The sequence below is a fragment of the Streptomyces sp. NPDC030991 genome, from assembly GCF_055571235.1.
Genome location: NZ_JBVIFR010000014.1, coordinates 112,314 through 167,992 on the forward strand (window position 1 = coordinate 112,314; position 55,679 = coordinate 167,992).

A 55,679-nucleotide genomic window follows, 5' to 3' on the forward strand; every position below is an offset into this window, starting at 1 on the left:
GACGTACGCGCTGCCGAAGGACGGCCGGAAGTACCGGTTCTGCATTCAGGCCGTGGACAAGTGGACCAACTACGGCAAGACCGCCTGCGGCCCCTACGTCACCCCGCCGGACAAGACGGCCCCGGCCGTCCCTGCCGTGCGCGCGTCGGACGTCTCGGTCTCCACCATTCTCGGCAGGCCGCGCGTCAACGTCTGGCTGGGCCAGGTGCAGCCGGCCGAGGGCCCCGTCTTCACGCTGTGGCGCGCCACCGCCGCGGCGGGCCCGTTCACCGCGGTCGCCACCATGGACCTGCGCGAGAGCCCGGGCGAGCAGTACCTGTACGACGAGACGCCCGGCGAGAGCAGGACGTACTACTACGCGGCGTCCGCGACCGACGCCGTCGGCAACACCTCGGCGCGCACCACCCCCGTCAAGGTGAGCACGCCGGACACGACGGCGCCGGGTGCGGTGGCGGGGCTCGTGGCCACGGCGGACACCGACAAGACCGTCCTGACGTGGAACGCGTCGTCCGACGGCGCCGTGCGCTGGGAGGTGTACGGCGCGGACGGCGGCGCGGCCCCGGCCCTGCTCGGCACCACCACGGCCGCCGAGTACCGGGACACCACGGCGAAGCCGGGCGTGCGGCGCACCTACACGGTGTACGCGTCCGACGCGGCGGGCAACCGGTCGAAGCCGGCGACCGTGACCGCGACGCGGCAGGTGGCGCCCCCGACGCTTGTGAGCCTGAAGCCCGACGCGCAGGGCCGCCCGGAGCTGCGCATCAGAGTGGCCGCGGACAACGACCACAGCGGCGGCTTCAAGGTCTACTCGGGCACCAGCGCGTCCACGGTGCGCACCACGCAGCGCGCCTGCGCGCCCGACGAGGTCTCCCGGACGTCCCTGGACGTCGAGTACGTGTGCGCGCTCACCGACTTCGGTGGCTCGACGGACCGCTACATGACGGTCGCCGCCGTCGCCGGGAACGGCGTGACGTCCAGCTACGCCAAGGCGGTGCGGTACGACGACACGGTCGCGCCGCCGGTCCCCTCCGGCTTCGCGGCGACGCCCGAGCAGTGGGGCACGACCCTGCGCTGGGACGCCGCCGACGTCGCCGACCTGCACTCCTACTGGCTGCGCGCCGGGCGCCCCGAGACGGTCGGCGGCGTGCGCAGCTGCGCGGGCGGGAACACCGAGGTCCTCGCGGGCGACGCCACCTCCTACCAGGACACGGAGGGCCTGCCGGACGGCGAGGAGCGCTGCTGGGAACTGCGTGCCGTGGACGGGGCGAACAACTACAGCGAGGCGGTCACCGTCTACGCGGCCGAGCAGGACACCCGGCCCGCGGAGGCGACCGCGCCGGGCTCCCCGGTGACCGGCCTCGACGCCTCGGTCAACGCCGGTGACACCGTCCTGAACTGGGACACGCTCGACGGCGCCACCGGCTACCGGGTCTACCGCTGGGACCGGGTCTCTGGCGCGTACGAGCGGATCGCCGACGGCGCGCTGGAGAACCCGAACACGGAGGAGTTCCGGCACTTCCGTGACGAGCGGGCACCGTCGGGCACCACCGTCTACTACCGCGTGAGCGCGGTGTACGCGGACGGCACCGAGTCGGCCCCGGCCCTCGCGGCCGTGGCGCTGGCGCCCACGGTCTGACGTGGCGGCCCACGGGGGCGGGCGGGAATCCAGGCGACCACCCGTTCGCCCCCGTGGGAGACTGGTGGCGTTTTCTGTACTCCTACGAGCGGAACGGCACCCACTCCATGGCCCCGGTCACGTCCCTCACGTCCTCCGTCAACCAGCGTCTCGCCGACGCCCTCAGCGCCGCCCTCCCCGAGGCCGGTGCGGGCGCGGACCCGCTGCTGCGACGTAGCGACCGGGCCGACTACCAGGCCAACGGGATCCTGGCCCTCGCCAAGAAGGCGAAGGCGAACCCGCGGGAGCTGGCCGCCCAGGTCCTGGAGAAGGTCACGAACGGCGATCTCCTGAAGGAGGTCGAGGTCTCGGGCCCCGGCTTCCTGAACATCACGGTCACCGACCGGGCGATCACCGGGACGCTCGCCGCCCGTGCCGCGGACGGCGACCGGCTCGGCGTGCCGCTGAAGGAGAAGCCGGGCGTCACGGTCATCGACTACGCGCAGCCGAACGTCGCGAAGGAGATGCACGTCGGCCACCTGCGTTCGGCGGTCATCGGCGACGCGCTGCGCTCCATGCTCGACTTCACCGGCGAGCGGACGATCGGCCGGCACCACATCGGCGACTGGGGCACCCAGTTCGGCATGCTCATCCAGTACCTGATCGAGAACCCCGGCGAGCTGGCCCCGGCCGCCGACGTGGCCGCCGCCGACGGCGAGCAGGCGATGTCGAACCTGAACCGGGTGTACAAGGCGTCGCGCGCGGTCTTCGACACGGACGAGCAGTTCAAGGAGCGGGCCCGCAAGCGGGTCGTGGCGCTCCAGTCCGGTGACAAGGAGACCCTCGACCTGTGGCAGCGGTTCGTCGACGAGTCGAAGGTCTACTTCTACTCGGTCTTCGAGAAGCTCGACATGGAGATCCGCGACGACGAGATCGTCGGTGAGTCGGCGTACAACGACATGATGCCGGAGACGGCGCGGCTCCTGGAGGAGTCGGGGGTCGCCGTGCGGTCCGACGGCGCGCTCGTCGTGTTCTTCGAGGAGATCCGCGGCAAGGACGGCGAGCCGGTGCCGCTGATCGTGCAGAAGGCGGACGGCGGCTTCGGCTACGCGGCCTCCGACCTGTCGGCGATCCGCGACCGCGTCCAGCACCTGGACGCGACGACGCTGCTGTACGTGGTGGACGTACGGCAGTCGCTGCACTTCAAGATGGTCTTCGAGGCGGCCCGCCGGATGGGCTGGCTCGGTGACGACGTCACCGCCCACAACATGGGCTACGGCACGGTCCTCGGCGCGGACGGCAAGCCGTTCAAGACGCGTGCGGGCGAGACGGTGAAGCTGGAGGACCTGCTCGACGAGGCCGTCGAGCGGGCCACGGCGGTGGTGCGGGAGAAGGCCGAGAAGGTGGGCCTGTCCGAGGAGGAGATCGCGGAGAACGGACGGTACGTCGGGATCGGCGCCGTGAAGTACGCGGACCTGTCGACGTCGGCGAACCGGGACTACAAGTTCGACCTGGACCAGATGGTGTCGCTGAACGGCGACACGTCCGTCTACCTCCAGTACGCGTACGCGCGGATCAAGTCGATCCTGCGCAAGGCGGACGGTGTGGGCCCCGCCGCGCACCCCGAGGTCGAACTGGCCCCGGCGGAGCGGGCGCTGGGCCTGCACCTGGACGCGTTCGGCGACCTGGTCTACGAGGCGTCGGCCGAGTACGCGCCGCACAAGCTGGCCGCGTACCTGTACCAGCTGGCGTCGCTGTACACGACGTTCTACGACCAGTGCCCGGTGCTGAAGGCGGACACGGCGGAGCAGATCGAGAACCGGCTGTTCCTGTGCGACCTGACGGCCCGGACGCTCCACCAGGGCATGGCCCTGCTGGGCATCCGGACCCCCGAGCGCCTCTAACCGTTCAGGGCCCGGCCCAGGCGCCGCAGCCCTTCCGTGATCTCCTCCGGCGTCTGGGTCACGAAGCAGAGCCGCAGGGTCGTGGGGTCGGGGTCGGCGGCGTGGAACGGGGCGCCGGGGACGTACGCCACTTCGCATTCGACCGCCTTGCTCAGCAGGGCGGTCGAGTCGTATCCGCCGGTGGACGGCAGGCGCGCCCACAGGAACATGCCGCCTTCGGGGCGGGACCAGGTGGAGCCCTCGGGCAGCGCGCCGGGCAGCCCCGCGAGCATGGCGTCGCGGCGCGTCCCGTACTCCGCCGCGACCTTCGCGACGTGGGCGTCGAGGTCGCTGACGGCCAGGTAGCGGGCGGCGGCGAGCTGGTTGACGGTCGAGGTGTGCAGGTCGGCGGCCTGTTTGGCGACGGCGCAGGCGCGGCGCAGCGCGGCGGGGGCGCGCAGCCAGCCCAGGCGCAGGCCGGGCGCCATGACCTTGGAGAAGGAGCCGAGCAGGACGGTGCGGTCGCGGGCGTCTTCGTGCGCGGCGATCCACGGCAGCCGCTCGCCCTCGAAGCGGAGTTCGCCGTACGGGTCGTCCTCCACGATCCACAGCCCGCGGCGGGCCGCGACCCCGGCGACGGCGGCGCGGCGGTCGGCGGGCAGGGTGCGGCCGGTCGGGTTCTGGAACGTCGGCACCGTGTAGAGGAGCTTGGGCCGGTGCGCGGTGACGAGCGCGTCGAGAGCGTCCGGGTCCATGCCGTCGTCGTCGCAGGGGACGGGGACGACGTGGGCACCGGCGAGGCCGAAGGTCTGGAGCGCCGCCAGGTAACAGGGGTTCTCGACGAGGACGGTGTCGCCGGGTTCGACGAGGGCGGTGGCGAGGAGGGAGAGGGCCTGCTGGGAGCCGGTGGTGATCAGCAGGTCGTCGGCGGCCGTGGGCAGGGAGCGGGCCGTCGTACGGGCGGCGAGCGCCTCGCGCAGGGCCGGTTCGCCCTCGGTGGTGGAGTACTGGAGGGCGCGCCGCGGGTCGTCGGCCAGGACGTGCGCGAAGGCGGCGGCGATGCCGTCGGTGTCGAAGAGTTCCGGCGCCGGGAGGCCGCCCGCGAAGTTGATGACCTCGGGGCGGGCGGTCACCGCCAGGATGGCCCGGATCGGTGAACCGCCGGTGGCGGCGGTGCGGGCGGCGAGCGGGGCGGGGGGCACGGTGGCGGTCATGGACGGCGACTCCTTCGCGGCGGGCGGCTTTCCGTGACCCTAAAGAGGTGCGTGCCCGGTGCACCCGCTGTTTCGCGATACGGACGACGGGCCACCGCTCGGAGGGGGTCGCGCGGCTCAACCCCCGCTCTGCTCCTCACGCTTGATCCATTCGCCGCCGCCCAGCGGGTAGTCGTAGCCGGGGCGGCCGGTGTTCGCGCTGGTGCGGAACGCTGTGCCGTTGTTGTCGATGTGCACGGTGCCGTGGCGGCTGCCGCTCGACCATTCCAGGCTGAGGTCCCAGCGGACGTCGCGGGCCCTGGTGCGCGCGGTGACGTAGAAGACCTCGGGGTCGGACTCGCTGACCTTGTACGGGAAGTCGCGCTGACCGTGGGCGGCGCCGGCGGCCGGGCTGCCCGCGTCCAGGTTCACGTCGAACGACTTGGTCCCGACGCCGCCGCCGCAGCCGACGCCCATCGAGTAGTCGTTCCAGGCGAGCGGGGCGGCGCTGCTGACGACGCGGACGTGCAGCGCCTCCAGGACGACGGTGTCGTGCCCGGTGCCCTGCACGGTGAGGGCCACACGCTGCTCGCCGGAGGAGACCGCGCCGTACGCGGACGCCCAGCGCGGGGCGTCCTGTTCGGAGGCGGGCGGGCCGACCTGGGCGGGCTCGCTGTCGACGAGGAAGTGCTGGCTGCACGGGCTCTCGTAGACGTAGGGCCGGGTGGCGACGGTGAGCGGGGTGCCGGCGGGCGCGCCGGTGGAGCCCGGGGAGGCGGCCGGCGGGGCGTGCTTGCCCGCGGACGCGGAGGGCGTGGCACTCCGGGCGGCCGATTCGGAGGCGGACGGGGACACGGACGCGGACGCGGATGCGGTCGGCGTCCGGGACGGCGCCCGGTCCGCCGCGTCCCGCCCGGCCGGGGCCGTCGCTCCGGCCACCTGCTGAGCGCCGCCCTTGTCGCTCCCCGACGGCAGGCTGACGGCGAGCACGGCGGCCCCGACCACGGCGACGGCGGCGACCCCGGCCGCCACCACGGTGACCCGGCGCCGCCGCCCCACCGACTCGACGGAACCGGGCAGTTCGGCGGGGGCATCGCCGGGGCCGGGCGTGACGGCAGGCGCGGGCGCATCCCCGGACGCGGGCGTGACGGTAGGCTCGGACCCACCCCCGGCCACGGGCGTGACGGCAGGCTCGGACCCATCCCCGGACGCGGGCGTGACGGTAGGCGCGGGCGCATCTCCGGACGCGGGCGCCGCGCCCCCGCCCCGCGCCGCGTCAGCCCCCTCCGGCGAACCACCCGAACCGGCCGGGCCATCCGCATCACCCGAGCCGGCCAAGTCACCCGAGCCAGCCGAGCCGGCCAAGCCACCCGAACCAGCCGAGCCCCCCAGCTCGACCGAGTCGGCTGAGTCACCCGAACCCCCCGATCCCCCCGCCCCGGCGGCAGCCGCTCTGCGGCCGCGGCCCGCGTCCGCCAGGATCCAGTGGCGGTGCAGTTCGACGAACTCCTGCGGGGCCGCCTTGCAGAGCCGCGCGAGCCGCTCCACCGGGGCGTAGTCCGTGGGCACGGCCGTGCCGTTGCAGTAGCGGTGCAGCGTGGACGTGCTCATGTGCAGCCGCTTGGCCAGCGTCCCGTAGCTGAGCCCCGAGCGGTCCTTCAGCTCGCGCAGCCGCGCCGCGAACGCGTCCCCTGCACCTTCCGTCGACTCCCCTGACACCGTTCCTCCGTTCCCCCGCGTCCCGCCCGAGCGTTCCAGGCCGGTCGCGTTTCCCCTGGTCAAAGCCTGTCTCAGCGTTCCAGCATCCCGTACTGCGGGTGGATCGTGGCGGCTGGGACAGATCCGCGCACAAGCTCTGGTCATCCAAGCACCACACCGACCGCAGCACCGAAGGGGATCTCCCTCATGTCCAGCATCCGTACCTCCCGCGCCGCCCGTCTCTCCCGCACCCCGCGTCTTCGCCGGGCCCGTCTCGCCACCGCCGCCGCGGGTGTCGCTCTCGCCGCGTTCTCGCTGACGGCGTGCAACGACGGATCGGGCGTCAAGGACGAGGGCGCGTCGGCGGGGGCCGCCGGTTCCGCTTCCCCCGGGTCCGCCTCCCCCGGGTCGGACGCGAAGCCCACCCCGGACGGCTCGGGGCCGGCCACGTCCACGCCGGACGCGGCGAACTCCGCCGACCCCGAGCCCGCCGCCGCGGCCCCGGCCGCACCGAAGCCCGCCGCGTCGAAGCCGGCGGCGGCCAGGCCCGCGGCCCCCGGCGGGCGCGCCGTCTGCGACGGCTCCAACACGCGGACCACCGCCGCGCCGGTCAACCGTCCCGTGAACCACATGCTCCTCACCGTCACGAACACCGGCACGACCGGCTGCGACCTGTACTACTACCCGGCGGCGCGGTTCACCGGGGCCCAGTCGGTGCCACCGGTCATCGAGGACTCCCAGCCGCAGGCCGTGGTCTCCCTGGCACCCGGCCAGTCCGGTTACGCGGGTGTCGCCCTCGCCTCGGCGGACGGCAGCGGTTCCCACGGCTACACGGCGAAGTCCCTCACCGTCTACTTCGCGGGCGCCAAGGGCCACTCCGGCTACGACGGGAAGGCGGCGACGCCCGCACTCCCCGCCAAGGGCGTCTACCTGGACGACTCCGTCAAGGTCACGTACTGGCAGTCGTCGATGGACGCCGCGCTGACCTGGTGAGGCGGGCAGCCGGCACGGGGCGTGGTGCAGGCTGGGAACCATGCAGTCGTATGCCGACATCGATGAACTGGCCGCCCGCGCCCGCGCCCTGGCCGCCGCGGGCCCCCGCCGGGTGCTGGGCATCGCGGGCCCGCCGGGCGCGGGCAAGTCCACCCTCGCGGAGTCCCTCGTACGCGCCCTGGACAAAATGGCGGTGCTCGTCCCCATGGACGGCTTCCACCTCGCCGACGCGGAACTGGCCCGGTTGGACCGCGCCGGCCGCAAGGGCGCCCCGGACACGTTCGACGCGTACGGGTACGCGGCGCTGCTCGCGCGGCTGCGGGCGCCGCGCCACGGGGAGACGGTGTACGCGCCGTCCTTCGAGCGGGAGCTTGAGCAGCCGGTGGCCGGGGCGCTGCCGGTGGAGCCGGACGTGCCGCTGATCGTGACCGAGGGCAATTACCTGCTCCTGGACGAGGAGCCGTGGTCCACGGCGGTGCGTCCGCTGCTCGACGAGGTGTGGTGGGTGGCCGTGGACGACGCATCGCGCGTCGAGCGGCTGACGGCCCGGCACGTCGCGTTCGGCAAGTCCCCGGCCGCCGCCCGCGACTGGGTACTGCGCTCGGACGAGGCGAACGCCCGCCGGGTGGCCTCCGGCCGTGCGCGCGCCGACAGGGTCGTCCACCTGGGGTGAAGCACGGTCGTGGGCGCGCACGCGGAGCGGGTGGCGCGGGTCATGCCTTCTTCCGGGGTTCGTCAGGGACGTGTAACAGAGCTTGGCGATCTTTGAAGCAACGGTTGCTTGCGTGATCACATGGCACATGCCCGGGGAACCCCCGAGGCGCACGAGTACCCGGTCCCGGTCGCAACCCCCCACGGCCGCGACGGGTGCGAGACGCGTCATCCGCGTCGTCCCGCCCGGTCCGGTCTCCGCACGGACCCGCGGACCGGAGCGGTGTGACGGAATCGCGTGGTGTTCCCGCGTCCGTCACCCAGCAACGGGCCTACGCGCCTTCCGGCGTACGTGCCCGCAGACGAAGCCTCAGACGAAAGCGAGCGAGATATGCGCAAGACCCTGAAGAAGGCCGCGGTCGTCGGCGCCACTGTCCTGGCGTTCTCCGGTATAGCCGCCGGCGCGGCCCAGGCGGCCACCCGGCAGGGCGAGGACATCAAGGGGACCGGCAGCCTCCAGGACTGCACCAACTGGGGCAAGGCCCTCAAGAGCAACGGCACGATCGTCGACTACGCCTGCATGGTGGGCTCCGCGCCCAACACGTACGAGCTGACCCCCTTCTACGCCGCCTGATCGTCCGGCGTTCCTGAGTTCCTGACGCCCCCGGCGGAGCGCGCCCGCCGGGGGCGCCGCCTGTTCCCGGTCACCGCTCCCGCAGCTCCCCCTTCACGACCTTCCCGCTCGCGTTGCGCGGTAGTTCGGCGACGAAGGCGACCTGCCGGGGCACTTTGTAGTTGGCCATCTCGCGGCGGGCCCAGGCGATCAGGTCGTCGGCGGTGAGGAGCGCCCCGGGGCGCCGGACCACGTACGCCTTGCCGACCTCGCCGAGCCGGGCGTCCGGCACGCCGACCACGGCCACGTCGGCGACGTCCGGGTGCAGGCCGAGCAGTTGCTCCAGCTCCGCCGGGTACGCGTTGAAGCCGCCCACGATGAACATGTCCTTGATGCGGTCGGTGATCCTCAGGTAGCCGTCCGCGTCCAGCACGCCGATGTCGCCCGTGCGCAGCCAGCCGTCCGCGGTGATCGCCTCCGCCGTCGCCGCCGGGTCCTCGAAGTACCCGCGCATGACGTGGAAGCCGCGGACCAGCACCTCGCCGGGCTCCCCGGGCCCCGCCGACTCCACCCGGAGCTCGGTGCCGGGGATCGCCCGCCCGGAGGTGGCCGCGATCAGTTCGGCGGGGTCGCCGCGGCGGCACATGGTGACGATGCCGCTCGCCTCCGACAGCCCGTACGCGGTGAGCACCGTGTCGATGCGCAGTTCGCCGCGCAACCGCTCGACCAGGCGCAGCGGCACCACGGCCGCGCCCGTCACGACGAGCCGCAGCGCCGACAGGTCGTGGGTGTCTCGGCCCGGGTGGTCGAGCAGGGACTGGTGGAGGGTGGGCGGGCCGGGCAGGACGGAGATGCGTTCGGCGGCGATGTTGGCGAGCACGGTGTCGACGTCGAAGACGGGCTGCGGGACCATCGTCGCGCCGCGCATCAGGCAGGCGATGATCCCCGCCTTGTAGCCGAAGGTGTGGAAGAAGGGGTTCACGATCAGGTAGCGGTCGCCCTCGCGCAGGCCCGCCAGGTCCGACCAGATCTCGTAGCCGCGCAGGGTCTGCGTGTGGGTGATGACCGCGCCCTTGGGCCGCCCGGTCGTCCCCGAGGTGAAGATGATGTCCGACGCCGACGTGGGGGCGATCGCGTCGGAGCGGGCCCGCACCTCCTCCTCCGCCACCGTGTCCCCGGCCGCGAGGAACTCCTTCCAGGTGCGGTATCCGGGTACGTCGGGCGCGGTGTCGCCAAGCACCACCACCTGCTCCAGGCAAGGGAGTTCAGCGCCCGCACCGTGGGCGCGGCGCAGTGCGGCCACGTACGAGGTGCCGAGGAAGGTGCCGGTGACGAAGAGGAGGCGGGCCCGGGAGCGGGCCAGGACGTCGGCGGCCTCGGCGCCCTTGAAGCGGGTGTTGAGGGGGACGAGGACGGCGCCCGCGCCGACCGCGCCGAGTGCGGAGACGATCCAGTCGAGGGTGTTCGGGGCCCAGATCGCGACGCGGTCACCGGGTTCCACGCCGGCGGCCAGGCAGGCCGCGGCGGCCCGTTCGACCCGCTCGCCCAGCTCCGCGTAGGTGATCCGGGTGCGTCCCTCGACGACGGCCTCCCTCTCCGCGTACCGCCCGGCGGCGTCCCGCACCAGCTCCGGGATCGTCCGCCAGGCCCGGTCCGCTCCCGCTCCGCCGTCCCCGTGCGCCCCGCCGCCCGCACGCGCTCCGCCGTCCGTACGCATCGCACGACCTCCCACGATCACCGCAGCACCGTAGCTGACTATCCGTCAGATTAGCTGTAGCCTGACGCGCTGTCAGCACACCGGGATTCCAGGCAGGGGTGCCCATGGCGCACGCGACGGCAGGCATCAAGGACACGACAGCCATCGTCGGCATAGGCCAGACAGGCTTCGCGAAACAACTCCCCGAATCCGAGAAGACGTTGGCGTGCAGGGCGATCATCGCCGCCCTGGACGACGCGGGCATATCGCCGTCCGAGGTCGACGCCTTCGCCTCGTACACGATGGAGGAGACGGACGAGGTCGAGATCGCGAAGGCCATCGGCGCCGGCGATGTCACCTACTTCAGCAAGGTCGGTTACGGCGGCGGCGGTTCGTGCGCGACGCTCACCCATCTCGCCGCCGCGATCACCACGGGCCAGGCCACTGTCGGCATCGCCTGGCGCTCCCGGAAGCGGGGCAGCGGGCCCCGCCCGTGGAAGAACACCGCCGTCCAACTCCCCACCCCCGCCCAGTGGACCCGCCCGTTCGGACTGCTGCGCCCCGCGGACGAGATCGGCATGCTGGCCCGGCGCTACATGCACGAGTACGGCGCGACCCGGGACCACCTCTTCAACGTCGCGCTCGCCTGCCGCAACCGGGCCAACCAGAACCCCGCCGCGATGATGTACGAGCGCCCCCTCACCCGGGACATGTATATGACGTCCCGCTGGATCAGCGAGCCGCTCTGCCTCTACGACAACTGCCTGGAGACGGACGGCGCGCTGGCCTGCGTCATGGTCTCCGCGGAGCGGGCCCGCGACTGCCGTCAGAAGCCGGTCTATGTGCACTCCGCCGCCCAGGGCCTGCCCGCACAGCACCACGGCATGGTCAACTACTGGAACGACGACCCGCTGACGGGCCCCGCCTGGACGGCCGCCCGCCACCTGTGGAAACACGCCGACCTCACCCCCGAGGACGTCGACGTGGCCCAGATCTACGATGCGTTCACCCCGCTCGTCCCGCTGTCCCTGGAGGGCTACGGCTTCTGCGGGCGCGGCGAGGGCGGCGCGTTCACCGAGGGCGGCGCCCTGGAGATCGGCGGCCGGCTGCCGGTCAACACCGGCGGCGGCGGCCTCTCGGAGGCGTACGTCCACGGCTTCAACCTCATCAACGAGGGCGTGAAACAACTGCGCGGCACCAGCACCGCCCAAGTACCCGGCGCCCGAACGTGTCTGGTGACGGCGGGCGAGGGGGTCCCCACGTCCGCCGTGCTGCTGAGAGCCCCGTAGCGGTGCCGGGAACCGCGCGAGCGACCAGCCGAACGGCCCGCCCCGGAAGGAGATCCCCCATGGCAGACGTGACCGGACCAGCCCTGCTGGCCCCCACCCCCGACGACGACGGCGCCCCCTTCTGGGAGTACGCCGCGCGAGGCGAGCTGCGCGTCCAGGCGTGCGCAGGACCCGAATGCGGCGAACTCCGCTTCCCGCCCCGCCCCTGCTGCCCGAACTGCCGGTCCTTCGACAGCGAATGGCGTGCGATGAGCGGCCGCGGGCGGATCTGGTCCTACGTCGTCCCGCACCCGCCGCTGCTCCCCGCCTACGCCGCGCAGGCCCCCTACAACGCGATCGTCGTCGAGCTGGCGGAGGCCCCGCGCATCCGCCTCGTCGGCAATCTGGTCACCGCCGCCGACGCCCGTCTCGACTCGGTCGACCCGGACCGCATCCGGATCGGCGCGCGGGTCCAGGCCGTCTTCGCCCGGGTCGACGGCGTCACGCTGCCCCGCTGGGTCCTGGAGCGGCCGTGACCCTGCGCACGGAGACCGACAAGGAGACCGGGGTGGCCGTGGTCACCCTGGACCGCCCGCACCGCCTCAACGCCATCGACACCGCGACCGCACTCGAACTCGCCGCGGCCTGGCGGAAGTTCCGCCTCGACGACAACGTACGGGCCATCGTCCTGACCGGCGCGGGGGACCGCGCGTTCTGCACGGGGATCGACCGCTCCACCGACACGCCCCAGCCGAACTCCCCCTTCTCCGCGGACGATCCGCTGCTCACGATCGGCCCGAAGGCCAACGACCTGTGGAAGCCGGTGATCGCCGCGGTCCGGGGCATGGCCTGCGGCGGGGCGTTCTACCTGCTGGGCGAGGCGGAGTTCGTGGTCGCGGACGAGACGGCCACGTTCTTCGACCCGCACACCACCTACGGCATGGTCAACGCGTACGAGGTGATGTACCTCGCGCAGCGCATGCCCCCCGGCGAGGTGGCGCGGCTCGCCCTCATGGGGGCGGCCGAGCGGATGTCGGCGCGGCGGGCGCGGGAGACCGGCCTGGTCAGCGAAGTCACCGCGCCCGGCGGGGCGTTGGCGGCGGCGCTCGCCTGCGCCTGCACGATCGCCGGACACCCGACGGAGGCGGTGCAGGGCACGGTGCGGGCGGTGTGGGCGGCCACGGAGTCCGCCCGCGCCCACGCCTTCGCCCAGGCCCCGCACCTGATCGCCCTCGGCAGCCTGCCACCCGCCCGGCAGGCCGAACTGTTCAACTCCCGTACGGGAAAAGGGTTCCAGGTCCGGTGAGCGGACGTACCAGCCCTAGTTCGACGGCCACGCCTCGGGGTCGACCTTGCAGCGGGCGACATCGCTGACGAGCCCTTCCCCGGCGTCGACCGGCACCTTCACGGTCGCCTTGCCCTTGCCGCGCACCTTGACCCGCGCCATGGCCTCGTCCAGCACGCTGTCCTGCGCGTCGTAGAAGGTCATGGAGACCGTGTAGGTGTCCGCCCGGCTGCCCGGGCTGGTGACCTCGACCGTGGCGTACGGGCGCCCCGCGCTCGCGCAGCGCACCAGCCGTGCCTTGCCGTACTGCCGGGACGCTCCGCCGCCGGTCGCGGAGGACGTCGGCGTGGACCGGTAGCCGGGGCGCGTACGGCTGCTGCCGCCCGAGGACGAACCGGCCGTCGTCGACGAACCGCTGCCGTACAGGTCGTCGTCGTACGTGGACCCGGAGGAGCCGGAAGTACCCCCGGACGACGACGAGTTCGAGGAGCCGCCGTGGTTCTGCGAGGAGCTGCTGCACCCGCCCCCGCCGCTGCTGTGCCCGCGCGAATGCCCATGTCCCCGGCCGGTCGAGAAGCCCGTGAGGGCCAGCACCACCATCGCCGCGACCGCTGTCAGTCTCATTCCCCGTTTCATCACGCCGGGACCCTACCCCGTACGCCGCATGGCACCCCGCGCGCACCCGGCGTAGCGTCGGAGGTCAGACCGAGGAGGCTGTTGATGCTACGCAACATCGTCGGATCGGTCCTGGCTCTCGTCGGAGCGGCCGCCACCGTCTGGAGCCCGTTCCGGGCCTGGTACGACGGGCGCCACGGCCGTCACTACCGCCTTGGCGACCTGTTCTCGGGCGGCGGGGTCACGGACGCCCGGGCCGAACTGTTCGGCTCCGTGTTCCTGCCCTTCGTCGTCCTGGCGCTGCTCGCGCTCGTGGGCATCGTGCTGCGGTCCCGGCTGCTGGTGGCCCTGACCGGTCTCCTCGTGCTGGCGCTGACCGTGCTGTGGATGGTGCGTGTGGCGCAGGCCGAGGACCAGCTGGTGCTGACGGCGAACGGCAACGGCCTCGGCGTCGGTGTGGCCGGTGCCCTCGGCGGCGGGCTGCTGCTCCTCGTGGGCGCGCTGGTCATGAGCGGCCGGCGCCGGCACAGGAACCGCGCGCCCGCCCCGGCCGAGGAGTACGCCCCGGAGCACGACCCGCGGGCATGGGCCGGCGCCGAGGAGGACCGCACCCCCACCCAGACCTTCGAGACCCTGGGCGACGGGCGGCCGCCGGCGCAGGCCCCGCAGCAGACGTGGAGCGGCCAGGAACAGACCCGCCCGCCGGTGCGGTGGGGCCCGGACGACGGCCCGACCCAGTCCTTCGAACGGCCTCCCGCCTGGGAGGACGGCCGGCCGGGCACCGGTCGGGCGGACGAGCCCCGGGCCACCGACGACGGCTCCGGCCTGCCCGGCAGCTCCCGGCGCGACGGGCCCGCCTGATCCACCTTGGGCGGCCCGCCCGCCCGGGCTAACGGCTGGTCCCGGTCCCCTTCTCCGCGTCCAGGGCGTACACGCACCGGTCCTTGCTGCACGCGTACACCACCCCGTCCCGTACGACCGGGGTGCCGGTGATCTCGCCGCCGGTGGCGAGCTTCCAGCGCAGCCGCCCGTCGTCCGCCTTCAGCGTGTACAGCAGGTGGTCGGACGAGCCGAAGTGCACCCGGCCGTCGGCGACCACCGGCGAACCGACGATCTCCCCGCCGGCCTGGAAGCGCCACTTCGGCGTCCCCGTCACGGCGTCCAGGGTGTACAGGCCGTGGCCGCTGCCGACGTGCACGTGGCCGTGGGCGACCAGCACCGGGTCGGTCGCCGCGGGCCGCGACTCCGTCGCGATGCGCCAGCGGTCGCGGCCGTCCGTGGCGTCGAGCGCGTACACCGTGCCGAGGTGGTCGGCGAGGTACACGCCGCCGCCGGCCACCGCGGGCCCAGGCGCGAAGGCGGGCGGGGACAGGAAGACCGCGGGCGCCTCGAAGTGCCAGCGGACGCGCCCCGAGCCGGCCTCGATGGCCAGGACCCGCGTGCCCGCCGCGACGTACACACAGCCGTCGGGGGCCGGTGTCAGCCGGACGGGGACGCCGCCGCAGGACGCCGCGTCGCCGACCGGGTACGACCAGCGTTCCTCGCCCGTGCGGGCCTCCAGGGCGCGCAGCCGCGCGTCCTGCCACACGTACACCGTGCCGTCGTGGACGACGGGCCCCGCCTCGGGCGCCTCGAAGTCGGTCTGGCAGCCGGTGATCTCCCACAGCTTGTCGCCGCTCGCGGCCTCGCGGGCCTGGACGCCGCCGCCGCGGGTGCCGGTGACGACGGTGCCGCGGTCGGCCTGGAGCGCGTAGACCCAGGCATCGGTCTGGAGGCGCCACAGGTCGCCGCCCTCGCGGGCGTCGAGCGCCCACAGCGTCGGGCCGTCGGAGGCGTGGATGCGGCCGTCGGCGACCGCCATGGACCAGGCGACGTCGCGGGTCTTGAACCGGCGCCGCCCGGTGGCCACGTCGAGCGCGTGGACCTCGAAGGACGTGACGTAGACGAGGTCACCGGCGACGTTCGGCGTGCCCCACACGTCGTTGGACATACGGAACCGCCAGGGTCGCCAGGCCGCGCCCTCGGCCTGGGCGGGCGCGGGCACCACGGGGTCCTGCGTGCCGTTCACGACGGGTCTTGCGCGGGACCAGGAGGCGACAAGCCCCGACTCCGCAGGAGGCGCCTTCACGGCGGCGGCGCGCGCGTCGGCGACCCGCGGCCCGGGGCCGATCGGCACCCGCGCCCCGGCCAGCCGGACCGGGCCGTCGGCGCCGAACCCGGTGCCCGACAAGGCGGGCGCGGGGTGCCGGTGCGCAGCCGGGGCGGGGCCCGGCGGCCGGGCCGGCATCGCGGGGACCCGGGCGCCGTGCCCCGGGGTGCGGCCGGCCGGGGGCTTGACGACGGTACGGCCGCCGCGGCGCGCCTCGATCAGCGCGACGGACCGCTCGGGCAGCCACGCGGACGCCGTGCCGCTGTCGTCGCTGCCGGAGCCGAACAGATGCGGGGCGAGCTGCGCCTGGAGGTCGGCGGGCGAGGGCCGCAGCGTCGCGTCCATCTGCATGCACGACTCGATGAGCGGCCGCAGCTCCGCGGGCAGGCCCTCCACGTCGGGGCCTTCGCGCAGCAGCATGAAGACCGTCTCGACGGGGTTCGCGCCGTGGAAGGGGGCGTGCCCGGTGGCGGCGAACACCAGGGTCGAGCCGAGCGAGAACACATCGCTGGCGCCGGTGACGCTGCGCGAGTCCTTCGCCTGCTCGGGCGACATGTACGCGGGGGTGCCCACGGCCACGTTCGTCATGGTCAGGCGGGTGTTGGAGACGCCGGACGCGATGCCGAAGTCGATGACGCGCGGCCCGTCCTCGACGACCAGGACGTTCGACGGTTTCAGGTCGCGGTGGACCAGGCCCGCGCCGTGGATGGACTGCAACGCCTCGGCGACGCCCGCCGCGAGCCAGCGCACCGCCTGGGCCGGCAGCGGCCCGCACTCATTCACTATTTCCTCGAGGGAGGGCGCCGGCACGTACGCGGTGGCCAGCCACGGCACGGCCGCGCGCGGGTCGGCGTCGACGACGGCGGCCGTGTAGAACCCGGACACCGCGCGGGCCGCCTCGACCTCGCGGGTGAAGCGCACCCGGAACAGCTGGTCCTCGGCCAGCTCCGTGCGCACCGTCTTGATGGCCACGCGCCGGCCGGACGCCGAGCGTGCCAGATAGACCAGACCCATGCCGCCCGCACCGAGCCGTCCCAGGACCTCGAACGGGCCGATCCTCCTCGGATCGTGCTGCGTCAGCTGATCCATCACTTCGCCTGCCACCTCCCCGTGCGATGCCGGAACCCCCGGGTTCCAGGTCGCTCGCACATACGGCCCCCGTCAGCGTCTCACCACCGCAGCACTACGGCGGCACGCACCCTGATTCTTCCTGTCCGGAGCGCCGCTGGCGAACCTGGGGGCATATCGGGGTGTCCCGGGCCCTCCCGGGCCGGGCCGGGGTGGCGTCAGGCGGTGCACAGGGCGAAATCCGCGCCCTGGTCGTCGCTGAGGACCGCGATCCGCCCGTACGGGGTCGTGTGCGGCGCCTCCCGGACGTGCCCGCCGAGCCGGACCGCCTCGGCGCAGCTGCCGGGCAGGTCGGCCGAGCCGAAGTGCGGGAGGAAGCGGGCGGCCCGGCCCGGGACCCGGCGGCGACTCGCCTCCGGGACCCCGGGGCCGGCGGGGTCTCCGGGGCCGGCGGCCCGCCATACCCGCAGGTCAGGCAGGTCAGGCAGGTCAGACTGGTCTACGCGGCTGGGCGCGGCCGGTGGTCCGAACACCGCCGCATAGAAGGTGTCGCTGCCGGCCGCGTCGGGGGTCCGCAGTTCGGCACGGCAGAGCGCGCCCGGCGCCCCGGTCCGCTCGAAGCCCTGGTGGCTGCCCGCCTGCCACAGCCCGAACACCGCTCCGTCGGGGCCCGCGGCGAGCGCCACGGTGGCCACGGCGCCGTCCGAGACCGGCCCGGACACGAGGTGCCCGCCGGCCGCGGTGACCCGCTCCGCGGCGGCATACGTGTCCCGTACAGCGAAGTGCACGGTCCAGGCCGGGCGCCCGGGGGCGAGGGCGGCGACGGCCCGGTCCTCGCTGTACGCCGCCGTGTAGTAGCCGCGCTCGGCGCCCGCGCCCTCGTCGAAGGCCCACCCGAAGAGGTCGCCGTAGAAGCGCTTGCCCACCTCGACGTCGGGCAGCCGGGCGTCGGCCCAGCACGGGGCGCCTTCGGGGAAGTCCGGGTGCATGGCGTCACGCTAGCCACGGCCGCTCCGGGCCGGTGGTTCGGATGTGAACGTCTGGCCGGATCGCGACGCCCCGGTCGCCGCTTTTGTCCGGCGGGCAGGGGCCTCAACCCCATTTGCAGTCGGCCAGATCGCGCTCCGATCACCCCTCGGTAAGCTGACGGCATGACAGGACAAGTACGTACCGTCGACGGCCGTGTGGCCGGACGGCGTGGTCAGGCGACACGTCAGAAGCTGCTCGACTGCCTCGGCGAGATGCTCAGCTCCTCGCCCTATCGGGACGTCAAAGTCATTGATGTGGCGCGAAAGGCGGGCACTTCACCCGCGACGTTCTACCAGTATTTCCCGGACGTCGAGGGCGCCGTCCTGGAGATCGCCGAGCAAATGGCCACCGAGGGTGCGGGGTTGACCGAACTGGTCGCCGACCGCTCCTGGGTCGGCAAGGCCGGCTGGGCCACCGCCCAGGAGCTCGTGGACGGGTTCCTGGAGTTCTGGCGCCGCAATGACGCGATCCTGCGCGTCGTCGACCTCGGTGCGGCCGAGGGCGACAAGCGTTTCTACAAGCTCCGCATGAAGATTCTGAACTCGGTGAACAACTCCCTTGCGGACGCGGTCAAGGAGCTCCAGGACAAGGGCAAGGTCGACAAGGACGTGAGCCCGGCGGCGGTGGCCGGTTCGCTGGTCGCGATGCTCGCGGCGGTCGCCTCGCACCAGAAGGGGTTCCAGACCTGGGGTGTGAAGCAGGCCGAACTCAAGCCCAACCTTGCTCTGTTGGTCTACCTGGGCGTGACGGGAAAGAAGCCGACGAAGTAGCCCCAGCCCTCTTTATGGTCCTGTCGCGCGGCGGCGGTTCACGTGTGCACCGTGAACCGCCGCCGTTGCAGTTCTCCCCCGTTATCGGAGCCTGTCAGCGCCTGTCAGCGCCGCTCAGCGCCTCACCAGCCGGAACAGCCTGATCTCGCGGTCCACCCGCTCCTGGTACGCCGCGTACGGCGGCCAGAACTCCAGCGCGGCCGCCCACGCCTCCTCCCGCTCGGCGGAGCCGAGCAGCCGGGCCGTCACCGGCACGTCCTCACCCCGCCAGCTGATCTCGGCGTCGGGGTGCGTCAGCAGATTCGCCGTCCAGGCCGGATGGCCGGGACGCCCGAAGTTCGACCCGATCAGCAGCCACGTCCCCCTGCCCTCCTCGGGCATGCAGGCGAGCGGGGTGCGCCGCAGGACCCCGCTCCGCGCGCCGCGCACGCTCAGCACCACGCCCGGCAGCAGCTGCGCGCTGAGCAGCACCTTCCCCCGGGTGAGCCGGTGGACAGCGCGGTCGAGGGCGGGCACGACGTGCGGGGCGACGCGGGCGAAGGCCCTGGTCGACGACACTTTCTGGACGAGCCGGACGCCGGGCGGGGCCATCAGGCGGTCACCTCCGCGGCCCGCGCGAACAGCTCGGCGGCCTGGGCCGCGCGCGCCCGCAGCAGATGGACGGGCCCGAAGAGCAGCTCGTCGCCGGTGGCCCGCTTGAGGTAGAGGTGCGCGTCGTGCTCCCAGGTGAAGCCGATGCCGCCGTGCAGCTGGACCGCTTCGGCGGCGGCCGTGCGCAGGGCTTCGAGGCCCTGGGCGAGCGCGAGGCCGCCGACCCGTTCGCCGCCCGGCACGCTCGCGGCCCAGGCCGCGTAGTAGGCGGCCGACCGCGCCGCCTGCACCTGTACGTACACGTCGGCGAGCCGGTGCTTGACCGCCTGGAAGGAGCCGATGGGCCGCCCGAACTGTTCGCGTTCCTTGACGTGGTCGACCGTCCGCTCCAGGGCCCGGCCGGCGGCGCCGACGGCCTCGGCGGCGAGCAGGGTGGCGACGGTGTCACCGGTGGCGGCGAGCGCCCCCCGCACGTCGCCGTCCTCGTCGCCCAGCAACTCGGCGCTCACGTCCCGGAGTTCGACGCGGGCCTGCGGCCTGGTCCCGTCGAGGGACGTCTGCCGGGTGCGTACGAGGCCGGGGGCGTCGTCGCGGACGAGGAAGAGCAGCGTCCGGGAGCGGGCGAAGCCGCCGGTGTGCGCGGCGACGAGGAGCAGGCCGGCGCTGTGCCCGTCGAGGACCTGCGCGGCCTGCCCGTACAACCGCCAGCCGTCGCCCCGGCGCGTGGCCTGCACCCCGCCCGCGCGGCCGCCGCCCGCCCAGTCGCCCGCGTTGTCGGCGACCAGGCCGAGGGCGGTGGCGAGGCCGGTGCCCGGTACGGCGAGGGTCGCGGTCAGGCTTCCGCCGGCGATCCGCGGCAGCAGCGCCGCCTGCTGCCCCTCGGCGCCGAGGGCCGTGATCAGCGGGGCGGCGAGGCCGCTGGTGGCGAGGAGCGGGGTGGGGGCCAGCGCCCGCCCCAGCTCCTCCTCGGCGAGCGCGAGTTCGGTCACGGTGGCGCCGACGCCGCCGCGCTCCTCGGGCAGCGCGAGCCCCGGCAGCCCCAGCTCCGTACCGAGGGCGGCCCACAGGGCGCGGTCATGGCCGGACGGGGTGCCGGCCGCGGCCTTGACGTCGTCCGGGGTGCAGCGTTTGGTGGTGAGTTCGCGCAGGGTGCGGCGGATCTCCTGCTGTTCCTCGGTGAACCTGGCGTCCATGCGAGCCCCTTCCTGACGGGCCGTCATATTAGGGCCGGAGGTCACGGATGCCCAGAGGCGGACACACCCGTTACCCGGCCGCATAACTGATGTACCGTCAGATTCATGACTGGCCCCCACCGTAAGGCCGCCATCACGGGCATCGCCCTCTCCGACTGCGGCCGCGTCGACGAAGCCACCCCCTACACGCTGCACGCCCAGGCCGCGCGCCGCGCACTCGCCGACGCCGGGCTCACCCCGGACGCCGTCGACGGCTTCGCGAGCGCGGGCCTCGGCACGCTCGCCCCGGCCGAGGTCGCCGAGTACCTGGGGCTGCGGCCCCGCTGGGTCGACTCCACCTCGGTCGGCGGCGCCACCTGGGAGGTCATGGCGGCCCACGCGGCGGACGCCATCGCCGCCGGGCACGCCCGCGCCGTCCTGCTGGTCTACGGCTCGACGGCCCGCGCCGACATCAAGGCCGGGCGGCGCACGTCGAACCTGTCGTTCGGGGCGCGGGGCCCGCTGCAGTTCGAGGTCCCCTACGGCCACACCCTCATCGCCAAGTACGCGATGGCGGCCCGCCGCCACATGCACGAGTACGGCACCACGCTCGACCAGCTCGCCCAGGTCGCCGTCCAGGCCCGGCAGAACGCGGCCCGCAACCCGGACGCCCTGTACCGCGACCCCGTCACCGTCGACGACGTCCTGTCGGGACCGATGATCGCCGACCCGTTCACCAGACTGCACTGCTGCATACGCTCCGACGGCGGCGCGGCCGTCCTCATGGTCGCCGACGACCTCGTACCCGACTGCGCCAAGTCCCCTGTCTGGCTGCTCGGTTCGGGCGAGTACGTCTCCCACACGTCGATGTCGCAGTGGGACGACTTCACCGTCTCGCCCGCCGCCGTCAGCGGCCGCCTGGCCTTCGAACGGGCCGGTGTCACCCCGGACGAGATCGACATCGCCGAGATCTACGACGCCTTCACGTACATGACACTGGTGACGCTGGAGGACCTCGGCTTCTGCGCCAAGGGCGAGGGCGGCTCCTTCGTCGAGAAGGGCCGGCTGCGCCACGACGGCGAGCTGCCGACCAACACGGACGGCGGCGGGCTCTCCGCCCAGCACCCCGGCATGCGCGGCCTGTTCCTGCTGGTCGAGGCGGTACGGCAGCTGCGCGGCGAGGCGGGCGGGCACCAGGTGCGGCGCCCCGACGGCTCCCCGCCCGCGCTGGCGGTGGCCTCCGGCACGGGCGGCTGGTTCTGCTCGGCGGGAACCGTGGTGCTGGGGCGGGACTGACCCCGGCCGCCGGAAGCCCTGGCAGGTGCCGGGCACGGTGGCGGGCCCGATCCGCGACCGACCGCCTCCCGCACGGGCCCGGCGCGGCGCCCCGGCCGGGCCGGGCCCGGCGCGGCCGACGGGCGACAATCACCTCATGGAACCCGAGCCCTCCGACCAGCCCGAGCCGCCCGACCGCTCCGAGCCGCCCGCCCCGCCGGACCTCCAGGCACTCCTGCGGTCCCTGCGCGTCTGGGACACCGAACTGCCCGCCTTCGACCCGGCCGCCGCACCGGACGCGCCGCTGCCGCTGTTCGTCCAGTGGTTCGCGGCGGCCGTGGCGGCCGGGCAGCCCGAGCCGCACACCCCGTCGCTGGCGACCACGGACGCCGGGGGCCGCGCCGACATCCGTACGGTGATGCTGCACGGCGCCGACGAGTCCGGCTGGCACTTCGCCTCGCACGCGGGCAGCGCGAAGGGCCGCCAACTGGCCGCGTGCCCGTACGCCGCGCTCGGCTTCTACTGGCCGGTGCAGGGCCGCCAGGTCCGGGTGCGCGGCCCCGTCCGTACGGCGCCCGCCGGGATCGCGCACGCCGATCTGCACGCCCGCTCGACCGGTGCCCTCGCCTCGGCCCTCGTCGGCCACCAGAGCGAACCCCTCTCCTCCATCGAGGAGTTGGAGCGCGCCTCCGACGCCGCGTGGGAACGGGCGCGGCGCGAGCCCGACGCCGCGGCCCCCAGCTGGACGGTGTACGAACTGGACGCGGAGGAGGTGGAGTTCTTCCAGGGCGACACCCGCCGCCGACACGTACGCCTCAAGTACAGCCGCAGGCAGGGAAGTTGGGCCAGGGAGCTGCTGTGGCCGTGACGCCGGCGCCGCCCGCTGAACCTCCATCGCCTCCCTGCACCCCCTCCCCGTCCGCCTAGTCGTGCCGTCTCATGACACCGGTTCCTCGCTGTCAGGCGGGGCGGGCACTTGGCGGGCACCGGACGTGAGGCGATCGGCGAGCGCGAGGACGAGGTCGCGCAGTTCAGCGGGGCGCTCGATGACGAACGGCCGGTCGATCGAGGCGAGCGTCCGGGGCAACCAGTCGAGCCGCTGCGCCCGTAGCTCGACGCGCAGCCAGTGCTCGGCCGCCGGGTCCTGGCCGGCCACGGGCTCGTACGCCGCCACGCTCGCGACGTGGGCGGGAAGGAGGGCGCGGATCTGCTCCACCGTCCCGTGGATCCGCAAGGTCACCTCATGCCGGTACTCGGCCGTGGCGAATCCTGACAACACGCGCTGTGCCGGGTCAGGACCCGCGGGCGCTTCGAACGAACCGGGCAGGGCCCTCGCGGCTGCGATGCGATCGAGCCGGAAGGTCCGGTCCTCGTCGGCCCCGGCGTCCTTGCCCGTCACGTACCACCGGCCCGCGTGGGCGACGATCCCGTATGCGTGCAGTGTGCGTTCGCTGCGCCGTCCTTCGCGGTCGGTGTAGCGGATCGAGACCGGTCGGCGGTGGCGCACCGCATCGGCGACGGTGAGCAGGAGCCCGGCGTCCGGGTGGCCCAACTCGCCGGGCTGGTCCGTGAAGGCGAGCGCTTCCAGGAGTGCGTCGAGCCGGCGGGCGATGTGCTTGGGCAGCACCCGGCGGATCTTCGCCGACGCCGTCTCGTTCGCCGTGCGCTCCGCCGTCGTCAGCTCCGCGCGGCGGCCGGTGACCAGGCCGAGCAGCACGGCAAGCGCCTCGTCGTCGCTGAGCATGAGCGGAGGCAGGCGGTACCCGGGAGCCAGCCGGTAACCGCCGTAGCGGCCGCGCACCGACTCCACGGGCACGTCCAGGTCGATCAGCTGGTGCACATAGCGCCGCACGGTGCGCCCTTCGACGCCGAGACGGTCGGCGAGCTCGGCGACCGTCCGGGTGCCGCCCGACTGCAACAGCTCCAGGAGCGTCAGCACGCGGCCGGTGGGTCGTGGCATGTTCGCAGCCTAACGCGAATACAGGACCGATTCTGTCCTCTATTTCTCCTAGCCTGCGACGTGCACGCCACCGGCACAGCCAAGGAGATTCCCATGGACTTCGTCTCGATCCGCATCATCACCAGCGACGTCGCGCGCCTCGTCGAGTTCTACGAGCGAGCCACGGGGATGCAGGCGATATGGGCCACGGAGGACTTCGCCGAACTCAGGAGCGCGGGCGCGACCCTCGCGATCGCCGGCACCCGCACCGTCCCGCTCTTCGCCCCGGGCTCCGCCCGCCCGGCGGACAACCACAGCGTGATCACCGAGTTCCTCGTCGACGACGTGGACCGCGTGCACCAGAACCTGACCGGCTTCGTCACCGACTTCGTCACCGAGCCCACCACGATGCCCTGGGGCAACCGGTCGCTGCTGTTCCGCGACCCCGACGGCAACCTCGTCAACTTCTTCACCCCCGTCACCCCGGCGGCCATCGAGAAGTTCGCACGCTGACACCGCGCACGCCACGTACGCCACTCCTAGCCCACCGTCAGCTCCAGGACCGTGAAGTCGCGCACGGGCCGGTAGCCCAGCCGCTGGTACAGGGCGTTCGACGTGGCGTTGGCGAGGTCGGTGAAGAGCAGCACCTCGGTGCTGCCGGCGGCGCGTGCGGCCCTGCTGACCTCGGCGGTGACCGCTGCCGCGTAGCCGTTGCCGCGCAGCGGGCCGGGGGTGTAGACGGGGCCGACCCGGACCGTTCCGGCGGACCTGCGGGTGACCCCGGCCATCGACACGGGCCTGCCGTCCGGTGTCTCCCACAGCGTGACGCCGCCGTAGGACACGCGGCTGTCGCCCCACCGTTGTGCCCAGTCCCGGTCGGTGACGGGTTCGCCGATGTCCGCCTGGAAACCCTGGACCCAGTCCGCGAGGAGTTCGCGGTCGGCCTCGCACGCCACGCGGGCCCGTCCGGGCGGCGGCGGGTCGGGCGGGACGAGGCCCCCGAGCCGGTACAGGCGCTGCGCCTCGGTCTCCGCGATCCGGAGCCCGGGCCGGCGCCGCCGCCAGGCGCGGGCCACGGCCCGGGCGCCCTCGACGGTTCCGGCGATCTCCCGCGGCGGTTCCTCACCGAGCCCGCCGAGCGCGGCGACGAGCCCCTCGGCCGCGTCCGCACCGAGCGGACTCACGTACGGGCGTTGCGGCGGCGTCCACATGAGGTACCCGGCCGGGCGGCCCGCCTCGTCCGACCACACGCCGAAACGGGGCGTCACCCCCGCCCACCGCGCCTCACCCGCCCGCATCCCCTCCAGGATGCCCAGGACGACGGTGTGCGGGGCCGGGTCGTCGCGCAGGAAGGGCCCGGCCCGGTCGGCGAACTCGCCGTGGTCCGACGTGAAGTACCACTCCCCCGGGCCACCGTCCGCGCCGGTCCCGCCACCCGCGCCGGCCTGCCCGGTCGCGCCGTCCGCGCTGCCCCTCCCGGTCTCGCCACCCGCGCCGGCCTCACCGGTCTCGCCACCCGCGCTGCCCCTCCCGGCCTCGCCACCCGCGCCGGCCTGCCCGGTCGCGCCATCCGCGCCGGCCTCACCGGTCTCGCCACCCGCGCCGGTCTCACTGCTCTCGTCGGCCTCACCGGCCTCGTCGGTCTCGCTGCCCTCGGTCGTCGTGCTTCCGGTGGTCGTCATGCTCCCGATCGTGACGGGGCGCACGCCTCCTCTGCCACACATTTCTCCGGCCACCCGGCCACCTGGCTACCCGGCCACCCGGCCACCCAGCGCCTCGGCCACCCGGCCACCCGGCGCCCCGGCCCACCCTCCGCACGGCCCCGCACGGCCCCGCCCATCCCCCGCCGCCGGCGCCTACGCCCCTGCCGCCCCGACCGGACGGAACACCGGCACGGCGAACCCGGCGCTGTCCTGGCGGAAGGCGACCCGGAGGTCCATCCCCATCCGCAGATCACCCTCCGCGCACTCCACGACCTCGGTCATCATCCGGGGCCCCTCGGCGAGGTCGACGACGGCGGCGACGTACGGGGTGCGCGCGCCGAACGGCGGGAGGTCGTTGCGGTGCACCACGGACCACGTGTAGAGCACGGCCCGCCCGCTCGCGGCCCGCCACCGCACGGTTTCGGGGGCGTCGCTCCAGCAGTACGGGCAGAACTCGCGCGGGTAGTGATGGGCGCGCCCGCAAGCGGTGCACTGCCGCAGCAGCAGCCGCCCCTCGGCGGCCGCGTCCCAGTAGGCGCGGGTGAAGGCGTCGGGCTCGGGCACGTCGAAGGCCACGTCTGCGTCGCCGGTCGTGGCCATCAGAACAGTCCGATCGCGTGGTCGAGGGACCAGGTCTGCCAGGACATGGCGAAGAGCGCGACGAGGGAGATCAGCCCCATCATCGCGTTCTGCCCCTGCTCGGCCCAGTCGTGGATCATGAGGATGAAGTACAGGAGGTTGAGCAGCAGCCCGCCCACGAGCGCGACCGGTGTCAGGAGACCGGCGACCAGGCCAAGTCCCAGGGCGAGTTCGGCGTACACGACGACGTACGCCATGACCTTCGGCCGGGGCCCGACGACGGTGTCGAAGCCGCTTCGCACGGCGTTCCAGCGGTGTTTTCCCGCCACGTCCGCGGCCCACGCGATGCCGGTGCCGCGCTCGAACCAGCCCTTCTTGTCCTTGTGCCGCCAGCTCTCCAGCCACCACAGGCCGAGTCCGATGCGCAGCACGGCGAGCCATTCGGCGCCGCTGAGCCCTATCGCGTCCATGCGCGTCAGCCGCCTCCCATCGGTGTGTGCCCACCGTCGGTGTATGCCCGACACAGTTTCTGACGGTACGTCAGTTCAGCGCATGCGGCGCCGGATGCGCAAGGGCCCGTACGGCGTACGCGGCGCCGAACGCACGAGGGTCCGTACGACCGCGGCGCGCGCCACGACCGCCCGCGTGATCAATTCGCAATCGATTCCGGTCTTGACCGAGACCCATCAAGTAACCACGCGATTACGCTCCCGCACATGACCGCCCCCACTCCTCCACCGGCCGCCCGCAGCCATGAACGCCCGCCCGTGTACGTCATCGGCGGCGGACCCGGCGGCCTCGCGGCGGCCGCGCGGCTGAAGGCACACGGCGTACGGGCCGTCGTCCTGGAGAGGTCCGACCGGGTCGGCGCCTCCTGGCGCGGCCACTACGACCGCCTCCGCCTGCACACCACGCGCCGCCTCTCGGGCCTGCCGGGGCTGCCGATACCGCGCCGCTTCGGCCGCTGGGTCGCACGTGACGACGTCGTGCGCTACCTGGAGAAGTACGCCGAGTACCACGACCTGGAAGTGGCCACCGGGGTCGAGGTGACCCGCGTCGACCGGGCGCCCGACGGCGCGGGATGGCTGCTGCGGGCCACCGGCGGACGGGAGTTGACGGCCGCCGCGGTCGTCGTCGCCACCGGCTACAACCACACCCCGCGGCTGCCCGACTGGCCGGGCGCCGCCTCGTACACCGGCACGCTGCTGCACGCGGGCGATTACCGCTCCCCCGGCCCCTACACCGGCCAGGACGTCCTCGTCGTCGGCGCCGGCAACACCGGGGCCGAGATCGCCGTCGACCTGATCGAGGGCGGCGCCGCGCGCGTACGGCTCGCGGTGCGCACCGCCCCGCACCTCGTGCGCCGCTCCACGATGGGGTGGCCTGCCCAGCTCACCGGCATCCTCTGCCGCCGCCTGCCGGTGGCGCTCGTCGACCGGCTGGCCGTGCCGCTCGGCAGGCTGAGCGTGCCGGACCTGACGGCCCGGGGGCTGCCGCGCCCCGACACGGGCCTCTACACGCGGGCGCGCCAGGGTTCCATCCCGGTGCAGGACGTCGGGCTCATCGACGCGGTGCGCTCGGGCAGGGTCGAGCCGGTGGCGGCGGTCGCGTCCTTCGAGGGCGCCGAGGTCGTCCTCGCCGACGGCGCTCGCCTGACCCCGGACACGGTGATCGCGGCGACCGGGTACCGGCAGGGCCTGGAGGAGCTGGTCGGCCACCTCGACGTGCTCGACCCGGCGACGGGCAGCCCCCGCCCGCACGGCGCCCGCACCCTGCCGTCCGCGCCCGGCCTCTACTTCTCGGGGTACACGAACCCGATCAGCGGCATGCTGCGCGAGATGGCGCTGGACGCGGACCGGATCGGCAAGGCCCTGGCGAAGTCCTCCTGACGGGCACGGGACGGGCACGGGACGGGCACGGACGGCGGAACCCGGCACCCGGCACCCGGCACCCGGCACCCGGCACCCGGCACCCGGCACCCGCACCCGTACCCGGCGCCCACACCCGTAGTTACGCGCTCGCGCCCACACCACTACCGTGCCGTCCTCGGCTTCAGTTCAGCACGACCTTCGCGTGGTTGTTGCCCGGCTTCGGGTCGAACGGGAAGGCGGCGCCGTACTCCGGCTGGAGCGTGACCGCACCGGTCGCGCCCGGGACCACCCTGTCGACGCGCAGTGTGAAGGCGAAGGCGCGCGCCGCGTCCGGGGTGACCCAGGACGGCAGCAGGCACCCGTAGCGCGGGGCGCCCGTCGTCCCCTCGTAGTACCCGCCGTCCAGGGTGGTGGGGTAGCACTCCTCGGGGTAGGCGGTGACGGTCGCGCCCTTCGGCACGACGAAGCCGACTACGGCGACCGCGTCGCCCGTGCCCAGGTTCGCCACCCACGCCGGGCCCAGGTTGCGGAAGCGCAGGCGCGCGGTGACGCTCTTGCCCGCCGCCGCCCGGAGTTCGGCGCCGCGGACGCGGAAGTCCGCGGTGTTGTCTGCGGTGATGCCCGCGTACGCGTAGTCGTTCTCGGTGTCGATGTCGGTGGCCCCGCCGCCCGGTGCGATGTGCAGGTCAAGCCGCTCGTACAAGGCGTGCTCGCGCACCGCGAGCTGTACCCCGCCGGGCAGCGCGAAGGACTCGCCGGGCGCCACGGTCCGGTCGAAGACACAGGTGGCGAACGTCAGCGGCGTGGCGCCTGCGTCCGAGGTCCGGTACCGGCACTCGGCCGGCCGGGCGGCGAAGTCGAGGCCGTAGGGCGCGGTCATCTCCAGCGTGAACCCCTCGGCGGGCTCGGTGCCGCGGTTCACGACGGCCACCGGCTGCGTGAGGGTGGAACCGGGCACGGCGTGCTCGACCGGGCTCACCCCGGTCAGCGCGAGGTCAGGACCCGCGGCCACGGAGACGGCGGTCTCCTCGTCGAACGCCGTCAGAGCGCCCTCGGGGCCGGTCGCCGTGGCGGAGTAACGGATCTTGCCCTGTGCCCCGGCCGCCGTGCCCGGCAGCGCCCGTACCGAGAACCGCACGTCGTCACGGTCGGCGGTGTCGCTGACGACGGGCACCGTACACACGGCGGTCGTGCCGGTGGGCGCGCAGTTCGCGGGCCAGTCGACCTGCGCGAAGGCGGCGATCTCCGTGACGTCGACGCTCACGCGGCCGTCGGTCACCTCGATGCCGGCGTTGTCGTGGGAGAGACCGAGGTCCAACTCCCGTGGTTCGCCCGGGCTCTGGGCACTCGCGGCGGGAAGCGGGAGTTCGTAGGGGGTGCTCAGCCACAGCTGGTCGATCTGCGGCTCGTCGGCGAACGCGGGAGTGCCCGCCGGGCCGAGCGCGACCAGTCCGGTCACCGCGGCCGCGACCGCGGCGCGAGCGGAGAATCTCATGTCGTCCCCAAGGGTGGGTGGGCCGCGGCCGGGCAATGGCCGCACGCCTGCCAGACAGCTCGGGCGGCCCGAGGGTTGTACGCCCCGCCCCCGTTCCGGCCGCCCCGGAAATGGGCAGAAGAGGACCACGGTCCCGGTAGTTGCGTACAGCGGTCCCGGAATTCGCGTGCGGCGGTCCCGGTCTTTGCGTGCAGCCCTGTTCCTGACGGAGCGTCAGTTAAGTAATCTGACTACGCGTCAGTTAGGTCTCGGTACTCCGAGGCACACCGCACGGGCAAGAGTTGTCGCTGTCACACAGGAGCGGGCGGACCGATGCTTGGATCGACTTACGGCACCCTGACCACCGACTCCCGCCGGGCCCGCGTGATCGCCTGCGGCGAGCAGCAGCCCGGTCCTGCCGTGCACGGCAGGACCGGCACCGGCGAGCGGGACGTCAGCGGACGCCCGCTGCACGCCGACGTAGCGGATCTCGACCGGTTCTTCCGGCCCGAGTCCGTGGCCGTCGTCGGGGCGTCGGACGCCGAGGGGCGGCCCAACACCGGGATCACCCGCCAGCTGATGGAGTGGGCGGAGCGGGTCGGTGCGCGCCTGTATCCGGTGCATCCGACACGCGAGAAGGTCTTCGGCCTGCCGTGCGTCCCGTCCGTCCGCGATCTCCCCGAAGAGGTCGACCTCGCCGTCCTCCTGGTCGCCGACCCGCTCCCGGTCATCGAGCAACTGGCCGACACCAAGGTGAGGTTCGCGGTCGCGTTCGCCTCCGGGTTCGCCGAGACCGGGGACGCGGGCGCCGCCGCGCAGCGACGGCTCGCCGACGCCGTGGAGCGCGCCGGGCTGCGGCTGCTCGGCCCGAACACCAACCTCAACGCCTTCGAGCGCTTCCGCGACGACCTCGACGGGCCCGCCATCGCGCTCATCACGCAATCCGGCCACCAGGGCCGCCCGGTCTTCGCCCTCCAGGAGCTGGGCATCCGGCTCTCGCACTGGGCGCCGACCGGCAACGAGGCAGACCTGGAGACCGCCGACTTCATCTCGTACTTCGCCCAGCGCCCCGAGGTCGGCGCCATCGCCGCCTACGTCGAAGGGCTCAAGGACGGCCGCTCCTTCCTGCTCGCCGCCGACCGGGCCGCGCGCGAGGGCGTGCCCGTCGTCGCGGTGAAGGTGGGGCGGACCGAGACCGGCGCACGGACCGCCGCCTCGCACACCGGGAAGCTGACCGGCGCCGACGCCGTCGTGGACGCGGCGATGCGGCAGTTCGGCGTGGTGCGCGTGGACGGGCTCGACGAACTCCAGGACACCGCGGCCCTGTTGGCGCGGGCCAGGCCGCCCAAGGCCGAGGGCGTCGCCGTGTACTCCATATCCGGCGGCACCGGCGCGCACTTCTCGGACCTGGCGACGGCGGCGGGCCTGACCCTGCCCGTCCTGTCCGAGGCCAGGCAGGCCGAACTGCACCAGTGGATCCCCGGCTATCTGAACGTCGCCAACCCGGTCGACAACGGCGGCCATCCCGTCGGCGACTGGCGCGGCGAGAAGATCATCGAGTCGATCCTCGCCGACCCGTCCGTCGGCGTGCTCATCTGCCCCATCACCGGCCCCTTCCCGCCGATGAGCGACAAGCTCGCGCGGGACCTGGTGGACGCCGCCGAGCGGACGGACAAGCTGGTGTGCGTGGTGTGGGGCTCGCCGGTCGGCACCGAGGCCGCGTACCGCGAGACGCTCCTCGGCTCCTCCCGCGTGGCCACCTTCCGCACCTTCGCCAACTGCGTCACCGCCGTCCGCGCCTACCTCGGCCACCACCGCTTCACCGCCTCCTACCGCTCGCCCTTCGACGAGGCGCCGCGCACCCCGTCGCCCTCCTACCGCAAGGCGCAGGCACTGATGCGCCCCGGCAAGCAGCTGAGCGAGCACGCGGCGAAGCAACTGCTGCGGGCCTACGGCATCCGCGTACCGCGCGAGCAGCTGGTGACCAGCGCCGCGGCGGCGGTGCGCGCCGCGTCGCTCGTCGGCTACCCCGTCGTCATGAAGGCGTCGGCGCCCCAGCTCGCCCACAAGACCGAACTCGGCCTGGTCAAGGTGGGACTGACGTCGGCGAGCCAGGTAAGGGACGCCTACCGGGAGCTCACCGACATCGCCCGCTACGAGGAGATCGACCTGGACGGCGTCCTCGTCTGCCAGATGGTCGAGCGGGGGGTGGAGATGGTCGTGGGCGTCACGCACGACGACCTGTTCGGGCCGACCGTGACCGTGGGCCTCGGCGGCGTACTCGTCGAGGTGCTGCGGGACACCGCCGTGTGCGTGCCCCCCTTCGGCGAGGAGCAGGCCCGCGCCGCCGTCGAAGGACTGCGCGGCCGCCCCCTGCTCGACGGGGTCAGGGGGGCGCCCCCCGCGGACATCGACGCGCTGGTCGAAGTGGTCCTGCGGGTCCAGCGCATGGCGCTCGAACTCGGCGACGACCTCGCCGAGCTGGACATCAACCCGCTGATGGTGCTCGGCCGCGGCCAGGGCGCCGTCGCCCTCGACGCGCTGGCCGTCTGCCGCTGACCCGCCCCCGGAACGGAGCCGCTTCCCCCATGACACCGCCACCACCCCCATCCCCCACCCCGGGGAACGCCCCCGGGCCCCCCGAGAACCCTCTGGAGTCATTGGTACTGCACGCCACTGACAACGGCGTCTCGTGGATCACCCTCAACCGCCCCGACGCCATGAACGCGGTCACCTGGGACCAGCGCGAACGCGTGATCGCGCTGCTCGCCGACGCCTCCGCGGACCCGGACGTACGCGCCGTCGTCCTCACGGCGACCGGCAAGGGTTTCTGCGCGGGCGCGGACCTGCGCGGCGCGCCCGCCACCGGGGAGCGGGTCGCGGGCGATGTCTCCCGTACGATCCGGCTCGGCGCCCAGCGCCTGATCGCCGCGGTACTGGACTGCGAGAAGCCGGTGATCGCGGCGGTCAACGGCACGGCGGCCGGCCTCGGCGCGCACCTCGCCCTCGCCTGCGACCTGGTGCTGGCGGCGGAGTCGGCCCGCTTCATCGAGGTGTTCGTCCGCCGCGGCCTGGTCCCCGACGGTGGCGGCGCCTACCTGCTGCCGCGCCTGGTGGGCCCGCAGCGTGCGAAGGAGCTGATGTTCTTCGGCGACGCGCTGCCCGCGGCCGACGCGGTGCGCCTAGGGCTGGTCAACAGGGTCGTACCGGACGCGGAGCTGGCCAGGACGGCGCGGGAGTGGGCCGAGCGTCTCGCCACCGGTCCGACCCGCGCCCTGGCCCTCACCAAACAGCTGGTGAACGCGGCGCTGGACACGGACCGTGCCACCGCGTTCGCGGCGGAGGCGGCGGCGCAGGAGCTGAACATGGCCACGCACGACGCGCACGAGGGCGTCGCCGGTTTCCGGGAACGCCGCTATCCGCAGTACCTGGGCCGCTGACGGAGGCGAGCGGGGCCGTACGGCCCTTCCCATCTGACGAGGCGTCAGCTTCACTGGGGACATGATGGGACACGCAGGGATGGCGGCCACCGTCGTCCGGTACCTCAGGTCGGTCGGCGCCCCCACCACGGCGGGGCCGGTGGAGCCGCTCCCGCGCCCCGAGCTGCGGGCGGTCGGCGACGACGAGCGCGCCCCGGTCGACCCGGCCGAGTTCCGCCGCGTGCTCGGCACCTTCGCGACCGGCGTCACGGTCGTCACGGCCCCGCCCGCCGCGCCCGGCGAGAGCCCCGCCGGCTTCGCCTGCCAGTCCTTCGCCTCGCTCTCCCTCGACCCGCCGCTCGTCGCGTTCATGGTGGCCCGTACGTCGACGACGTGGCCCCGCATCGCGCGCGCGGGGGTCTTCTGCGTGAACGTACTCGGCGCGGACCAGGCCGAGTTGTGCCGCGGCTTCGCCGTCAGCGGCGCCGACAAGTTCGCGGGGGTCGGCTACGCCGCGGCGCCGGTGTCCGGCGCGCCCCGGCTCGACGGCGCCGCCGCGTGGGTCGACTGCGCCGTCCACGCCGTCCACACCGGCGGCGACCACCTGATCGTGGTGGGCCGGGTCACGGCCCTGGACACCCACGAAGACGAGCGCCCCCCGCTCCTCTTCCACCGGGGCCGCTTCGCGCGGCTCGGCGACTGAGGTCCGGGCTCAGCCCGCGACGGCGGGGACGGAGACCGCGCCGCCCTCGGAGCCTGTCTTCGAACCCCGCCGGGTCACCAGTGACATCAGCGCGGCAACGGCGCACAGCGCCCCGGACGCGTACCACATCAGGTCGTACGAGCCGGTGACGTCCCGCACCACACCGCCCAGGAAGGCGACGACCGCGGCCCCCACCTGGTGCGAGGCGAGAACCCACCCGAAGACGATGGCGCTGTCCTCGCCGTAGTGCTCACGGCACAGGGCGATGGTCGGCGGCACGGTGGCGACCCAGTCCAAGCCGTAGAACACGATGAACAGGATCATCGGCGGATGCACTGTCGGGAAGAGCAGGACCGGCAGGAAGAGCAGCGAGATCCCGCGGAGCGCGTAGTACACGGCGAGCAGCCGCCGCGCTTCGAACCGGTCGGTGAACCACCCGGACGCGATCGTCCCGACCACGTCGAAGACGCCGATGACCGCGAGCAGCGACGCGGCGGCCTGGACCGGCATGTGGTGGTCGTGGGCGGCGGGCACGAAGTGCGTCTTGACGAGCCCGTTCGTCGAGGCGCCGCAGATGGCGAACGTGCCGGCGAGCAGCCAGAAGGGCCCGGTCCGAGCGGCCTTGAACAACACCCCGACCGCGCGCCTCGCCGCGCCGGGCACCGGAGCGGGCTTGGCCACGAACTCGGCGGCGCCGTAGGCCTTCACCCCCACGTCAGCGGGGTGGTCGCGCAACAGCAACCACACGAAGGGCACCACGGCCAGCGCCGACAGGGCCACGGTCACCGCGGCGGGCTCCCAGCCGTGCCGGTCCACGATCCACGACAGGAGGGGCAGGAACACCAGCTGGCCCGAGGCCCCGGCCGCGGTCAGGATGCCGGTGACGAGGCCGCGCCTGGCCACGAACCACCGGTTGGTGACGGTGGCCGCGAAGGCGAGCGCCATGGACCCGCTGCCGAGGCCGACCAACACGCCCCAGTACAGGACCAGTTGCCAGGCAGCGGTCATCCACACGGTCAGCAGCGATCCGACGGCGATGACCGTCAGGGCGACGGCGACCACCTTCCGTATCCCGAACCGGTCCATGAGGGCGGCGGCGAACGGCGCGGTGACCCCGTACAGGGCGAGGTTGACGGAGACGGCGAACCCGATGGTGCCGTGCGACCAGCCGAAGTCGTGGTTGAGCGGTTCGATGAGGAGGCCGGGCAGCGACGCGAAGGCGGCGGCGCCGATGATCGTCACGAAGGTGACCGCGGCCACGGACCAGGCCCGGTGGGGTGCTGTCCGGCCACGCCGACCACGGGTGTCGGGGAGGTCATGCGTCGGTGTCGTAGTCACATCCCAGAGCTTCGGCCACCCGCACGCTGCCGGACGAGTGGCCCGAGTGACAGCATTCGCTAGGATCGGGCCATGGACGTTCCCCGGCATCGTGTGGCCGTACTGGCACTGGACGGCCTGATCCCCTTCGAACTGGGCATCCCCCAGCGCATTTTCGGCAAGGCGCGCACGGCTGCCCTGGAGCCGCTCTACGAGGTCGTGACGGTCGCGGTCCGCGAGGCGGGCCCGGTGCAGACCGACGCCGACTTCGCGATCCTGGTGGAGAACGGCCCGGAGGCCCTCGCCACCGCGGACACGGTGATCGTCCCCGCGTCCTACGAACTGGGCCCGGTCTACGAGGAGGGCCGCCTCGACCCCGACCTGGCGGCGGCCTTCTCCCACATCCGGCCCGGCACCCGCATGGTCTCCATCTGCACCGGCAGTTACGTTCTCGCCGCCGCGGGTTACCTGGAGGGGCGACCCGCGACGACGCACTGGGCGGAGGCGGCCCACTTCCAGGAACTCTTCCCCTCGGTCCGGGTCGACGCGGACGTCCTCTTCATCGACGACGGCGACGTCCTCACCTCGGCCGGTGTCGCCGCGGGCCTCGACCTCTGCCTCCACCTGGTGCGCCGCGACCACGGCACGGCGGTCGCCAACGATGTCGCCCGCCGCACCGTAGTCCCCCCTCACCGCGACGGCGGCCAGGCACAGTTCATCCAACGCCCGGTACCCGAGCCACAGTTGGCGACGACAACGGCCGCCCGCGCCTGGGCCCTGGCCCGCCTCCACGAGCCGATCCAGCTCCGTGACATGGCCGAGCAGGAATCCATGTCCGTACGCACTTTCACGCGCCGCTTCCGCGAAGAGGCGGGCATCAGCCCCGGCCAGTGGCTCACCCAGCAACGCGTCGAGCGGGCCCGCCACCTCCTGGAGACCTCGGCCCTCTCCATCGACCAGGTCGCCCGAGACGCCGGCTTCGGCACGGCCCAGTCCATGCGCCAGCACCTCCAATCGGCCCTCGGCGTAACCCCGACGACCTACCGCCGAACGTTCCGCTCCACGAGCTGACCGACCACCCCGAGCCCCTGCTCCTGCCCGACAACCGCCCCCGGCACTGCCCTCACCCCCTGGGGCGCCGCCCCAGACCCCGCTCCTCAATCGCCGGAGGGGCTGAAGGAGACCGGCGCTCACCCGCGTACGAGACGGAGCAGGGGCCGAAGGAACGAGCGGAGGACCGCAGAGGTGATCCGGCGATCAGCCCGGCGGGCGGCGGGCGACAGGTGTCGAGCGGCGACCGGCGAACCGCAGAGGTGATCCGGCGATCAGACGGATACGAGACGGGAGGGGCCGACCGGGGTATGTGCGCGCGCAGCACAGCAACACGCGGTAGCGGCAGCCGAAGCAAGCAACGAGGCCATCAAGATGGCGAGCACGCACATACCCCGGTCGGCACCGTACCCACCCACACACCGATCGGAACGAACGGGAAACCCGCCAACGCACCCCAAACGGCCACCCTCCCTTCAACGCACACCGAGCGCTAAAACGTCAGCACCCCCCGAGCAACCCGCCCCCCTTCCGCATCCTCGACCGCCTTCCCGAAGTCCTCCACCGGATAAGTCCGCGTCACCAACTCGTCCAGCAACAACCGCCCCTCCCCATAAAGATCGGCGTACAGCCGAATATCCCGCTGCGGCCGGGACGACCCGTACCGACACCCCAGCACCGACTTGTCGAGAAACAGCGCGGCCGGCACAAAGGACGCCTCCGCATCAGCCGCCGGCATCCCGAGCAGCACCGCCTGCCCATGCCGATCCAGCAGATCGATCGCGGCCCGCACCAGCTCCACCCGCCCCACGCACTCGAAGACGTGATCGGCCCCCTCCGGCAGAACCCCCCGAACCTCCCCCACGTCCCCCAAGAACTCCGTGGCCCCGAACTGCCGAGCCACCCCCTCCTTCCCCGGATTCGAATCAACGGCGACAATCCGCAGGGCCCCGGCGATCCGCGCCCCCTGCAAGACGTTCAGCCCCACCCCACCCGTCCCGATGACAACAACGGAATCCCCCCGGTCGACCCGAGCCCGATTGAGCACGGCCCCCACCCCGGTCAACACCCCGCACCCGATCAACGCGGCCGAAGTCAACGGAATCCCGGCAGGAATCCGCACGGCCTGCACGGCTTTCACCACGGTCCGCTCGGCGAAGGCGGAGTTCGAAGCGAACTGATACACGGGCTCACCGCCGCGCGAGAAGGGCCGCCCCGGCATCCCGATGGCTTTGCGGCACATGGTCGGCCGCCCCCGGTCACACTCCCCGCAGGTGCCACAGTTGGCCAGCGTGGAGAGCGCCACATGATCCCCGGGGACCACATGCGTCACCCCGTCCCCCACGGCCTCGACGACCCCCGCCCCCTCGTGCCCGAGCACCACGGGCCGCGGAAACGGAATGGTCCCGTCGATCACGGAGAGATCGGAGTGGCAGAGCCCGGCGGCGGCGACGGCGACCAGCACTTCACCGGCTCCGGGCGCCCGCACCTCCAGGTCATCGACCACGACAGCCTGCTGCCCGTCGAACAGAACACCCCTCATGACCTACGCCTCCCTGGGCAGGCCGAGCACGCGCTCGGCGATGATGGTGCGCTGGATCTCGTCAGAACCGCCGTAGATGGTGTCGGCCCGGCTGAAGAGGAAGAGCCGCTGAAGCTGATCGAGTTCGTAGGCGGAGGCGGAGGCGGAGGCGGCGGACCAGTCCCGGGGCCCGACGGCACCACGCGCCCCCCGCACCCGCACGGCGAGCTCCCCGAGCCGCTGATGCCAGCCCCCCCACAACAACTTGGCAACGCTGGCCCCCCCACCCAAACCCCCACCCGCACCCGCACCCGCACCCGCACCCCAGCCCCCACCCCCACCCAAACCCAAACCCCCAAACCCACTCCCCCCCAAAGTCCGCAACGCATTCCACCGCATAACCCGCAACTCACTCCACAACCTAACGATCTCCCCACCCACCACGGGATCGGCCACCGCCCCCGACTCCACCGCGCACCGCACAACGTCCCGCAACTCCGCCTCGAACCCGACCTGTTGGGCAAGGGTCGACACTCCGCGCTCGACTCCGAGCAGCCCCATGGCGACCTTCCACCCATCCCCCACCTCCCCCACGCAGTCCACGGCGACGGCCCCGTCGAAGAACACCTCGTTGAACTCGCTGGTCCCGGTCAGCTGCCGGATGGGCCGTACGTCGATACGCCCGGGCTGATCCATCGGCACGAGCAGGAACGACAACCCCCGGTGCCGCGACGACCCCGGCTCCGTCCGGGCGAGTACGAAGCACCAGTCGGCCTCGTGCGCCAGTGACGTCCACACTTTCTGCCCGGTGACCCGCCACCGCCCGTCGCCATCCGCTGCGGCGGCGGTCCGCAGGGAGGCGAGGTCGGAGCCGGCGCCGGGTTCGCTGTAGCCCTGGCACCACAGTTCCTCACCCAGGGCGATGGGAGGGAGGTACCGCCGCCGCTGCTCCTCGCTGCCGTGGGCGAGGAGGGTGGGGGCCAGCAGTTTCTCGCCGATGTGCCCGCAGCGGCCAGGGGCCCGCACCCGCGCGTACTCCTCGGCCCACACGACCTGCTGGGTCAATGTGCCCACGCGATTGCCGTACGCGCTGTCACCCCACCCGAGCCCGATCCACCCGCCGCGCCCCAGCTCCCGCTCCCAGGCGCGCCGCTCCCCGGCGTCCTGGTGCTCGCTGCCGGGCCCACCCCGCCCCACGGCGTCGGCGAACCGCCCGACGAGATGCGTCTGGAGCCACGCCCTGACTTCTCGCCGGAACGCGACATCCTCAGCGCCGAACGCGAACTCCACGCCACCACCCCCCACTTGAGTCGAGCGAAACCTTCAAGCCGAAGCGCAACCTTCAAACCCAAGCGCAACCTTCAAGCCGAACAGGAACCTTCAAGCCGAAGCGCAACCTTCAAGCCGAACAGGACCCGATCAAAGATTGGGCCGCTCCTGGGCCCCGGCGGCCCGAGCCATCTCCTCCACGACCGCGAGCATCGGCATCGGATCGACCCCCACCGTCCCCGGCAGAAAGTCGGCGATCCGCTCGGGCGTCCAGCCCCCCTCGGCGTACCCGGCGCGCAACTCCCGCGGCTGCGCCCACACGGCGATCTTCGGCCCGGCCACGGTGTAGACCTGCCCGGTGATCTTCTCGGCGCGGGCCCGCTCGCTCAGCAGGTAGACGACGAGCGCGGCGACGTCCTCCGGCTCCCCGATCTCCTTGAGCTCCATGGGCACGTTGGCCGACATCCGCGTACGGGCGACGGGCGCCACGGCGTTGGCGCTGACCCCGTACTTGTGCAGCCCGAGGGCGGCGCTGCGCACCAGGGAGATGATCCCGCCCTTGGCGGCGCTGTAGTTGGCCTGGGCGACGGACCCCTGGTGGTTGCCGCTGGTGAACCCGATCAGGGTGCCGCTCCGCTGCTTCCGCATGATGGCGGAGGCGGCGCGGAAGACGGTGAACGTCCCTTTCAGATGGGTGGCGAGCACGGGGTCCCACTCCTCCTCCGACATGTTGAAGAGCATCCGTTCCCGCAGGATCCCGGCGACGCACACCACCCCGTCGATCCGCCCGAACTCCTCCACGGCCGTGTCGACGACGCGCTGCCCGCCCGTCATGGTCGACACGTCGTCGGCGACGGCGACGGCCGCGCCGCCCGCGGCCTCGATCTCCTTCACCACGCCGAGTGCGACCTCGGAGGCGGGCCCGGCGCCCTCCATGGAGACCCCGTAGTCGTTGACGACGACCTTCGCTCCCTCGGCGGCGCACGCGAGCGCGACCGCGCGGCCGATGCCGCGCCCCGCTCCCGTCACGGCGATGACCTTGCCTGCCAAGAAGTTCCCCACGCCCGGCCCCTTCCCGCGGTTTCTGACGGCCCGTTAGATTTCCTCTGGGTTCGGATTCTACGACCCGTCAGATACCGGAACACAAGACCCGGGAGGCCCCGATGCCGCTGCCCGCCGAGTTCCACGACATCGCCAAACGCGTGAACAACTGGGGGCGCTGGGGGGAGGCCGACGAGATCGGCACGCTGAACCTGGTCACGGATGCGGTGGTGCGCGAGGCCGCGGCCGAGGCCCGAAGGGGCCGCCGGGTCCCCCTCGCGCTGCCGCTCAAGCAGGACGGCGTGCAGGCCGGTCTGATCCCCGGCCGCGTCAACCCGCTGCACACGATGGTCCAGATCAACCAGCAGATCTTCGGCCCCGAGACGGTCGCCACCAGCGACGACGCGGTGACGATGGGCCTACAGGCGGCCACCCACTGGGACGCGCTGACCCATGTCTCGCACTCGGGCCGCCTCTACAACGGCCGCCCCGCGGACACCATCACGGCGCACGGTGGCTCCGAGTTCAGCGGCATCGACAAGATCCCGCACCTCGTCTCGCGCGGCGTCCTGCTCGACGTGGCGGCGGCGAAGGGCCTCGACCGGCTGCCGGGGGACCACGCGGTGACGCCCGAAGACCTGGACGAGGCGGCGGAGTTCGGCCGCGTCACGGTCCGCGCGGGCGACATCGTGCTGGTCCGTACGGGCCAGGTCCAGGTGTATCTGGCGGGCTACAAGCACGCGTACGGGTATCCGTCACCGGGCCTGTCGGTCCGTACTCCGGAGTGGTTCCACGCCCACGACGTGGCGGCCGTCGCGAACGACACCCTGACCTTCGAGATCTTCCCCCCGGAGATCGAGAACCTGTGGCTGCCGGTGCACGCCCTGGACCTGGTGGAGATGGGCATGTTGCAGGGCCAGAACTGGGATCTGGAAGGTTTGTCCACAGCCTGTGGAGAAGAAAGCCGCTATACGTTCCTGCTCTCGGCGATGCCCGAGCCGTTCAGCGGCGCGACAGGCACCCCGGTGGCACCGGTGGCCGTGCTCTGAGCGACGGGGGGAAGCCCTCGGGCGGCTGCGAAGGACCCGCCTGCCTCACGACGCGACCCACCCTCCGGGCGGTCGGGCGGCGGGACTTACCCGACACGTCCTGGGCCGCGGGGGGTGCGGGACGGCGCGCCCGGCACCCCCGCGGCGGCGATCCAGCCTCTCGTCGAGGGCCCCCGTCACAAGGGCCCTCGACGTCCCCTCGCCGTGAATCGCTGACCACAATCGTGATCAAACGGGCACTCCGCGTCAACACCCGTACGGCTATTTGCCGTTAATGCTCCTATTGCTCTGGGCGCGCACGGAAGCATGCGGCAGGGGCGGGCCCGGCGCGTCCACTCCTGGGTCCCAGCGGTCTCACACCGCTTCGAAGGCCACCCCGCCGTAGGAGCTCACGCCCCCTGGGGTGCCGGCCGCGGGGCACCGGTCGAGCTCGCACCAGATGGCCTTGCCCGTGCCCTCGGGCCGCCAGCCCCAGCGGTCGGCGAGCCCGTCGACGAGCTCAAGACCGCGGCCGTTCGTCTCCTCGCCGTCCGCGTGCCGGGGCGCCGGGGGCCGGTCGCTGGAGTCGGCCACCTCCACCCGCACCATGCCGGGACACTCGCCCTGCACGCCGGGCAGCACCATCCGGAGCACCGCCGGACGGCCGGTGTGCACCACGGCGTTGGTGACGAGTTCGGAGACGAGCAGGATCAGCGTCTCGGCCAACGGTTCGTCGTCCTGTATCCCCGAACCGGCGAGGCGCGAACGCACCCACCTCCGGGCCCGTCCCACCTCTGCGGGGTCGGCCCCGACCTCCAACTGAACCTGAAGCACCTGCACCGCTCACACCATCCGAATCCGGCGGGACCGTTGGAGTTCTGCCTCGCGCCACTGAGCATCCTGGACACTGCCGGAGATCACGGACTGTGATCTCCTTGCTGCACAGCATGGTTGACGTACAGTCACGTCAACAAGGGCTTCGGGCATATTCCCGCGCGAAGGAGTACGCGTGCGGCATACTGTGCGACGCGCATCGAGGGGGGTCGAACAGGCGGGCGTGACGCCCTGCCCTGCGCTGCGAGCGGCGCACATCCCGGGTCCCGGGGCCGCCTCGGAGGCAACACCGGCACCTTCGCCCGGGTTCAGCACCACTCGCATCTGCCACAAGGTACCGGAGCCGGACGCCGACTCCGCGCCGTGACGAGCCTCCCGAAGGACACAACCCGGTATCGGCGCACGGTCACTCTCCGTACACCCTTTGCTCAGGGCGTCCGCCGGGTGTTCACAGGGCGGCGGCGAGCACCTCCTCGGCGGCCCGCGCGCCGCCGCCCAACTCGCTCCGCACCCAGGCCCGCTTCAGGTGCAGGTGCACGTCGGCCTCCCAGGTGAAGCCCATGCCACCGTGCACCTGGAGGCAGTCGCGGGCCCCCTGGACGGCGGCCTCGTCGGCGAGGAGTTCGGCCGCGGCGATCTCCACCGGGTCCCGGGTGACGGCGGCCGCGTACACCGCGGCGCGGGCCACCTCGGTCCGTACGAGCATCTCGGCGCAGAGGTGCTTGACGGCCTGGAAGGCGCCGACGGGTCGCCCGAACTGATGGCGGTCCCGGGCGTGTTGGACGGCCATGTCGAGCGTGCGGCCGGCCGAGCCGAGCTGTTCGGCGGCGTACAGGAGGGTGGCTTCGGGCGGGGGTGGCGCCCCGCCGCCGGGCACCGTGTGCAGCGGCGTCAGCGGGTCGACCGAGGCGAGCGCGGCGGCGCCCGCGCTCTGCCCGAGCACCACGTCGGCACCGTCGAGCCAGGGCACGAGAGCGCCGGACGGTGCTGTCACGACCACGTCGCCCGAGGCCGCGCCCGGTACGTCCCCGACGGCCAGGAAGGTCGCGACGAGCGGCCCGGGCAGCAGCGCACGCCCGCACTCCTCGAAGACCACGACGGCCTCCGGAAGGCCGAGCCCGGGGCCGCCCGCGGACTCCGGCAGGCGGAGCGAGAACAGCCCCGTATCGCCGAGCCGCCGCCACAGCGCCCGGTCGATCGCGGGCCGCTCCACCGTCCGGCGCAGCGCGTCCCGGTCGAACCAGCGGGCGAGCAGGTCCCGGGTGCCCGTCCGCAACGCCCGTTGTTCAGCCGTCAATTGAAAGTGCATGGTCACCGGCCTCCGGTCGGCTCTCTGGGCAGCCCGAGGATGCGCTCGGCGACGATGTTGCGCTGGATCTGCGAGGTGCCGGCCGCGATCGTGTAGGAGAGCGAGGACAGCCGGTCGAGCGTCCACTCGTGGCCGGTGTCCAGCGCCCCGGCGCCGCCGAGGACCCGCGCCGCGGCGTCGTAGAGCCGCTGCCGCGCGTGCGAGTAGCGCAGCTTGAAGACGGACCCGCCCACCCCGGGCGCCCCGTCACCGGCCTGCGCCTCGCTCACGTTCCACTGGACGAGCCGCCACAGCGCGCCGAACTCGGCGGAGAGCAGCGCGAGTTCGCGGCGCAGCACCGCGTCGTCCCAGCGTCCGCTCTTGCGTGCGTGGGCGGCCAGCTCGCCGAGGGTGCGACGGCAGGCGACGACCTCGCCGACGAAGGCGGTGCCGCGTTCGAAGGACAGGGTCACCATGGTGACGCGCCAGCCGTCGTTCTCCTCGCCGACCCGGTGGGCGACCGGCACCCGTACGTCATCGAGGAACATCTCCGCGAACTCCGTCGATCCGGCGAGGGTGCGCAGCGGGCGCACGGTGACCCCGGGGGTGTCCATCGGCATGGCGAGCCAGGAGATGCCGCGGTGCTTGGGGGCGGCCGGGTCGGTGCGTACGAGCAGTTCGCACCAGTCGGCGGCCTCGGCGTGCGAGGTCCAGATCTTCGAGCCGTTGATCACGTAGGTGTCGCCGTCGCGTACCGCGCGCGTGCGGAGGGCCGCGAGATCGGAGCCGGCGTCCGGCTCGCTGAACCCCTGGCACCACACCTCGTCGCCGCGCAGGATCGGCGAGAGCCAGCGGGCCCGCTGCTGTTCGGTGCCCTCGGCGGCGATGGTCGGCCCGGCGTGCAGCAGGCCGACGAAGTTGGCGCCGACGTACGGGGCGCCCGCTCTCTCCGTCTCCTCCAGGAAGATGAGCCGGGTGGTGGGCGAGGCGTCCCAGTGCACCTCTCCGTACCCGGCGTCGTGGAGCCTGCGCTGCCAGCCTGTGTCGTACGCGCGCCGGCCGGGCCAGTCGCCGGGGGACGGTTTCCCGGGCAGCGTCGGCAGGACGGCCGCGAGCCACTCCCGCAGCCTGGCCCGGAACTCCTCTTCCTCGTCGGTGTAGGTGAGGTCCATGAGGCGGGCCTACTTGTCCAGGTCCAGACCGAGCATGCGGATGGCGTTGCCGCGCATCAGCTTGTACACGGTCTCGTCGTCGAGGCCCTTCATGTGGTCGAGGGCGACCTCCTTGGTGTGCGGGAAGGTCGAGTCGACGTGCGGGTAGTCGGTCTCGAAGGTGGCGTTGTCGCGTCCGACCACGTCCAGCGAGGCGACGCCGTGCTTGTCGCGGAAGAAGCAGCAGAACATCTGCCGGTAGTAGTACGTGGAGGGGGGCTCGGGGACGATGTCCCGGACGCCGCCCCACGCGCGGTGCTCCTCCCAGACGTCGTCGGCGCGCTCCAGGGCGTACGGGATCCAGCCCATCTGGCCCTCGCTGTAGGCGAGTTTGAGCGTCGGGAACTTCACGAGCACGCCGCTGAACAGGAAGTCCATCATCGACGCCATGGCGTTGTTGAAGCTGAGCGCGGCCTGCACGGCGGGCGGTGCGTCGGGGGACGCGGCGGGCATCTGGGAGGAGGAGCCGATGTGCATGTTGACGACGGTCCCGGTCTCCTGGCACACGGCGAAGAACGGGTCCCAGTACCCGGAGTGGATCGACGGGAGGCCGAGGTAGGTGGGGATCTCGGAGAAGGTGACGGCCCGGACGCCGCGTGCCGCGTTGCGCCGGATCTCGGCGACGGCGAGGCCCACGTCCCACAGCGGGATGATGCAGAGCGGGATCAGCCGGCCGCCGCTGTCGCCGCACCACTCCTCGACCATCCAGTCGTTGTAGGCGCGTACGCAGGCGAGGGCGACCTCCTTGTCGTGCGCCTCTGCGAACGTCTGGCCGCAGAAGCGCGGGAAGGTGGGGAAGCAGAGGCTGGCCTCGACGTGGTTGAGGTCCATGTCGTCGAGGCGTGCCTTGGGGTCCCAGCAGCCGCGCCGCATCTCGGCCCGGGTGATGCCTTCGAGGGTCATGTCGTCCCGGTCGAAGCCGACGGCGGCGATGTTGCGCTTGTACGGGAACTTGAGGTCCTCGTAGATCCACCAGTCGGTGGGCGGCCCGTCGGGGTCCATGGTGATCTGATACTTGCCCGCCACGTAGGCGAGTTCACCGATCCCGGCGGTGAGCGGCCGGGGTCCGCGGTCGCGGTACTTGGCCGGCAGCCAGGTGTCGAAGAGATGGGCCGGTTCGATCACATGGTCGTCGACGCTGACGATGCGCGGCAGTTCCGTCATGAGTGCTGAGCCCCTCCGCGTTACCTGATGACCCGTCAGATGCAGGCTAGCCCCGCACCCCTGGACCGACAAGGAGCACGGACTTACGCTTCCCTCGGATTCTGACGCCCCGTCAGTTAGGCGTGGCGGCCGGGCACGGGCACCCATGGGGGTCACGGCAATGACGCAGAGCACCGCACACGCCCTCGGCGCCTCCCGCACGCTCTGGGAGCTGGTCGAGCGCCGCGCCGCGCTCACCCCGGGCCACCCGGTCCTGCTCCAGGGCGACCGGCGGCTCACCTTCGGCGAGCTGCGGGACCGCGCCGAGCGGGTGGCGGCGGCCCTGTACGAACGCGGCGTCCGCCCGGGCACCGTCGTCGCCTGGCAACTGCCCACCCGCATCGAGACGGCCCTGCTCACCTTCGCGCTGGCCCGTATCGGCGCCGTGCAGTCCCCGGTCATCCCGTTCTACCGGGACCGTGAAGTCGGTTTCGCGCTGGGGGAGTCCAAGGCCGACTTCTTCGCGACCCCCGGCGTGTGGCGCGGCTTCGACCACACCGCCATGGCGCACCGGCTGGGCGCCCGCGGCGTCTTCGAGGCGTACGAGAACCTGCCCGAGGCCGACCCGTCCGTCCTCCCGCCCCCGCCGGCCGACGGCGGGTCGGTCCGGTGGATCTACTGGACCTCCGGCACCACCTCCGACCCCAAGGGCGTGCTGCACAGCGACCGTTCACTCATCGCGGGCGGCTCCTGCCTGGCCCACGCGCTGCGCCTGTCCGCCTCCGACGTCGGCTCCATGGCCTTCCCCTACGCGCACATCGCGGGCCCCGACTACACGGTGATGCTGCTCCTGTACGGGTTCCCGGCGGTGATGTTCGAGCAGTTCGCCCTGCCCGACGCGCTGGCGGAGTACCGGCGCCACGGCGTCACCGTGGCGGGCGGCTCGACCGCGTTCTACTCGATGTTCCTGGCCGAGCAACGCAAGGACCCGGGGCGGAGGTTGATCCCGACGCTGCGCCTCCTCGCGGGCGGCGGAGCGCCCAAACCGCCCGAGATCTACCACTCCGTGGTGCGCGAGATGGGCGTCCAGCTCACCCACGGGTACGGCATGACCGAGGTGCCCATGATCACGATGGGGGCGCCGGACGATACCGCGCACCACCTGGCGACGACGGAGGGGCGCCCGCCGGACGGCATGGAGATCCGGATCGTCGACACGGACGGCAAACAGCTCCCCGCCGGGACCGACGGCGAGGTCAGGCTGCGCGGGGAGGCCGTCTGCCAGGGCTACGTGGACCCGCGTCAGAGTGCGGACGCCTTCGACGCGGACGGCTTCCTGATCACCGGCGATCTGGGCCACGTCCTGCCCAGCGGCCACCTGGTCCTCACCGGGCGGGCCAAGGACATCATCATCCGCAAGGGCGAGAACATCTCCGCCAAGGAGATCGAGGACCTGCTGCACCAGCACCCCGCGGTCCAGGACGCGGCCGTCGTCGGCCTGCCCGACGCCGAGCGCGGGGAGCGGGTGTGCGCGGTCCTCGAACTCCGGGCGCCGGGAGCCCCGTTGACCCTGGAGGAGGTCACGGCGTACCTGCGCGGCCAGGGCCTGACCACGTTCAAGCTGCCCGAACAGCTGGAGATCCTGGACGCCCTCCCCCGCAACGAGACGCTCCGCAAGGTCCTCAAGTACAAGCTGCGGGAGCGGTTCGGAGGCGAGGGAGGGGGCGCTGCGCCTACTCGGGGACGGTGAAGTACCGCGCGAATCCCTGGACGACCTCGTCCTCGGAGATCCGCCCGTCCCCGTCCGCGTCCAGCGCGGCGGCCGCCGCCGATGCGGTCCCGGCCTCGACCCCCAGGGCCTTCAGCGCCCGCTCGGCCGCCTCCGGTCCGATCCCGGCGCCGTCCGGGCCCGCGAGGGCGATGGCGCCCCGCAGGAACGGCCGCGCGATCTCGGCGAACCGCTCCGGGCTGTCCCGCAGCCGCTTCACGGCCCCGGTCACGAACTCGCCCCGGGTCACCCGCTGGTCCCCGTCCACGTCCGCGATCCCGGCCATGCCCTGCCAGAACGCCTCGGCCCCTGCGAACAGCGCCTGCCCCTTGTCGCAGCGGGCCGTCGCGCCGAACTCGGCGAGCAGCGCCTTCGCCGCGGCGTAGAAGTCCTCGCGGTCGATGTATCCGTTGCCGTCCTGGTCGAAGCCGGCGAACCGGTCCGCGATCCTCCGCTCGTCCATGCTCATGAGCCGCCTCTCACATCGATGGGTCCTACGCCCCGGAGCGTACGTCCGACGCGCGCGGGCAGGTCCGGAAGTGGAGCGGTTGTGTCAGGACCGGAGGAATTCCGGGACAAGGGAGCCCCTCCTCAGGCCGACAGCGGCTCCGCCTCGTCGTCCACGGCCGCGGTGACGTCCGGGTACACCTCGAAGAGGCGGCGGACGCCGAGCGCGCCGAGCACCCGGTTCACGTGCGAGCCGTCGACGGCGCCCTGGGCCGGCAGGATCAGCCGGAGCCGGCCCTGGCAGGAGCGCATCAGACGGCGTGCGGCGATGAGGACGCCGACGCCGCTGGAGTCGCAGAACAGCACGTCGGAGAGGTCGAGCACGAGACTGTGGCGGCCGTCGGCGACCGCTTCGTGGACCTGTTGCCGCAACGCGGGCGAGGTCACGAGGTCCATCTCGCCCGACACCCGTACGACGGCCCAGTCGCCCCGTCCCGTCTCGCTCATCCTGAGCGTCACGCGCCACCCCTCCTCTCGCTCACCCGATGGTCCACATTCGGAACCTGTCACTACGCTTGCACTGCGCGGCTGCCCCAGCCGCAACGCACTGAAACAACCCTCGCAGACCTATCACATATGACCCGGTCAAGACCCTCCCGGCCACAATCGATCGCTTACGGTCAACGACCTGCGCCGTTCTTTACCATCCGCTACTGCCCCACCGCGCACAATGCGGTAAAGGAGCGTGGGTTGTCGGTGCCGCCCACTACATTCGAGTACAGAGACGAACAGTTCAGCAGCTGAGCAGCACGGGCGGTCGGTGAGGGGGCCCCATGCCCAAGGAGACTCCGTCCCGCTGGGACCGGAGGATGCAGCAGCGCCTCGCGCACGGTGAGGCCGCCGCGCTCGGCGAGCTGTACGACCGCTTCGCGTCCCTGGTGCACAACCTCGCCCACCGCGTCCTGGACGACGAGGACGCCGCCGACCAGATCACCCGCGAGGTCTTCACGCACATCTGGGAGAACCCCGAGGCGTACGAACCCAAGCAGGGTCCGCTGCGCTCGTTCATCGCCACACTCGCCCACCACCGGGCCGTCCAGCGGCTGCGCCAGACCGAGTCCGCCGCCCTCGTGCGCACCGGCCTCGGCACCACCGAGGACCTGGAGCGCAAGGTGCGCCACGCCTCCGCCGCGGCCCGCGCCGACTACATCGTGACGTCGATGCCCGCCCCGCTCAGGGCCGCCCTGGAGCTCGCCTACTTCCAGCGCCGTGACTACCGCCAGACCGCCGCCGACCTCGGCGTCACCGAGGACGAGGCGCGCCGCCGCCTCCGCCTCGGCCTGCAACTGCTCTCCACGGCGCACGACAGCGGCACCCCGCCCGGCCGCCATGGGAGGCCCGCATGAGCGGGACCCCAGGACCGGGCCGCTTCGACCCCTTCGGCGACGGGCCCGAGGACGGGCAGCACCCCGGCGGCGCGGCGGGCGTGCCCCGGATACCGCCACCGCGCACCTCCGTCGAGGACACCGGACGCCCGCTCCCCGCGGCCCCCGCGCCCCGGCCCCTCGCCCTGGACCACCGCGTCCTCACCTCGCTCCTCGGCGCCTGGGCGCTCGCCGCCTGCTCGCCCGAGGAGGCCACCGCCGTCGACGACCACCTGGGCGGCTGCGGCACCTGCGCCGAAGAAGCGCTGCGGCTGCGCGACGCCGTCGGCCTGCTGCACCCCGAGGAGTCCCTCGACCTCGACCCGACGCTCCGCTCCCGCGTCCTGGAGGGCTGCCTCTCCCGCCGCCCGGCCCGCGTCCCGGTCCCCGGCTGGGCCGCCCCCTACGACGCCGAGACCGCCCGCCTCGACGCGCTGCTCAAGGACATCGGCGAGAGCGAGTGGCACGCGCCGGTACGGCTCCGCTGGTACGAGCGGGAGGAGCAGGTCAGCCGCCGGACCACCGTCGCCGGGGTGATCGCCCACCTCACCGGCGTCGACGGCCTCGTCGCCCGCGCCCTCGGCCTCGACGACCCCGCCCCCGGCTCCGCGCTCCACCCGGCGGAGGGCGACCCGGCGGCCGTCTTCGCCGCCCTGGACGGTCTCGGCCCCGCCGAGCGCACGGAGGCGTACTGGCAGGCGTCCCCCCATCCGTTGACCCGGGCCGTGCGCGCGCCCTGGCGGGACCAGTCGCACGCCCTGATCCGGACGGTGTCCTTCGCCGGATCGGACGCCGGCGGCCCCGGCGGCTCGGGCCGGCTCCCGGTCTCGTACGGCGCGTTCGAGCTGCCCCTGCGGGACGCCATGATCGACCGGGCCTTCGAGTGCTGGATCCACGCCGGTGACATCGCCGACGCGGTGGACTACCCGTACGAGCCGCCCTCGCCGCGCCACCTCAACCGCATGATCGACCTCGCGGCGCGGATGCTGCCCGCCTCCCTCGCCGCCCGCCGCGGCACCGGGCCCGCCGCGCCCGCCGCAGGGCCCGGCCGCAGTCTGCGTCTGGAGGTCGAGGGCGCGGGTGGCGGCGAGTGGCTGATCGCCCTGGACGCCGCGGCGGACGGCTCCGCGGGGCGGCAGGTGGCTCATCTGGCGCTGGACGGGGTGGAGTTCTGCCGCCTGGCCGCGGGGCACGTGCCGCCGGACGAGGCGGCGGCGGGCCGGGTGGGCGACCGGGAGGCCATCCGCGAGGTCCTGTCGGCGACGGCGGCGCTGAGCCGCCTGTGACAGGGCCTCGCGTCAGCGGGACCGGGGCCTCGCCGTCACCGGGTGCGGCGGGCCCCGCCGGGCCCGCGACCGGGTTCTAGGCGAAGACGACGGTCCGCCGCCCGTTCAGCAGGATGCGCCGCTCCGCGTGCCACTTGACGGCCCGCGCCAGCGCCTGGCACTCCACGTCCCGTCCGATCGCCACCAGCTGGTCGGGCGTGACGTCGTGCCCGACCCGCTCGACCTCCTGCTCGATGATCGGCCCCTCGTCGAGGTCGGCGGTCACGTAGTGCGCGGTCGCCCCGATCAGCTTCACCCCCCGCGCGTGCGCCTGGTGGTACGGCTTCGCGCCCTTGAAGCTCGGCAGGAACGAGTGGTGGATGTTGATGATCCGCCCGCTCAGCTGCTTGCACAGGTCGTCCGAGAGCACCTGCATGTACCGGGCGAGCACGACCAGCTCGACGCCCTCCGCCCGCACCAGGTCGAGGACCTGCTGCTCGGCCTGGGCCTTGGTGTCCTTGGTGACCGGGATGTGGTGGAAGGGGAGGTCGTACGAGCCGACGAGCTCAGCGAAGTCCCCGTGGTTGGAGATCACAGCGGCGATGTCGACGGGCAGCGCGCCGATCCGGGCCCGGAAGAGGAGGTCGTTCAGGCAGTGCCCGAACTTGCTGACCATCAGGACGACCTTCATCCGGTCCGAGGCCCGGTGGATCTGCCAGTCCATCTGGAACGAGTCCCCGATCGCGGCGAAGCTGGCGCGCAGCTTCTCCACGGTGACGGGCGCGTCCGCGCTGAAGTGGACGCGCATGAAGAAGAGTCCCGTGTCGTGGTCTCCGAACTGCTGGCTGTCCTCGATGTTGCAGCCGGTCATGAAGAGGTAGCTCGACACGGCGTGCACGATGCCCTGCTTGTCGGGGCAGGAGAGGGTGAGGACGTACTGCTCGGAGCCGGTGGGGACAGGTGCGGGCGCGTTCATGCGAAAAGGTTCGCACATCGGCGGCGTCCGGGGCCCGCGTGTCCTGGAAACCGGACAACCCGGGAACCGGACGGCCGATGCGCGCGGAGCGCCCGCGCTACGCGGCCCTGGTCATGATCCGCAGCACTTCGAGGGTCCGGGGTTCCTCGTCCGGGTCATCGCCGTCGCTGGTGGCGAGGAGCACATGGGCGTCCCGGGCCGAGCGCACGGCCTCCGGCCACCCCGGGTCGTTCAGATAGGCGGAGACGGGCGCGTCGGGCCCGACCTGGTGCATGATCCGCAGGACCCGCAGGACGGCGGTGTCGACCAGGGCCGCCTCCTGCGCGTCCCTGAATATCGTCCCGACGTATTTCTCGGCCGACCAGTTGTCCAGCCAGGTGTCCTCGACGAGGCGGTACACGGCGTCGGTCACGTCCCCGTACCCGTCGACACCGGCGAGCCAGACGTTCCGCTGGAAGGACGGGTCGGAGAGCATGTGCAGCGCGGAGCGCACATTGCTGCGCCAGCGCCACCACGGCATGTCGTTGAGTGGCATGCCGTCCAGTTTCGTGGAGCGACGGCCACGGCGGGAAGACTTCTCCGAGCTTTGCACGGTCATCGATCGTACGTCCCGCTCCCCGGACCGCCGACCTCCCCCCGCGACGCACCTCCCTGTCACCACGCGCTGACCGCGGGTCACACACCGGGCGGGGACGCGGGGGAACCGTGCGGTTCCGTGGCGCGGGTCCTACAGCTGCACGGCCGTCCGCTGGGTCAGCCCGTACTTAGAGGCGATCGTGTTCCACAGCCCGGCGGCCTTCGACTTCAGGGTGGAGGCCGTACCGCTGGCCGTGTCGCCCGCGTGCCGCTGCGACGTCACCTTGGCCCGCCCCTTGTGGCAGCCCTTCTTCCCGGCGACCTGGTCGCCCCAGGCCGCGTAGTGGCTGTCCGCCGACGCGGAGGCCTTCCACGCCCGGGTGAGCGCGTCCTTCAGCGCGGCGTTGTCGGGGAGCTGGTCCACGGCGAGGGCGTCGAGGCGCGTCACGAGGCCGTTGCGCTGGGTCGCGGCGTCCCGCAGCGCCTGGGAGGCCGGGCCGAGCTCCTTGCAGGCGCCGATGTCGGCGACGGCCCCGACGACCGCTTCCCGGCTGTTGTTGGAGTCGGCGAGCAGCTTGTCGAGGGCGACGGCCTGCGCCTGGGCGGGGTCGGCGGCCGGTGACGACTCCGTGGCCGCGGGCGAGGAGTCGGAGACGGGCTGGGTCGCGTCCGACTTCTTGTCGTCGTCGCCACCGCTGAGCATGGCGCCCGCGCCGACACCGACGACGAGGAGGGCGACACCGATCGCGGCGATCACCGGCACCTTCGAACCGGTGCGGGTCTTGCGGCGCGACGGCTCCGGCTCGTACGCCTGCTGCTGCGGCGGGTACTGGGGCCCGCGCCCCGCCGGAGCCTGCTGGGCCTGCTGCTGCGCGTGCGGGTCGAAGCGCGGCATCTGCTGGGTCGAGGCGGCCACGCTCTCCGGTTCCGTACGGAACAGGGCGTCGAACTCGGCCGGCGGCTGCCGCTCGCCCGGCGCGCCCGGGCGGACGTCGTAGGCGGCGCGCTGCGGCGACGGCGGCGACGGCTGCGACGGCTCCGCGGGCACCGGGGGTATGTACTGGGTCGCCTCGCTGTCCGGGCCGCCCGGTACCGCGTCCGGCAGCGCCCCCGGCATCGGCTGCCGCACCGCGCGCCCGAGGAACTGCGTGGCGTCCGGGGCGGGTGCCTCGGGCGGCAGCGGCGCCGCGGCGTGCCGCCGGGGCTGCTGCGGCTGCTGGGCCTGCTGGTACGGATCCGGCTGGGGGACCGGCGCGATGTACTGCGTGGCGTCACCGTCGAAGGAGCCGCCGTACGGGGCCTGGTAGGCGCCGCCCTGCGGGCCGTCGTAGCCGGTGGGCGCGGCGGGCGGCAGCGGCGCCGCGTGGCCGCGGTGCGGCGGCAGCGGCTGGGCCGGTGCCTGCGGCGGCAGCGGGGCGCCCGCCTGCGGCTGCGCGGCCGGCTGCCCCCACTCGTACGTCGGCATCGGCCCGGCGGCCTGCGCCTGCTGGGACTCGGGCCCCCACGGCTGGCCCCACGGGGAGGCGCCCGTGGGTCCTGCCTGGTCGCCGAACGTGCCCGGCAACAGAGGCTCTCCGCCGTCGGCGGGCAGCACGACGCCTTCGTGTGCCTGCCGTGCCGCGGGAAGATGCGGATCTTCACCCTGTCCGCGCTGCTGCGTCACCGGGACTCCTACGTATGGGGGACCTTCGGAATCGTCGGCTCACGCTACCGGGTTCTCGCACGCCCGTGCTACGCACCTCAAACTCCGGGAGCCTCCCCCGTGGCAGGAGTAACAAAACAAGGCGGCCGGGCGCTGATTACCCGCCCGGCCGACCCGGCTCACGCGGCCTGCAACTCCACGCGCGCCCCGAACTCCCGTACCACCGGCTCCTCCCGGAAGGGTTCGAGCCGTTCCTTGAAGTCCTCCAGGTACTCCGCGCCCCGGTTGGAACGCACCGTGCCCAGCAGCTCGGCGGCCTGGAGCCCGGTGGCGCAGCCCTGTTCCACCTCGCGCTGCTGCACCTGCGCCGTGGCCAGCAGGACGAGCCCGATGGCGCGCCGCCTGGCCCGCGACTCCGGATGCCCGTCGAGCGCTTCCCGCGCACACCGTGCCGCGTCCCGCGCCTGACCCAAGTCCCGGTGACAATGGGCGAGTTCGTCGGCGAGGTAGGCGGGGCCGAAGTGTCCGATCCAGTCCGGGTCGTCCCCGGAGCCGGCCTGCCCCTCGGCCCGCTCCATCGCGCCGAGCGCCGCGCCGGACGCGGCCTGCGCGGCCCGCGCGTCCCCGAGGAGGGCGTGGCCGCGCGCCTCCGCGGCGTGGAACATCGCCTCCGCACGCGGTGTCACGCGCCCGCGCGCCCCCTCCTGCGCGGCGCGGGCGAGCTGGGCGATCTCGCGCGGATTGCCGAGCTGCGCCGCCAAGTGGCTCATGGACGCGGCCAGTACGTACCCGCCGTACCCGCGGTCCCCCGCGGCCTGGGCCAGCCTGAGCGCCTGGATGTAGTAGCGCTGGGCGAGGCCGGGCTGCCCGGTGTCGATCGCCGTGTACCCGGCGAGCTCCGTCAACCGGGCGACGGCGGCGAAGAGTTCCCGCCCCACGGCCTCCCGGTAGGACCCGGCGAGCAGCCCGCTCACCACACTGTTCAGGTAGTGCACCAGCACGGGGCGCACATGCCCGCTGCCGTACTGGTGGTCGAGGTCGGTCAGCGCCCGTGTCATCGCCCGCACCGCCGCCACGTCCGACGGGCCGACCCGCGGCCCCGCGGCCCGCGCGACCTGCGAGTCGGGCACGGAGATCAGCCAGTCCCGGCTCGGCTCGACGAGCGCCGACGACGCCACCGACGACCCGGAGAGGAAGTCCCTGCGCCCCACGTCGCTCCGCCACAGCTCACACACCTGCTCGATGGCGCCGAGCACGGTCGGTGAGAACTGGAGTCCCACGCCCGAGGCGAGGTTCTTGCCGTTGGCCATGCCGATCTCGTCGATCGTCACGGTGCGGCCGAGCTTGCGGCCCAGCGCCTCGGCGATGATCCCCGGGGCCCGTCCCCGCGGCTGCTGACCGCGCAGCCAGCGCGCCACGGACGTCTTGTCGTAGCGCAGGTCGAGGCCGTGCTCCGCCCCGCACATGTTGACGCGGCGGGCGAGGCCGGCGTTCGAGCAGCCCGCCTCCTGGATGAGTGCCTGCAGTCGTTCGTTGGGCTGTCGCGCGACGAGTGGCCGTGCGGCCATGGCGTACCCCCTGCTGTGCCCGTCTCCCGGTGGCCGGCTGCGAGGGCAGCCGGTTCGATGGATCAATGCCCGGCGAAGAAACGGAAGATGCACCACATTTGGGTAGCAAACCACGCACTCGGCGTGTCGCCCTCCGCCGCGGCTCCGTCCTCGGTCTCCTCCTCGGTCTCCCACCGCACTACCCATCCCCCGCCGCCGCCTCGCGTGCGCGCCCCCACCCATGCATCGGTGCGCCCCACATGCGGGAACGATGCTCCTGCCCCGCCCCCGTGTACGCCCGTAACCCCGGGTGACGGCGGGAGTTGAGAACGTCGTGGAAGAGACCATCGCAGGCACCTCGGACGTCACCTCACCCGCCACCGCCGCCGGACAGATCCCCCATCAGCGCGGCGAATCCCTTCTCGACACGGCCGTGCGCTACGCGGAAGAACGGCACTGGGACGTGTTTCCGGGCACCTGGCTGGAGTGCGACGACGGCGTCCAGCGCTGCTCGTGCGGCGACGTCAGGTGCCCGGCGCCCGGCTCCCACCCCGCGCGCCCCGACTGGGCGTCGCAGGCGACCGGCAGCGCGACGGCCGCCCGCCGCCTGTGGGCGAAGCAGCCGACGGCGGCGATCCTGCTGCCCACGGGCCGCACGTTCGACGCGCTCGACGTACCGGAGACCGCCGGGTTCCTCGCGCTCGCCCGCATGGAGCGCATGGAGCTGACCCTCGGCCCGGTCACCCGCACCCCCGACCGCCGCATGCAGTTCTTCGTGCTGCCCGGCGCGAGCCTCAAGGTCCCCGACCTCGTCCGCAAGCTGGGCTGGCCCCCGGCCTCCCTCGACCTGGTCACCCTCGGCGAGGGCGGCTACGTGGCGGCGCCGCCGACCCGCTTCGGCAGCCAGGGCGCCGCCCAGTGGGCCTGCCGCCCCACCGCCGCGAACCGCTGGCTCCCCGACGCGGAGGAGCTCATCTCCCCGCTCGCCTACGCCTGCGGACGCGAGGGGCGGCGCGGTTAGGGGGTGACTGTGCGGGAGCGTCGGCCGACGTATCGTGCGCAGACGCACGCCACCGCCG

Annotated in this window: 50 protein-coding genes (1 of these 50 only partly in view); 23 read left to right on the top strand and 27 right to left on the bottom strand. The window is 73.1% G+C overall.

The window, feature by feature from the left end; translation table 11 throughout:
• Together ACZ45E_RS25720 and argS are read left to right on the top strand one after the other, a co-directional pair.
• On the top strand, positions 1-1,636 hold the 3' portion of the coding sequence (locus ACZ45E_RS25720) for a PA14 domain-containing protein (protein WP_468224499.1). It extends 674 nt beyond the left edge of the window; the window shows 1,636 of its 2,310 coding nt (coding positions 675-2,310); its start codon lies beyond the left edge, outside the window; the stop codon is at positions 1,634-1,636.
• Positions 1,637-1,743: 107 nt separating this feature from the next.
• A complete protein-coding gene (gene argS, locus ACZ45E_RS25725; RefSeq protein ID WP_468224702.1) occupies positions 1,744-3,519 on the top strand; it encodes an arginine--tRNA ligase in 1,776 nt (591 codons plus the stop codon).
• Here argS and ACZ45E_RS25730 read toward each other — a convergent pair.
• Together ACZ45E_RS25730 and ACZ45E_RS25735 are read right to left on the bottom strand one after the other, a co-directional pair.
• Entirely contained in the window at positions 3,516-4,712 is a 1,197-nt protein-coding gene (locus tag ACZ45E_RS25730) for an aminotransferase-like domain-containing protein (protein WP_468224501.1), read from the bottom strand. The genes argS and ACZ45E_RS25730 overlap by 4 nt on opposite strands.
• 117 nt (positions 4,713-4,829) lie before the next feature.
• Positions 4,830-6,410, bottom strand: a complete 1,581-nt coding sequence (locus ACZ45E_RS25735) for a helix-turn-helix domain-containing protein (RefSeq protein WP_468224504.1) — start codon at positions 6,408-6,410, stop codon at positions 4,830-4,832.
• A 186-nt stretch (positions 6,411-6,596) separates the two neighbouring features.
• On the opposite strand from ACZ45E_RS25735, the gene ACZ45E_RS25740 reads away from it, so the two are divergent.
• The 3 genes from ACZ45E_RS25740 to ACZ45E_RS25750 all read left to right on the top strand — a co-directional run bounded on the left by ACZ45E_RS25740 (position 6,597) and on the right by ACZ45E_RS25750 (position 8,667).
• Positions 6,597-7,382: a DUF4232 domain-containing protein gene (locus tag ACZ45E_RS25740; RefSeq protein WP_468224507.1), complete on the top strand. Its 786-nt coding sequence runs from the start codon at positions 6,597-6,599 to the stop codon at positions 7,380-7,382.
• 40 nt (positions 7,383-7,422) lie between these two features.
• Complete coding sequence (locus ACZ45E_RS25745) at positions 7,423-8,055, top strand: nucleoside/nucleotide kinase family protein (protein WP_468224510.1); 633 nt, start codon at positions 7,423-7,425, stop codon at positions 8,053-8,055.
• A 369-nt stretch (positions 8,056-8,424) separates the two neighbouring features.
• Positions 8,425-8,667 carry a hypothetical protein gene (locus ACZ45E_RS25750; protein WP_468224511.1) on the top strand — a complete coding sequence of 81 codons (243 nt, stop codon included), beginning with the start codon at positions 8,425-8,427 and terminating at the stop codon, positions 8,665-8,667.
• A 70-nt stretch (positions 8,668-8,737) separates the two neighbouring features.
• On the opposite strand, the gene ACZ45E_RS25755 is transcribed toward ACZ45E_RS25750, so the two are convergent.
• Positions 8,738-10,363, bottom strand: a complete 1,626-nt coding sequence (locus ACZ45E_RS25755) for a FadD3 family acyl-CoA ligase (protein ID WP_468224513.1) — start codon at positions 10,361-10,363, stop codon at positions 8,738-8,740.
• A 104-nt stretch (positions 10,364-10,467) separates the two neighbouring features.
• Between ACZ45E_RS25755 and ACZ45E_RS25760 the strand changes: the two genes are divergently transcribed.
• The 3 genes from ACZ45E_RS25760 to ACZ45E_RS25770 are packed head-to-tail and all read left to right on the top strand — an operon-like array spanning position 10,468 to position 12,916.
• Positions 10,468-11,631: a lipid-transfer protein gene (locus tag ACZ45E_RS25760; RefSeq protein ID WP_468224515.1), complete on the top strand. Its 1,164-nt coding sequence runs from the start codon at positions 10,468-10,470 to the stop codon at positions 11,629-11,631.
• Positions 11,632-11,690: 59 nt separating this feature from the next.
• Positions 11,691-12,146, top strand: a complete 456-nt coding sequence (locus ACZ45E_RS25765) for a Zn-ribbon domain-containing OB-fold protein (RefSeq protein ID WP_468224518.1) — start codon at positions 11,691-11,693, stop codon at positions 12,144-12,146.
• Complete coding sequence (locus ACZ45E_RS25770) at positions 12,143-12,916, top strand: enoyl-CoA hydratase/isomerase family protein (protein ID WP_468224521.1); 774 nt, start codon at positions 12,143-12,145, stop codon at positions 12,914-12,916. Before ACZ45E_RS25765 ends, ACZ45E_RS25770 begins: the two co-directional genes overlap by 4 nt.
• Before the next feature lie 15 nt (positions 12,917-12,931).
• Here ACZ45E_RS25770 and ACZ45E_RS25775 read toward each other — a convergent pair whose 3' ends face one another.
• Positions 12,932-13,519: a hypothetical protein gene (locus ACZ45E_RS25775; protein ID WP_468224524.1), complete on the bottom strand. Its 588-nt coding sequence runs from the start codon at positions 13,517-13,519 to the stop codon at positions 12,932-12,934.
• A gap of 96 nt (positions 13,520-13,615) precedes the next feature.
• On the opposite strand from ACZ45E_RS25775, the gene ACZ45E_RS25780 reads away from it, so the two are divergent.
• Positions 13,616-14,371, top strand: a complete 756-nt coding sequence (locus ACZ45E_RS25780; RefSeq protein WP_468224525.1) for a hypothetical protein — start codon at positions 13,616-13,618, stop codon at positions 14,369-14,371.
• 28 nt (positions 14,372-14,399) lie between these two features.
• Here the strand turns inward: ACZ45E_RS25780 and afsK are convergent, their stop codons facing one another.
• Entirely contained in the window at positions 14,400-16,751 is a 2,352-nt protein-coding gene (gene afsK, locus ACZ45E_RS25785; protein WP_468224527.1) for a protein serine/threonine kinase AfsK, read from the bottom strand.
• Positions 16,752-16,945: 194 nt separating this feature from the next.
• Positions 16,946-17,716 (bottom strand): VOC family protein, encoded by a 771-nt coding sequence (locus ACZ45E_RS25790; protein WP_468224530.1) that lies wholly within the window; start codon positions 17,714-17,716, stop codon positions 16,946-16,948.
• Positions 17,717-17,878: 162 nt separating this feature from the next.
• On the opposite strand from ACZ45E_RS25790, the gene ACZ45E_RS25795 reads away from it, so the two are divergent.
• Positions 17,879-18,526: a TetR family transcriptional regulator gene (locus ACZ45E_RS25795; RefSeq protein WP_468224531.1), complete on the top strand. Its 648-nt coding sequence runs from the start codon at positions 17,879-17,881 to the stop codon at positions 18,524-18,526.
• Positions 18,527-18,640: 114 nt separating this feature from the next.
• Here the strand turns inward: ACZ45E_RS25795 and ACZ45E_RS25800 are convergent, their stop codons facing one another.
• The gene (locus tag ACZ45E_RS25800) at positions 18,641-19,117 is read right to left on the bottom strand and encodes a nitroreductase family deazaflavin-dependent oxidoreductase (RefSeq protein WP_468224534.1); all 477 of its coding nucleotides are present in this window, start codon (positions 19,115-19,117) and stop codon (positions 18,641-18,643) included.
• Complete coding sequence (locus ACZ45E_RS25805) at positions 19,117-20,310, bottom strand: acyl-CoA dehydrogenase family protein (protein ID WP_468224537.1); 1,194 nt, start codon at positions 20,308-20,310, stop codon at positions 19,117-19,119. Before ACZ45E_RS25805 ends, ACZ45E_RS25800 begins: the two co-directional genes overlap by 1 nt.
• Positions 20,311-20,415: 105 nt before the next feature.
• Between ACZ45E_RS25805 and ACZ45E_RS25810 the strand changes: the two genes are divergently transcribed.
• A complete protein-coding gene (locus tag ACZ45E_RS25810; RefSeq protein ID WP_468224540.1) occupies positions 20,416-21,585 on the top strand; it encodes a thiolase C-terminal domain-containing protein in 1,170 nt (389 codons plus the stop codon).
• A gap of 136 nt (positions 21,586-21,721) precedes the next feature.
• Entirely contained in the window at positions 21,722-22,432 is a 711-nt protein-coding gene (locus ACZ45E_RS25815; protein WP_468224542.1) for a pyridoxine/pyridoxamine 5'-phosphate oxidase, read from the top strand.
• Positions 22,433-22,501: 69 nt separating this feature from the next.
• On the opposite strand, the gene ACZ45E_RS25820 is transcribed toward ACZ45E_RS25815, so the two are convergent.
• On the bottom strand, positions 22,502-23,524 hold the full coding sequence (locus ACZ45E_RS25820) for a helix-turn-helix transcriptional regulator (RefSeq protein WP_468224545.1): 1,023 nt from the start codon (positions 23,522-23,524) through the stop codon (positions 22,502-22,504).
• A gap of 93 nt (positions 23,525-23,617) precedes the next feature.
• On the opposite strand from ACZ45E_RS25820, the gene ACZ45E_RS25825 reads away from it, so the two are divergent.
• A complete protein-coding gene (locus ACZ45E_RS25825) occupies positions 23,618-24,016 on the top strand; it encodes a VOC family protein (RefSeq protein WP_468224548.1) in 399 nt (132 codons plus the stop codon).
• Positions 24,017-24,042: 26 nt separating this feature from the next.
• Here the strand turns inward: ACZ45E_RS25825 and ACZ45E_RS25830 are convergent, their stop codons facing one another.
• From ACZ45E_RS25830 to ACZ45E_RS25840, 3 genes are all read right to left on the bottom strand, one after another.
• The gene (locus ACZ45E_RS25830) at positions 24,043-25,185 is read right to left on the bottom strand and encodes a GNAT family N-acetyltransferase (RefSeq protein WP_468224550.1); all 1,143 of its coding nucleotides are present in this window, start codon (positions 25,183-25,185) and stop codon (positions 24,043-24,045) included.
• A 174-nt stretch (positions 25,186-25,359) separates the two neighbouring features.
• Positions 25,360-25,806, bottom strand: coding sequence for a Zn-ribbon domain-containing OB-fold protein (locus ACZ45E_RS25835; RefSeq protein ID WP_468224553.1), 447 nt, complete (start codon positions 25,804-25,806; stop codon positions 25,360-25,362).
• The gene (locus tag ACZ45E_RS25840) at positions 25,806-26,255 is read right to left on the bottom strand and encodes a DoxX family protein (protein ID WP_468224555.1); all 450 of its coding nucleotides are present in this window, start codon (positions 26,253-26,255) and stop codon (positions 25,806-25,808) included. Before ACZ45E_RS25840 ends, ACZ45E_RS25835 begins: the two co-directional genes overlap by 1 nt.
• A 246-nt stretch (positions 26,256-26,501) precedes the next feature.
• Between ACZ45E_RS25840 and ACZ45E_RS25845 the strand changes: the two genes are divergently transcribed.
• Positions 26,502-27,674 carry a flavin-containing monooxygenase gene (locus ACZ45E_RS25845; protein WP_468224558.1) on the top strand — a complete coding sequence of 391 codons (1,173 nt, stop codon included), beginning with the start codon at positions 26,502-26,504 and terminating at the stop codon, positions 27,672-27,674.
• 163 nt (positions 27,675-27,837) lie between these two features.
• Here the strand turns inward: ACZ45E_RS25845 and ACZ45E_RS25850 are convergent, their stop codons facing one another.
• Complete coding sequence (locus tag ACZ45E_RS25850; RefSeq protein ID WP_468224561.1) at positions 27,838-29,151, bottom strand: COG1361 family protein; 1,314 nt, start codon at positions 29,149-29,151, stop codon at positions 27,838-27,840.
• A gap of 312 nt (positions 29,152-29,463) precedes the next feature.
• On the opposite strand from ACZ45E_RS25850, the gene ACZ45E_RS25855 reads away from it, so the two are divergent.
• The 3 genes from ACZ45E_RS25855 to ACZ45E_RS25865 all read left to right on the top strand — a co-directional run bounded on the left by ACZ45E_RS25855 (position 29,464) and on the right by ACZ45E_RS25865 (position 33,252).
• Positions 29,464-31,689 (top strand): acetate--CoA ligase family protein, encoded by a 2,226-nt coding sequence (locus tag ACZ45E_RS25855; RefSeq protein WP_468224563.1) that lies wholly within the window; start codon positions 29,464-29,466, stop codon positions 31,687-31,689.
• Between the two features lie 29 nt (positions 31,690-31,718).
• A complete protein-coding gene (locus tag ACZ45E_RS25860; protein WP_468224565.1) occupies positions 31,719-32,570 on the top strand; it encodes an enoyl-CoA hydratase/isomerase family protein in 852 nt (283 codons plus the stop codon).
• 61 nt (positions 32,571-32,631) lie between these two features.
• Positions 32,632-33,252, top strand: a complete 621-nt coding sequence (locus ACZ45E_RS25865) for a flavin reductase family protein (protein WP_468224567.1) — start codon at positions 32,632-32,634, stop codon at positions 33,250-33,252.
• A gap of 9 nt (positions 33,253-33,261) precedes the next feature.
• On the opposite strand, the gene ACZ45E_RS25870 is transcribed toward ACZ45E_RS25865, so the two are convergent.
• Positions 33,262-34,590 carry an MFS transporter gene (locus ACZ45E_RS25870; protein WP_468224570.1) on the bottom strand — a complete coding sequence of 443 codons (1,329 nt, stop codon included), beginning with the start codon at positions 34,588-34,590 and terminating at the stop codon, positions 33,262-33,264.
• A gap of 72 nt (positions 34,591-34,662) precedes the next feature.
• Between ACZ45E_RS25870 and ACZ45E_RS25875 the strand changes: the two genes are divergently transcribed.
• Complete coding sequence (locus ACZ45E_RS25875) at positions 34,663-35,640, top strand: GlxA family transcriptional regulator (protein ID WP_468224573.1); 978 nt, start codon at positions 34,663-34,665, stop codon at positions 35,638-35,640.
• 472 nt (positions 35,641-36,112) lie between these two features.
• Here the strand turns inward: ACZ45E_RS25875 and ACZ45E_RS25880 are convergent, their stop codons facing one another.
• From ACZ45E_RS25880 to ACZ45E_RS25890, 3 genes are all read right to left on the bottom strand, one after another.
• Positions 36,113-37,162: an alcohol dehydrogenase catalytic domain-containing protein gene (locus ACZ45E_RS25880; RefSeq protein ID WP_468224576.1), complete on the bottom strand. Its 1,050-nt coding sequence runs from the start codon at positions 37,160-37,162 to the stop codon at positions 36,113-36,115.
• A 3-nt stretch (positions 37,163-37,165) separates the two neighbouring features.
• Positions 37,166-38,431: an acyl-CoA dehydrogenase family protein gene (locus tag ACZ45E_RS25885; RefSeq protein ID WP_468224578.1), complete on the bottom strand. Its 1,266-nt coding sequence runs from the start codon at positions 38,429-38,431 to the stop codon at positions 37,166-37,168.
• Positions 38,432-38,560: 129 nt separating this feature from the next.
• Positions 38,561-39,472, bottom strand: a complete 912-nt coding sequence (locus tag ACZ45E_RS25890; RefSeq protein ID WP_468224581.1) for an SDR family oxidoreductase — start codon at positions 39,470-39,472, stop codon at positions 38,561-38,563.
• 101 nt (positions 39,473-39,573) lie between these two features.
• Here ACZ45E_RS25890 and ACZ45E_RS25895 point away from each other — a divergent pair, with 101 nt between their 5' ends.
• Positions 39,574-40,500 carry a cyclase family protein gene (locus ACZ45E_RS25895; protein ID WP_468224583.1) on the top strand — a complete coding sequence of 309 codons (927 nt, stop codon included), beginning with the start codon at positions 39,574-39,576 and terminating at the stop codon, positions 40,498-40,500.
• A gap of 354 nt (positions 40,501-40,854) precedes the next feature.
• Here the strand turns inward: ACZ45E_RS25895 and ACZ45E_RS25900 are convergent, their stop codons facing one another.
• From ACZ45E_RS25900 to ACZ45E_RS25915, 4 genes are all read right to left on the bottom strand, one after another.
• On the bottom strand, positions 40,855-41,319 hold the full coding sequence (locus ACZ45E_RS25900; RefSeq protein ID WP_468224585.1) for an ATP-binding protein: 465 nt from the start codon (positions 41,317-41,319) through the stop codon (positions 40,855-40,857).
• 442 nt (positions 41,320-41,761) lie between these two features.
• Positions 41,762-42,622 carry an acyl-CoA dehydrogenase family protein gene (locus ACZ45E_RS25905; RefSeq protein WP_468224587.1) on the bottom strand — a complete coding sequence of 287 codons (861 nt, stop codon included), beginning with the start codon at positions 42,620-42,622 and terminating at the stop codon, positions 41,762-41,764.
• Positions 42,623-42,624: 2 nt separating this feature from the next.
• On the bottom strand, positions 42,625-43,773 hold the full coding sequence (locus ACZ45E_RS25910) for an acyl-CoA dehydrogenase family protein (protein ID WP_468224589.1): 1,149 nt from the start codon (positions 43,771-43,773) through the stop codon (positions 42,625-42,627).
• A 9-nt stretch (positions 43,774-43,782) separates the two neighbouring features.
• Positions 43,783-44,976 carry an amidohydrolase family protein gene (locus ACZ45E_RS25915; RefSeq protein ID WP_468224592.1) on the bottom strand — a complete coding sequence of 398 codons (1,194 nt, stop codon included), beginning with the start codon at positions 44,974-44,976 and terminating at the stop codon, positions 43,783-43,785.
• A 160-nt stretch (positions 44,977-45,136) separates the two neighbouring features.
• Between ACZ45E_RS25915 and ACZ45E_RS25920 the strand changes: the two genes are divergently transcribed.
• Complete coding sequence (locus ACZ45E_RS25920; RefSeq protein ID WP_468224594.1) at positions 45,137-46,705, top strand: class I adenylate-forming enzyme family protein; 1,569 nt, start codon at positions 45,137-45,139, stop codon at positions 46,703-46,705.
• Here ACZ45E_RS25920 and ACZ45E_RS25925 read toward each other — a convergent pair.
• Both ACZ45E_RS25925 and ACZ45E_RS25930 read right to left on the bottom strand, forming a co-directional pair.
• Positions 46,689-47,186 carry an EF-hand domain-containing protein gene (locus tag ACZ45E_RS25925; RefSeq protein WP_468224703.1) on the bottom strand — a complete coding sequence of 166 codons (498 nt, stop codon included), beginning with the start codon at positions 47,184-47,186 and terminating at the stop codon, positions 46,689-46,691. The genes ACZ45E_RS25920 and ACZ45E_RS25925 overlap by 17 nt on opposite strands.
• A 128-nt stretch (positions 47,187-47,314) precedes the next feature.
• Positions 47,315-47,677, bottom strand: coding sequence for an STAS domain-containing protein (locus ACZ45E_RS25930; protein ID WP_468224705.1), 363 nt, complete (start codon positions 47,675-47,677; stop codon positions 47,315-47,317).
• A gap of 326 nt (positions 47,678-48,003) precedes the next feature.
• On the opposite strand from ACZ45E_RS25930, the gene ACZ45E_RS25935 reads away from it, so the two are divergent.
• On the top strand, positions 48,004-48,576 hold the full coding sequence (locus tag ACZ45E_RS25935; protein WP_468224597.1) for a sigma-70 family RNA polymerase sigma factor: 573 nt from the start codon (positions 48,004-48,006) through the stop codon (positions 48,574-48,576).
• Positions 48,573-49,880 carry a zf-HC2 domain-containing protein gene (locus tag ACZ45E_RS25940; protein ID WP_468224599.1) on the top strand — a complete coding sequence of 436 codons (1,308 nt, stop codon included), beginning with the start codon at positions 48,573-48,575 and terminating at the stop codon, positions 49,878-49,880. The genes ACZ45E_RS25935 and ACZ45E_RS25940 overlap by 4 nt, the downstream gene beginning before the upstream one ends.
• A 76-nt stretch (positions 49,881-49,956) precedes the next feature.
• Here ACZ45E_RS25940 and purU read toward each other — a convergent pair whose 3' ends face one another.
• The 4 genes from purU to ACZ45E_RS25960 all read right to left on the bottom strand — a co-directional run bounded on the left by purU (position 49,957) and on the right by ACZ45E_RS25960 (position 54,621).
• Positions 49,957-50,835 (bottom strand): formyltetrahydrofolate deformylase, encoded by an 879-nt coding sequence (gene purU, locus ACZ45E_RS25945; RefSeq protein ID WP_468224602.1) that lies wholly within the window; start codon positions 50,833-50,835, stop codon positions 49,957-49,959.
• Positions 50,836-50,932: 97 nt separating this feature from the next.
• Positions 50,933-51,433, bottom strand: a complete 501-nt coding sequence (locus ACZ45E_RS25950) for an SCO4402 family protein (RefSeq protein ID WP_468224604.1) — start codon at positions 51,431-51,433, stop codon at positions 50,933-50,935.
• A gap of 129 nt (positions 51,434-51,562) precedes the next feature.
• On the bottom strand, positions 51,563-53,074 hold the full coding sequence (locus ACZ45E_RS25955) for a hypothetical protein (RefSeq protein ID WP_468224607.1): 1,512 nt from the start codon (positions 53,072-53,074) through the stop codon (positions 51,563-51,565).
• Between the two features lie 158 nt (positions 53,075-53,232).
• Positions 53,233-54,621 (bottom strand): transcriptional regulator, encoded by a 1,389-nt coding sequence (locus ACZ45E_RS25960; RefSeq protein WP_468224610.1) that lies wholly within the window; start codon positions 54,619-54,621, stop codon positions 53,233-53,235.
• Positions 54,622-54,934: 313 nt separating this feature from the next.
• Between ACZ45E_RS25960 and ACZ45E_RS25965 the strand changes: the two genes are divergently transcribed.
• Positions 54,935-55,621, top strand: coding sequence for a bifunctional DNA primase/polymerase (locus ACZ45E_RS25965; protein ID WP_468224612.1), 687 nt, complete (start codon positions 54,935-54,937; stop codon positions 55,619-55,621).
• Positions 55,622-55,679 lie beyond the last annotated feature (58 nt).

Coding starts and splice junctions, on each gene's coding strand:
- argS (WP_468224702.1), top strand. CDS start 1,744: ATGGCCCCGGTCACGTCCCTCACGTCCTCCGTCAACCAGCGTCTCGCC.
- ACZ45E_RS25730 (WP_468224501.1), bottom strand. CDS start 4,712: ATGACCGCCACCGTGCCCCCCGCCCCGCTCGCCGCCCGCACCGCCGCC.
- ACZ45E_RS25740 (WP_468224507.1), top strand. CDS start 6,597: ATGTCCAGCATCCGTACCTCCCGCGCCGCCCGTCTCTCCCGCACCCCG.
- ACZ45E_RS25745 (WP_468224510.1), top strand. CDS start 7,423: ATGCAGTCGTATGCCGACATCGATGAACTGGCCGCCCGCGCCCGCGCC.
- ACZ45E_RS25750 (WP_468224511.1), top strand. CDS start 8,425: ATGCGCAAGACCCTGAAGAAGGCCGCGGTCGTCGGCGCCACTGTCCTG.
- ACZ45E_RS25755 (WP_468224513.1), bottom strand. CDS start 10,363: ATGCGTACGGACGGCGGAGCGCGTGCGGGCGGCGGGGCGCACGGGGAC.
- ACZ45E_RS25760 (WP_468224515.1), top strand. CDS start 10,468: ATGGCGCACGCGACGGCAGGCATCAAGGACACGACAGCCATCGTCGGC.
- ACZ45E_RS25765 (WP_468224518.1), top strand. CDS start 11,691: ATGGCAGACGTGACCGGACCAGCCCTGCTGGCCCCCACCCCCGACGAC.
- ACZ45E_RS25775 (WP_468224524.1), bottom strand. CDS start 13,519: ATGAGACTGACAGCGGTCGCGGCGATGGTGGTGCTGGCCCTCACGGGC.
- ACZ45E_RS25780 (WP_468224525.1), top strand. CDS start 13,616: ATGCTACGCAACATCGTCGGATCGGTCCTGGCTCTCGTCGGAGCGGCC.
- ACZ45E_RS25790 (WP_468224530.1), bottom strand. CDS start 17,716: ATGCACCCGGACTTCCCCGAAGGCGCCCCGTGCTGGGCCGACGCCCGG.
- ACZ45E_RS25795 (WP_468224531.1), top strand. CDS start 17,879: ATGACAGGACAAGTACGTACCGTCGACGGCCGTGTGGCCGGACGGCGT.
- ACZ45E_RS25800 (WP_468224534.1), bottom strand. CDS start 19,117: ATGGCCCCGCCCGGCGTCCGGCTCGTCCAGAAAGTGTCGTCGACCAGG.
- ACZ45E_RS25805 (WP_468224537.1), bottom strand. CDS start 20,310: ATGGACGCCAGGTTCACCGAGGAACAGCAGGAGATCCGCCGCACCCTG.
- ACZ45E_RS25810 (WP_468224540.1), top strand. CDS start 20,416: ATGACTGGCCCCCACCGTAAGGCCGCCATCACGGGCATCGCCCTCTCC.
- ACZ45E_RS25815 (WP_468224542.1), top strand. CDS start 21,722: ATGGAACCCGAGCCCTCCGACCAGCCCGAGCCGCCCGACCGCTCCGAG.
- ACZ45E_RS25820 (WP_468224545.1), bottom strand. CDS start 23,524: ATGCCACGACCCACCGGCCGCGTGCTGACGCTCCTGGAGCTGTTGCAG.
- ACZ45E_RS25825 (WP_468224548.1), top strand. CDS start 23,618: ATGGACTTCGTCTCGATCCGCATCATCACCAGCGACGTCGCGCGCCTC.
- ACZ45E_RS25830 (WP_468224550.1), bottom strand. CDS start 25,185: ATGACGACCACCGGAAGCACGACGACCGAGGGCAGCGAGACCGACGAG.
- ACZ45E_RS25835 (WP_468224553.1), bottom strand. CDS start 25,806: ATGGCCACGACCGGCGACGCAGACGTGGCCTTCGACGTGCCCGAGCCC.
- ACZ45E_RS25840 (WP_468224555.1), bottom strand. CDS start 26,255: ATGGACGCGATAGGGCTCAGCGGCGCCGAATGGCTCGCCGTGCTGCGC.
- ACZ45E_RS25845 (WP_468224558.1), top strand. CDS start 26,502: ATGACCGCCCCCACTCCTCCACCGGCCGCCCGCAGCCATGAACGCCCG.
- ACZ45E_RS25850 (WP_468224561.1), bottom strand. CDS start 29,151: ATGAGATTCTCCGCTCGCGCCGCGGTCGCGGCCGCGGTGACCGGACTG.
- ACZ45E_RS25855 (WP_468224563.1), top strand. CDS start 29,464: ATGCTTGGATCGACTTACGGCACCCTGACCACCGACTCCCGCCGGGCC.
- ACZ45E_RS25860 (WP_468224565.1), top strand. CDS start 31,719: ATGACACCGCCACCACCCCCATCCCCCACCCCGGGGAACGCCCCCGGG.
- ACZ45E_RS25865 (WP_468224567.1), top strand. CDS start 32,632: ATGATGGGACACGCAGGGATGGCGGCCACCGTCGTCCGGTACCTCAGG.
- ACZ45E_RS25875 (WP_468224573.1), top strand. CDS start 34,663: ATGGACGTTCCCCGGCATCGTGTGGCCGTACTGGCACTGGACGGCCTG.
- ACZ45E_RS25880 (WP_468224576.1), bottom strand. CDS start 37,162: ATGAGGGGTGTTCTGTTCGACGGGCAGCAGGCTGTCGTGGTCGATGAC.
- ACZ45E_RS25895 (WP_468224583.1), top strand. CDS start 39,574: ATGCCGCTGCCCGCCGAGTTCCACGACATCGCCAAACGCGTGAACAAC.
- ACZ45E_RS25905 (WP_468224587.1), bottom strand. CDS start 42,622: ATGCACTTTCAATTGACGGCTGAACAACGGGCGTTGCGGACGGGCACC.
- ACZ45E_RS25910 (WP_468224589.1), bottom strand. CDS start 43,773: ATGGACCTCACCTACACCGACGAGGAAGAGGAGTTCCGGGCCAGGCTG.
- ACZ45E_RS25915 (WP_468224592.1), bottom strand. CDS start 44,976: ATGACGGAACTGCCGCGCATCGTCAGCGTCGACGACCATGTGATCGAA.
- ACZ45E_RS25920 (WP_468224594.1), top strand. CDS start 45,137: ATGACGCAGAGCACCGCACACGCCCTCGGCGCCTCCCGCACGCTCTGG.
- ACZ45E_RS25925 (WP_468224703.1), bottom strand. CDS start 47,186: ATGGACGAGCGGAGGATCGCGGACCGGTTCGCCGGCTTCGACCAGGAC.
- ACZ45E_RS25930 (WP_468224705.1), bottom strand. CDS start 47,677: ATGAGCGAGACGGGACGGGGCGACTGGGCCGTCGTACGGGTGTCGGGC.
- ACZ45E_RS25935 (WP_468224597.1), top strand. CDS start 48,004: ATGCCCAAGGAGACTCCGTCCCGCTGGGACCGGAGGATGCAGCAGCGC.
- ACZ45E_RS25940 (WP_468224599.1), top strand. CDS start 48,573: ATGAGCGGGACCCCAGGACCGGGCCGCTTCGACCCCTTCGGCGACGGG.
- purU (WP_468224602.1), bottom strand. CDS start 50,835: ATGAACGCGCCCGCACCTGTCCCCACCGGCTCCGAGCAGTACGTCCTC.
- ACZ45E_RS25950 (WP_468224604.1), bottom strand. CDS start 51,433: ATGACCGTGCAAAGCTCGGAGAAGTCTTCCCGCCGTGGCCGTCGCTCC.
- ACZ45E_RS25960 (WP_468224610.1), bottom strand. CDS start 54,621: ATGGCCGCACGGCCACTCGTCGCGCGACAGCCCAACGAACGACTGCAG.